At 59.7% G+C, this 57671-nt stretch carries 46 protein-coding genes and 4 pseudogenes (2 of these 50 running past the window's edge); 23 read left to right on the forward strand and 27 right to left on the reverse strand.

Going from position 1 to position 57671, the window contains the following annotated elements; translation table 11 throughout:
* Both SE91_RS28010 and SE91_RS28015 read right to left on the reverse strand, forming a co-directional pair.
* Positions 1 to 825 carry the 5' portion of a PAS domain-containing sensor histidine kinase gene (locus SE91_RS28010; RefSeq protein WP_061851369.1) on the reverse strand. It extends 321 nt beyond the left edge of the window, so 825 of the gene's 1146 nt are visible here — the first part of the coding sequence; the start codon lies at positions 823 to 825; the stop codon falls past the left edge of the window.
* Between the two features lie 38 nt (positions 826 to 863).
* Positions 864 to 1655 carry an alpha/beta fold hydrolase gene (locus tag SE91_RS28015; RefSeq protein WP_061849946.1) on the reverse strand — a complete coding sequence of 264 codons (792 nt, stop codon included), beginning with the start codon at positions 1653 to 1655 and terminating at the stop codon, positions 864 to 866.
* Between the two features lie 742 nt (positions 1656 to 2397).
* On the opposite strand from SE91_RS28015, the gene SE91_RS37845 reads away from it, so the two are divergent.
* Complete coding sequence (locus tag SE91_RS37845) at positions 2398 to 2598, forward strand: hypothetical protein (RefSeq protein WP_061849947.1); 201 nt, start codon at positions 2398 to 2400, stop codon at positions 2596 to 2598.
* A gap of 16 nt (positions 2599 to 2614) precedes the next feature.
* Positions 2615 to 3028 (forward strand): annotated as a pseudogene (locus SE91_RS37850) (hypothetical protein).
* Between the two features lie 477 nt (positions 3029 to 3505).
* Here the strand turns inward: SE91_RS37850 and SE91_RS28030 are convergent.
* Positions 3506 to 4486: a Bug family tripartite tricarboxylate transporter substrate binding protein gene (locus SE91_RS28030; protein ID WP_061849948.1), complete on the reverse strand. Its 981-nt coding sequence runs from the start codon at positions 4484 to 4486 to the stop codon at positions 3506 to 3508.
* Between the two features lie 156 nt (positions 4487 to 4642).
* Between SE91_RS28030 and SE91_RS28035 the strand changes: the two genes are divergently transcribed.
* From SE91_RS28035 to SE91_RS28060, 5 genes and pseudogenes are all read left to right on the forward strand, one after another.
* Positions 4643 to 5575, forward strand: a complete 933-nt coding sequence (locus SE91_RS28035) for a LysR family transcriptional regulator (RefSeq protein ID WP_061849949.1) — start codon at positions 4643 to 4645, stop codon at positions 5573 to 5575.
* 404 nt (positions 5576 to 5979) lie between these two features.
* Positions 5980 to 6459 (forward strand): annotated as a pseudogene (locus tag SE91_RS28040) (tyrosine-type recombinase/integrase).
* 477 nt (positions 6460 to 6936) lie between these two features.
* The gene (locus SE91_RS28045; protein WP_061849950.1) at positions 6937 to 8145 is read left to right on the forward strand and encodes an adenylate/guanylate cyclase domain-containing protein; all 1209 of its coding nucleotides are present in this window, start codon (positions 6937 to 6939) and stop codon (positions 8143 to 8145) included.
* A 359-nt stretch (positions 8146 to 8504) separates the two neighbouring features.
* The gene (locus SE91_RS28050) at positions 8505 to 10292 is read left to right on the forward strand and encodes an adenylate/guanylate cyclase domain-containing protein (RefSeq protein WP_061851370.1); all 1788 of its coding nucleotides are present in this window, start codon (positions 8505 to 8507) and stop codon (positions 10290 to 10292) included.
* A gap of 1742 nt (positions 10293 to 12034) precedes the next feature.
* Positions 12035 to 12634, forward strand: a complete 600-nt coding sequence (locus SE91_RS28060; protein WP_061849952.1) for a DUF6647 family protein — start codon at positions 12035 to 12037, stop codon at positions 12632 to 12634.
* 646 nt (positions 12635 to 13280) lie between these two features.
* On the opposite strand, the gene SE91_RS28065 is transcribed toward SE91_RS28060, so the two are convergent.
* The 3 genes from SE91_RS28065 to SE91_RS36625 form a co-directional block, all read right to left on the reverse strand.
* Positions 13281 to 13487 (reverse strand): hypothetical protein, encoded by a 207-nt coding sequence (locus SE91_RS28065; RefSeq protein ID WP_061849953.1) that lies wholly within the window; start codon positions 13485 to 13487, stop codon positions 13281 to 13283.
* A 103-nt stretch (positions 13488 to 13590) separates the two neighbouring features.
* Positions 13591 to 13857: a Crp/Fnr family transcriptional regulator gene (locus tag SE91_RS37860; protein ID WP_245318550.1), complete on the reverse strand. Its 267-nt coding sequence runs from the start codon at positions 13855 to 13857 to the stop codon at positions 13591 to 13593.
* A 506-nt stretch (positions 13858 to 14363) separates the two neighbouring features.
* Entirely contained in the window at positions 14364 to 14582 is a 219-nt protein-coding gene (locus tag SE91_RS36625) for a DUF6894 family protein (protein WP_156489823.1), read from the reverse strand.
* Positions 14583 to 15026: 444 nt separating this feature from the next.
* Here SE91_RS36625 and SE91_RS28075 point away from each other — a divergent pair, with 444 nt between their 5' ends.
* The 14 genes and pseudogenes from SE91_RS28075 (at position 15027) to SE91_RS28135 (ending at position 33275) form a co-directional block, all read left to right on the forward strand.
* On the forward strand, positions 15027 to 15971 hold the full coding sequence (locus SE91_RS28075) for an adenylate/guanylate cyclase domain-containing protein (protein WP_061849954.1): 945 nt from the start codon (positions 15027 to 15029) through the stop codon (positions 15969 to 15971).
* Complete coding sequence (locus SE91_RS28080; protein ID WP_061849955.1) at positions 15956 to 16960, forward strand: tetratricopeptide repeat protein; 1005 nt, start codon at positions 15956 to 15958, stop codon at positions 16958 to 16960. The genes SE91_RS28075 and SE91_RS28080 overlap by 16 nt, the downstream gene beginning before the upstream one ends.
* 1222 nt (positions 16961 to 18182) lie before the next feature.
* On the forward strand, positions 18183 to 18449 hold the full coding sequence (locus SE91_RS37865; RefSeq protein WP_283806322.1) for a sulfatase-like hydrolase/transferase: 267 nt from the start codon (positions 18183 to 18185) through the stop codon (positions 18447 to 18449).
* 120 nt (positions 18450 to 18569) lie between these two features.
* Complete coding sequence (locus SE91_RS37870; RefSeq protein WP_245318551.1) at positions 18570 to 18869, forward strand: hypothetical protein; 300 nt, start codon at positions 18570 to 18572, stop codon at positions 18867 to 18869.
* A 336-nt stretch (positions 18870 to 19205) separates the two neighbouring features.
* A complete protein-coding gene (locus SE91_RS28095) occupies positions 19206 to 21125 on the forward strand; it encodes an adenylate/guanylate cyclase domain-containing protein (protein WP_061849958.1) in 1920 nt (639 codons plus the stop codon).
* Between the two features lie 127 nt (positions 21126 to 21252).
* A pseudogene (locus SE91_RS37875) lies at positions 21253 to 21605 on the forward strand (hypothetical protein); the annotation flags it as partial.
* A gap of 425 nt (positions 21606 to 22030) precedes the next feature.
* Positions 22031 to 23689: an arylsulfatase gene (locus SE91_RS28100; protein ID WP_061849959.1), complete on the forward strand. Its 1659-nt coding sequence runs from the start codon at positions 22031 to 22033 to the stop codon at positions 23687 to 23689.
* Positions 23690 to 23835: 146 nt separating this feature from the next.
* Complete coding sequence (locus SE91_RS28105) at positions 23836 to 24609, forward strand: hypothetical protein (RefSeq protein WP_061849960.1); 774 nt, start codon at positions 23836 to 23838, stop codon at positions 24607 to 24609.
* A gap of 138 nt (positions 24610 to 24747) precedes the next feature.
* Positions 24748 to 26040, forward strand: coding sequence for a sulfatase-like hydrolase/transferase (locus SE91_RS28110; protein WP_502687180.1), 1293 nt, complete (start codon positions 24748 to 24750; stop codon positions 26038 to 26040).
* Positions 26041 to 26128: 88 nt separating this feature from the next.
* A complete protein-coding gene (locus SE91_RS28115; protein ID WP_245318619.1) occupies positions 26129 to 27088 on the forward strand; it encodes an HAD family hydrolase in 960 nt (319 codons plus the stop codon).
* Positions 27089 to 27140: 52 nt separating this feature from the next.
* Positions 27141 to 27764, forward strand: a complete 624-nt coding sequence (locus SE91_RS28120) for a hypothetical protein (protein ID WP_061849963.1) — start codon at positions 27141 to 27143, stop codon at positions 27762 to 27764.
* Positions 27765 to 28140: 376 nt separating this feature from the next.
* Positions 28141 to 30300, forward strand: coding sequence for an ammonia-forming cytochrome c nitrite reductase subunit c552 (locus SE91_RS28125; RefSeq protein ID WP_061851371.1), 2160 nt, complete (start codon positions 28141 to 28143; stop codon positions 30298 to 30300).
* 648 nt (positions 30301 to 30948) lie between these two features.
* Complete coding sequence (locus SE91_RS28130; protein WP_061849964.1) at positions 30949 to 31974, forward strand: SphA family protein; 1026 nt, start codon at positions 30949 to 30951, stop codon at positions 31972 to 31974.
* A gap of 167 nt (positions 31975 to 32141) precedes the next feature.
* Positions 32142 to 33275, forward strand: a complete 1134-nt coding sequence (locus SE91_RS28135) for a calcium:cation antiporter (protein ID WP_082813851.1) — start codon at positions 32142 to 32144, stop codon at positions 33273 to 33275.
* A 562-nt stretch (positions 33276 to 33837) separates the two neighbouring features.
* Here SE91_RS28135 and SE91_RS28140 read toward each other — a convergent pair.
* The 4 genes from SE91_RS28140 to SE91_RS28155 all read right to left on the reverse strand — a co-directional run bounded on the left by SE91_RS28140 (position 33838) and on the right by SE91_RS28155 (position 37892).
* Positions 33838 to 34845: an AraC family transcriptional regulator gene (locus SE91_RS28140; protein ID WP_156489824.1), complete on the reverse strand. Its 1008-nt coding sequence runs from the start codon at positions 34843 to 34845 to the stop codon at positions 33838 to 33840.
* A gap of 88 nt (positions 34846 to 34933) precedes the next feature.
* A complete protein-coding gene (locus tag SE91_RS28145) occupies positions 34934 to 35347 on the reverse strand; it encodes a response regulator transcription factor (RefSeq protein WP_082813852.1) in 414 nt (137 codons plus the stop codon).
* A gap of 64 nt (positions 35348 to 35411) precedes the next feature.
* Positions 35412 to 36032: a response regulator transcription factor gene (locus tag SE91_RS28150; protein WP_061849967.1), complete on the reverse strand. Its 621-nt coding sequence runs from the start codon at positions 36030 to 36032 to the stop codon at positions 35412 to 35414.
* Positions 36033 to 36035: 3 nt separating this feature from the next.
* Positions 36036 to 37892, reverse strand: coding sequence for a sensor histidine kinase (locus SE91_RS28155; protein WP_061849968.1), 1857 nt, complete (start codon positions 37890 to 37892; stop codon positions 36036 to 36038).
* A gap of 555 nt (positions 37893 to 38447) precedes the next feature.
* Here SE91_RS28155 and SE91_RS28160 point away from each other — a divergent pair.
* Both SE91_RS28160 and SE91_RS38335 read left to right on the forward strand, forming a co-directional pair.
* The gene (locus SE91_RS28160) at positions 38448 to 38843 is read left to right on the forward strand and encodes a hypothetical protein (RefSeq protein ID WP_061851373.1); all 396 of its coding nucleotides are present in this window, start codon (positions 38448 to 38450) and stop codon (positions 38841 to 38843) included.
* Between the two features lie 363 nt (positions 38844 to 39206).
* Positions 39207 to 39368 (forward strand): carbonic anhydrase, encoded by a 162-nt coding sequence (locus tag SE91_RS38335; RefSeq protein WP_082813853.1) that lies wholly within the window; start codon positions 39207 to 39209, stop codon positions 39366 to 39368.
* Positions 39369 to 39672: 304 nt separating this feature from the next.
* On the opposite strand, the gene SE91_RS28165 is transcribed toward SE91_RS38335, so the two are convergent.
* The 17 genes and pseudogenes from SE91_RS28165 to SE91_RS28240 form a co-directional block, all read right to left on the reverse strand.
* Entirely contained in the window at positions 39673 to 41328 is a 1656-nt protein-coding gene (locus SE91_RS28165) for an arylsulfatase (RefSeq protein ID WP_082813939.1), read from the reverse strand.
* A 246-nt stretch (positions 41329 to 41574) separates the two neighbouring features.
* Positions 41575 to 41769, reverse strand: a complete 195-nt coding sequence (locus tag SE91_RS36630) for a hypothetical protein (protein WP_156489825.1) — start codon at positions 41767 to 41769, stop codon at positions 41575 to 41577.
* A gap of 726 nt (positions 41770 to 42495) precedes the next feature.
* On the reverse strand, positions 42496 to 43680 hold the full coding sequence (locus tag SE91_RS28170) for an acyltransferase family protein (protein WP_061849969.1): 1185 nt from the start codon (positions 43678 to 43680) through the stop codon (positions 42496 to 42498).
* A 22-nt stretch (positions 43681 to 43702) separates the two neighbouring features.
* On the reverse strand, positions 43703 to 44710 hold the full coding sequence (locus SE91_RS28175; RefSeq protein ID WP_061849970.1) for a SphA family protein: 1008 nt from the start codon (positions 44708 to 44710) through the stop codon (positions 43703 to 43705).
* 132 nt (positions 44711 to 44842) lie between these two features.
* Positions 44843 to 45876, reverse strand: a pseudogene (locus SE91_RS28180) (zinc-dependent alcohol dehydrogenase family protein).
* Positions 45877 to 45887: 11 nt separating this feature from the next.
* Complete coding sequence (locus tag SE91_RS28185; RefSeq protein WP_061849971.1) at positions 45888 to 46829, reverse strand: HlyD family secretion protein; 942 nt, start codon at positions 46827 to 46829, stop codon at positions 45888 to 45890.
* Positions 46826 to 47071 (reverse strand): DUF3302 domain-containing protein, encoded by a 246-nt coding sequence (locus tag SE91_RS28190; RefSeq protein ID WP_061849972.1) that lies wholly within the window; start codon positions 47069 to 47071, stop codon positions 46826 to 46828. Before SE91_RS28190 ends, SE91_RS28185 begins: the two co-directional genes overlap by 4 nt.
* Positions 47072 to 47078: 7 nt before the next feature.
* Positions 47079 to 48623, reverse strand: a complete 1545-nt coding sequence (locus SE91_RS28195) for a DUF1254 domain-containing protein (protein WP_082813854.1) — start codon at positions 48621 to 48623, stop codon at positions 47079 to 47081.
* A 20-nt stretch (positions 48624 to 48643) separates the two neighbouring features.
* A complete protein-coding gene (locus SE91_RS28200; protein WP_061849973.1) occupies positions 48644 to 50068 on the reverse strand; it encodes a DUF1254 domain-containing protein in 1425 nt (474 codons plus the stop codon).
* A gap of 415 nt (positions 50069 to 50483) precedes the next feature.
* The gene (locus SE91_RS38110) at positions 50484 to 50612 is read right to left on the reverse strand and encodes a hypothetical protein (protein ID WP_283806284.1); all 129 of its coding nucleotides are present in this window, start codon (positions 50610 to 50612) and stop codon (positions 50484 to 50486) included.
* Positions 50609 to 51577, reverse strand: a complete 969-nt coding sequence (locus SE91_RS28210; protein WP_502687159.1) for an HAD family hydrolase — start codon at positions 51575 to 51577, stop codon at positions 50609 to 50611. Before SE91_RS28210 ends, SE91_RS38110 begins: the two co-directional genes overlap by 4 nt.
* A 77-nt stretch (positions 51578 to 51654) precedes the next feature.
* The gene (locus SE91_RS28215) at positions 51655 to 53028 is read right to left on the reverse strand and encodes a BatD family protein (RefSeq protein ID WP_061849975.1); all 1374 of its coding nucleotides are present in this window, start codon (positions 53026 to 53028) and stop codon (positions 51655 to 51657) included.
* Complete coding sequence (locus SE91_RS28220; RefSeq protein WP_063921324.1) at positions 53025 to 54539, reverse strand: vWA domain-containing protein; 1515 nt, start codon at positions 54537 to 54539, stop codon at positions 53025 to 53027. The genes SE91_RS28215 and SE91_RS28220 overlap by 4 nt, the downstream gene beginning before the upstream one ends.
* On the reverse strand, positions 54532 to 55428 hold the full coding sequence (locus tag SE91_RS28225; RefSeq protein WP_245318553.1) for a VWA domain-containing protein: 897 nt from the start codon (positions 55426 to 55428) through the stop codon (positions 54532 to 54534). Before SE91_RS28225 ends, SE91_RS28220 begins: the two co-directional genes overlap by 8 nt.
* Before the next feature lie 94 nt (positions 55429 to 55522).
* On the reverse strand, positions 55523 to 56005 hold the full coding sequence (locus SE91_RS28230) for a DUF4381 domain-containing protein (RefSeq protein WP_197489521.1): 483 nt from the start codon (positions 56003 to 56005) through the stop codon (positions 55523 to 55525).
* Positions 55998 to 56984 carry a DUF58 domain-containing protein gene (locus SE91_RS28235; RefSeq protein WP_061849979.1) on the reverse strand — a complete coding sequence of 329 codons (987 nt, stop codon included), beginning with the start codon at positions 56982 to 56984 and terminating at the stop codon, positions 55998 to 56000. Before SE91_RS28235 ends, SE91_RS28230 begins: the two co-directional genes overlap by 8 nt.
* Positions 56985 to 56992: 8 nt before the next feature.
* Positions 56993 to 57671 carry the 3' portion of an AAA family ATPase gene (locus tag SE91_RS28240; protein WP_061849980.1) on the reverse strand. Its footprint extends 344 nt past the window's final position, so 679 of the gene's 1023 nt are visible here — the last part of the coding sequence; the start codon falls outside the window, past its right edge — the gene reads right to left on this strand; the stop codon is at positions 56993 to 56995.

Raw genomic sequence — 57671 nt, forward strand, 5'->3', positions numbered from 1 at the left:
GCCGTGTGTCAGGGCATTTCCCAGGAGGTTCGACAGCATCTGGCCGATGCGCGAGCTGTCGCAGTCGACTGGCCTGTCCACGTGCAGATCGATCAGGATCTCGCGGCCCGGAGACGCGAGTCTCAATTCGTCCACGACGTGGATGAGTACGGCCTCCAGCGGTTTGCCGGCCTTGTGCTCGACGGCAATGCCGCCGCCGAGACGGCCACGCGCCAAGTCAAGGACATCATCGATCAGGGCAGCCATTCGGGTGATCGTGGTCTGCATCATAGTGATGATCTTCCGCTCCTTCTCGCTCTGCGCCGTTCGGTCGAGAATCCGGGCGCCAGCGCTGAGAGCAGCGAGAGGGTTTCGCAGATCGTGGCCGAGCACGGCGATGAACTGCTCGCGGAGCTCGGCCATCTGATGTTCGCGCTGCAGCTTCTCCTCAGTCGCCTCGGAGGCGGCCCTGGCCATCTCCCGCGACCTCAACAGCTCCTGTTCGTACCGGCGCCGATCCGTGGCCTTGACGAACGCGATCCGGACCGCGGTTGGTGTACCCTGTGTGTCTCGCCGTTCTTTGGCGTTGGCGATCGTGTGCAGCGGCTCGCCGTTGCCCTTCAGAAGGTCTAAGGCTACTTCGGAGAAGGAGCCCTGCATCCGGAGCAGCGGCGCGAGGTGGGTTTCGTAGTAGATCCGTCCGGGCACCGTCAGAAATTCCAGCAGCGGCCTTCCCGTCATCTCGCCCGCCGTACGCCCGCTCCATTCCAAGAGTGTATTGTTCACATATTCGACGTGACCGGTGGGCAGCAGGGACACGTAGCCGAACGGCCCATTCTCCACCATGTCTTCGAAGTCCTGACCCGAACTGCTCTCCACGCGGTTCACACGAAGGTCCGCATGGCGGCTATAACTTCGGCCGGTGCGCTGAGGTTCGGGCAGTGCCCGGTGGCCTTGAGAACGATCATGCGGCTGTTCGGAATATTGCGGTTCACGAAATCGCCGACCACTTGAGACGCGATGATATCCTCGCTGCACTGTAGGATGAGGGTCGGGGCGGTCACGCCGGCAAGATCCTTTCGGTTGTCGGAGGTGAAGGTCACCCGGGCGAAAGCCTTCGCGATTTCAGGATCCGTCCGACAGAAGCTGTTCGTCAGCTCTTCCGCAAGTTCGGGCCGGTCCGGATTGCCCATGATCAGTGGGGCCATCTGGGCAGACCAGCCCATGTGGTTGGCCTCCAGGAACTCCAGAAGCTCTTCGATCTGCTTGGCGCTGAAGCCGCCCACGTAGCCGTCATCGTCGATGTATCGGGCCGACGGTCCAATCAAGATGAGCTTGCTGAACATGCCCGGTGCCTTCTGCGAGGCGAGGATACCGATCATCGCGCTGACCGAATGGCCTACAAAAACTGCATCCTGCAGAGCCAGGCCTCGACCGATCTCCACGACGTCATCCGCGTAGGCGCTCAGACTGGAATACTTGCGCTTGTCGTAAGCACTCAGGTCGGATCCCCCCGCCCCGACGTGATCGAACAGCACGGTGTTGAAATCCGGTTCGAAGGCCGGGGCGACGAACCGCCACATGTTCTGGTCGCAGCCGTACCCGTGTGCGAACATCATCGGCTGCTCGCCGGCTCCGCGGACCTTCACGTTATTTCGTTCGAGCACTCCCGGCATGGCATTTCCCTTCTGGGCGGCTTGGGCGGATGCAGCATAGCGCGCCGCTAGTCGCCGTACTGTTACTTTGGGAGGGTGGCGGATGTGGGACTGTACGGAGCGCTTGCTGCGCGTCCGCTGCTTGTGAATTTGTATCATGTTCTCGGCCCAAGTCGCACGGGAAATCGCCTGGCCGTCCGTTCGCTTGATCCTGCGGAGAATCAGGAGCTTAGTGTCCCGGCCTGCCACTCTCGTTTTCCGTCTGGGTTTGGAACCAATCCCCATCCTTGTTGTGAGGGTTTTATTGACGAAGCTGGGAGCCGTCCCTCCAATTGAGCGGCTTCGAGGGAGTGAAGATGTCTAGTGAGGCCGACCGATCGGTTTTCGCCTTGAGGCCAAAATCCTGTCGCGTCCGGCGGTCCGCACCAACGGTGCTTTCGGCGATCCTTGCCGGCTCGCCCGACGCGATTGGTGCTGGCGCACGGACGGCACTATCACTCATTGGAATTCCGCGGCAGAACGCCTGCTACGCGGAAAACGACGGAGTCGCGCCCGATCTTCCGAAGCCATTCAGCATAGGCGACCTGTCTTCGAAACTGTCCAGCCTGTCGAGCGGCGGATGAGTCGATGTCTAGAAGTCGATTTTTGCGGCCGCGCATCAGTTGAAGGCTTCGAGACGCGTTTCCCGACGAAGCTTAACATGACTGAATCCACAAGCCGACAAAACCAGCTAGAATGGCGTTTTCCCGTCTGGGGGCACCTCATGTTCGACACGGCAACCACCGCGCTTTTGCGCGCGGTCCTCGACGAAGTCTGCCAAAGCGTCTCAGACCAGGAGCTCGGCGCGCGTACCCACGTCGCATCCAAGATCCTGGAAGCTGTTGCGAGAGGCGAAGTCTCGCCCGAGGGCCTTAGGCAAATTGGCCGCGACGCTCTTTCCCGTGCGCCTACGATGTGGCGTTGATTGCGCGAGGCTTGGCGTGAACTTCCAGGTGACGGTCCTGAAAATCCTGGCGGCGTATCCAGACGGGTTTGCCCTGATGGAGGACCTCAAGCGTGACATGGCTATCCTGGCGACTAGCGGACGCGACTGGGCGGACCGGACCAGACGGCTTGCGGCCAGGGCGCCCGGCCTCGATATATGGTCACAAGGACTTGAACGTCTAAGTGGAGGATGAAAGATCACAGCCAAAGGGCGGGCCGTGCTCGAGGTCATGGAGGCCCGCCCGGCGGCGTCAGAGACGGCTCATATGACTGCGATTGAAAGCCCCAGTCGGTCCCTCCCGGAGAGCGTTCCTCCGCTGCAGCAGCCCGCCGATCGTGCCAAGCGGCGCCGCGAACGCCGGGAACGTCGCCGTGAGGCCCGTGAACGAGCGAGGGCGAATGCCTCCTGAGGGAGGTCGAGCCGAGGAAAAAAGCCGCCAGCGGAGCTGGGCGGCTTGATAGTCCCGGACCGTCGGTTGCACGGGGCAGTCTACCGAGCCGGCAAGGGCGGGATGAGAATGGAAGTGACCCGGGGGCTACAGCAAGCCGCGCTCCTTCCCGCCCGACCACGCCCAGCACTCAATTCGAAGGCAAGGACGCGTTTCTTTCCGACGGGACCCGTGCCGTTAAGGCCGGCTTGCAACCGATCGCGGAGAGCGCCGTCTAAGACTTGTCGCGGACCTAGGGCGTGTAGTTGTAAATCGAACATCGTCCAGCACGGCTAGGTTCGCGGCTCATCAAGAGCAGACATCGACGGTGCCCAAATGAACGTTCGCTAGGGCCAAAAGCGGGCCTCCACGTGACACCGAAAGCCGCCGGTTTCGGTCTACCGAGCGCGCCGGATTTGAGAAATCTGGAGGTGTAGCTTCGCGGTGTGTGCGATTCTCTCAATCGTTCAGGCTGAACCCTGTTGCTTGCACGATCCCTTTCCACCGTGTCGATTCCGATGCGAGTAGCTGCGCAAACTTGTCCATTGTGATCGACTCGATCTCGACCGATAACTTTGCGAGCCCCGCCGCTACCCCGCTTGTTTGCAGGGCACTCTGAATAGCTCCACTAAGGCTTTCAACGATATCGCGGGGTGTCTTCGCCGGAACGAAGAAGCCAAACCATGTGACGTCCTCGAGCAAGGGATAGCCGACTTCCACCATCGTCGGCACATCGGGAAGAAACTGGCTGCGCGCCGAACCGGTGGTCGCAAGCGCGCGCAGCTCGCCAGATTGAACGAGACCCAAGGAACTGTCGATTGGCATGATGGCCGATGCGATCTCTCCCTTGAGGAGGTCTTGGATTGCCGCCCTGCCTTGATATGGGACGTGAAGAAACTCGAAGCCGGCCGCACGTCCCAACGCTGCGCCGATCAAGTGCATGCTGGTGCCAACTCCTGGCGTGCCATAACTCGCTTCCTTCGCGTTTGCACGGCACCACGAGACGAAATCGGCAAGCGTCCTTGCCTCTCCTGGCACTCGCGGCCCCACCGTCAAAGCTCCAGCGAACGACGCTACGGTGGATACTGGTGTAAAGTCCTGCGGCGAATATCCCAGCGACTTGTGAGTGTGAGGAAAGAGGGTGAGAAAACCGGTCGGCGCAAATAGAATGACCGATCCATCCGCGGGAGCGGCTTTTACGGCCTCCACGGCGACCCGACCGCTCGCGCCTGGTCGAGGTTCGACGACGATAGACGCCGCATAGGTCTTTATCTGATCCGCAACGAGCCTCGCGACCGCATCAGGCAGTCCGGCTGTAAAGCCTGTTAAGATATGGGCCGTTTTCATACGCGGCTGGGCAACGACTTGCAGCGCGGGTCCAACGGCGGAGAAAGCGACACCGGCAGCGGACACTGCCAGAAAGTCACGACGCGTAGCCATAAGCTGCCTCCGTGCTTCACGCCTAATTCGTTGTTCTCGGCCATAGAAGCCGGCATTCGAGTTCTGACACCTCACCAACCAAAGCGTGCACATGCAGACATAACTGTCCAATTCTGGTATGTGATGGTTCGATAACCAATTTGACAGGTTCGTCACATGCAGTGGACCGATCGCATTGGACGCCGCCTGAAGCTGCGCGACCTCCATATTCTGTTGACGGTCGTGGAGCGCGGTAGCATGGCAAAAGCTGCCGCAGAGCTGGCGATCTCGCAGCCCGCCGTATCGAAGGCTGTCACCGACTTGGAGCACACGTTCGGCCTTCGTTTGCTCGATCGCAGCCGGGGCGGGATCGAGCCGACGGCGTATGGGCGCGCTCTGGTGGCGCGGGGCCGAGTGATCTTCGATGAGCTCAAGCAGGGTGTCGACGAAATCGCAGTTCTCGCCGACCCGTCGGTGGGAGAGTTGCACATCGGTAGTACTGAGAGCATCGCGGCCGGTCTCTTGCCGGCAGTCATTGAGCGCTTCTCACGCGAGCAGCCCCGGATTCATCTGGACGTTGCGCAGGCTGTCATTAGCAAACTGCATTATCGCGAGTTGCGTGAGCGCAGCATCGATCTCATGCTCGGCCGCATTCCGACACCGTTCAAGGAAACCGATCTAAGAGCAGAACTCGTTTATGACGATCAGGTCGTCGTGGTGGCGGGCCGTAACAGCAAATGGGCGCGAATGCGCAAACTCACGCTTGCCGATCTCACCGGCGAGCGCTGGATCTTGCCTCCTGCGGAGACCATGCACGGTTCACTGACCGCTGAGTTGTTCCGGGCGAGTAGCGCAGACTTGCCACGCGCGCCCATTACGACGCTCTCGATGCATCTGTGCTGCCGGCTGACTGCCAGCGCACAGTTCGTGACAATGCTTCCGACGTCAATCCTTCGCTTTGGCAATCATGATGGGTCTCTCAAAGTACTTCCAATTCGGCTTCCCCCGCAGCCGCGGCCGGTCGCAATTGTGACGGTCAAAAGCCGCGCACTCAGCCCAGCCGCAAAGCTCTTTATAGAGTGCGTGCGTCGAACTGCGAGACCTGGATAGCAAGGGTGCAATGTCCTGTGTGCGATCCGGATATCATTCGAAAGTCACAAGCGCCATTTTGGTTCTGCCGTGTGGCTCGTGGTCTAGGAAATTTCGGCACACCGCTCGGCCATGTCGAGATCTTCGTTCATGAACACTGCCTCTACGCTTCCGCTAGAGCCGACAGACAGTTAGAAATGCCCAACCTTGATCTGCCTGTCGAGAGCTTTATCATCGAGCGTCTGGTCGAGGGTGGCTGGCGGGTTAGTGAGCGTCGCCGTTATCCCAAGCTCCGTCCCGCCATCTCAAAGCACGTTCCTTGGAATAAGTGCAAGATAGTCGGCGCAAAGCCGCCGCTCCGTCCAAAGCACGTGTGGTCAATCCGAACCAAGCTCCAGGTCGCAGGCCGAACACGCGACCTAGCAATGTTTAACGTCGCCATCGATAGCAAGCTGCGCGGCTGAGACGTCGTGGCCTTGAAAGTTGAAGACCTTGCGCCGGGCAGGTATGCGGCCGACCGCGCGATTGTCCGACAGAAGAAGACCGGCCGGCCGGTCAAATTTGAACTGACAGAATCGACCCGGCAGGCAATCGACGACTACCTGCGGCTTACCGGCAAGAAGTTAGGAGAATATCTGTTCACTGGCCGACGCCTGAGTGGACCTATGACGACCCGCCAGTATGCTCGCCTGCTATCCCGGTGGCTCGTCGACATCGGATTAGATCCGCATCTGTTTGGGACGCATTCCCTTCGCCGCACCAAAGCGACCTTGATCTATCGCCGAACCGGCAACCTGCGAGCCGTGCAGCTCCTTCTGGGGCATACTAAGATCGAGAGCACCGTTCGATATCTCGGCATCGAGGTCGACGACGCGCTCGCGATAGCAGAACAAGTCGACGTCTGACTTCGGGGGCAGAGCAGATGGGCTCTGCGCTGCCCTCACAGGCGGCTCCGGGCCAATAGGCGACATGCACTTCCCCAAAGAGGAGCGTCCGATAAATGGGCTGGCTTTAGGATGCAAGTTATTCGCGCGCAGAACCGATACAAAGAGCCGATGACGACCAGATAAAGATTCAGCAGAATTCCCACACAAATAAGACAGGATCGCTGTGGTAAGAAATGCAGTCGGGACCAAGGGGCAGCTTTCGGTGTTGCCCTGTCTCGTACCAATCTTGGAGTCGGAAGCTGCTCACATGGAATAGCAAAATGCAGAAAAGGCAGGAATAGGCGGATAACGACCAGCTTCTTCATCGTGCGGATGTGGCACCGGATTCAAATCCGAGTAAATGCGGCTAAGGGGAAGTATAGGCATCAACCGCTAAATCTCTGGGGCAGGCTGGGCCCCTCGCATGCGGGAACGTAATGTGAAAATAATGCTGACATGCGCCAGCTTTCGAAGGTCATCAGCTACGGCACCGAGCGTTATTCCGCGAAGGTCGCGCGCGGGCTCCGGGTTCTCAACGCCGCAAGTTTGGGCGGCGCTGTCTTTAGTCTCTGGTTCGCTCTCTACGATGCCGCCGCGGGGTTGTGGACGCTCGTCACCATCAATGTGCTGTATGCCCTTTTCCTGGTCATGATGCCTCTATGGCATCGGGTGGGTCCCCTGGCGGCACCGCTGGCCTATGTCGCCGGGACATACACGACAATCTTCGTCATTTGCTCCATGCTCGGCACCGACTGCGGCATGCAGGTACAATATCTGGCGGTTGCGGCCGGCACCGTACTGGTTATTGGAACGGAGCGCCTCACCCTCCTCGCCATCGTCGGCAGCGTCGCGGTGTCACTCGTCATTGCCCTGGAAATCCTCGTTCCCGGCGACACGGGGCTCTTGACCAAGAGGCAGATGCTGGAAAATTTTTTCGGCTGCATCGTCGGAACGTCTCTCGTCCTCTTCGCAATCGTGTTCTATGCCGTCCGCGAAACCGCTCGCGCCGAAGCGGTTGCCGAGCGCGAATTCAAACGCTCGGAAAGACTATTGGTCAACATCCTGCCCGAAGCGGTCGCCACCCGCCTCAAATCCTCGACCCAAACCATCGCAGACAGGTATGATGACGCGTCCGTTCTGTTCGCCGACATGGCCGGTTTCACGGCGAGGGCAAGTCAAGCGTCTCCCATGCAGGTGGTACAGCTGCTCGATAATGTGTTCACGGCCTTCGACCAGTTGGTCGACGAACACCGGCTAGAGAAGATCAAGACGACTGGCGACGGGTACATGGTCGTCAGCGGCGTTCCTGTCGAACGCGCGGACCACGCGCATGCATTGGCGCGCTTTGCACTCGACATGCTCGCCGTCGCAGCGGGCCTTCGCGACCAGCACGGAGATGCGGTGCCGATCCGAATTGGGATAGCGAGCGGCCCGCTCGTGGCAGGCGTGGTGGGTAGGCGCAAGTTCTTTTATGACGTCTGGGGGGACGTGGTGAACCTCGCGTCGCGAATGGAGTCGACCGGGGTAGCTGGGCGCATCCAGGTATCGAAGGAGGTTTTCGAGCTCCTGAAGGAGGATTTCGTTCTTGAACCGCGAGGCGCTGGAGAGGTGAAGGGAAAAGGAGTGATCTTTACTTGGTTCTTGCTGGGACGCAGGGACGAGTAAACGCCAGCACCATCACCTGATCTGAAGAGTGTGACGGGTCCTCGTGAGCGGTCACCGGCCTGGCTACTATTCGATCCAAAACTCGTGGCGTCACTGCCAGTCAAATCGCTTGGATTCGGTGCTCGGATCGCTGCCGATGATGGCGAACCAGAATTTGGGATACGCACTAGACGGGAACACCTAGTTGCCCGTGACTCATCAGGGCCAACATCGCAAGGCCCTGCGGTACATCCGCTAGGGGTCACATGCGGACTTGCGACCAAGCATCGACGGGCGTCAGCTACGGGCCAGAAGTCGACATCGTTCGAATAGGCATTTTGGCTGGCCTGTCGTATAATTGGGGGTCCGAGGCGAGTACTATGGTACAAAATCGAGCCACCCCGATGGAGCGCAGGTTGGCAGCGATATTGGTTGCCGACGTGGCCGGCTATTCGCGGCTTATGCACAATGACGAAGAGGCTACGCACGCGAGGGTAACAGCGCTCCTAGCGGATGTTGTCTTTCCAGCGATTGCCGAACACGGCGGACGTATCGTGAAGAACACCGGCGATGGGTTCTTGGCGGAGTTTACAAGCTCAGTTGAGGCGGTTCGAGCTGCTGTGCAGTTCCAGACGCGCGTCAACCAACTTGCAATGAACGAGGAGGAACACAAACGTATTGCCTTCCGCGTAGGCGTCAACATTGGCGACGTAATTGTCGAGCCCCATGACATCTTTGGGGATGGCGTTAACATCGCCGCTCGGCTTCAGGGCATCGCCGATTCAGGCAGTATCTGCATATCCTCCGCGGCCCACGATCAAATCAGAGGTAAGGTCGGCGTTGAGTTCGTCGATCTTGGCGAACTGATCCTCAAAAACATCGCTCGGCCCGTCCGAGCCTTCACCGCGGCCCGGAATGGACATGCGTTCGGACCGGCTGAGCGGGCAAGGCAGGACTCGCCTTTGCCACGTCGTCTTTCGATCGTTGTACTTCCTTTCGCTAATCTCAGCGGTGATCCCGCGCAAGACTACTTCGTCGATGGCGTTACCGAGAGTCTAACCACAGACCTCTCGCGTATCAGCGGCTCGTTCGTTATTGGCCGGCACACCGCGTTCACTTACAAGGGCAAGTCAATCGATCTCAATCAGATCGGTCGCGAACTTAACGTCCGCTACGTGCTCCAGGGGTCGGTCCAGCGTGGTGGAAGCCGCCTCCGGGTCAATGTGCAGCTGACCAACACAGAAAATGGCAGCTATTTGTGGGCAGAGCGTTTCGACAAACCCATCGCTGACCTGCTGGAGATGCAAGACGAAATTGTCGCCAGGCTTGCCCGGACTCTCGACGTCCAACTCGTTGCCGCAGAGTCGCGTCGTGCGGCAACAAGGTTGAATCCCGATGCGGCCGATCTCTACTTCCAGGGCCGCTATTCCCTCAACAAAGGACTGACACCTGAATATCTGGCAGAAGCTCGCAATTTTTTTGAACAGGCCCTGGCGATTGATCCCGATCATATCGATGCCTTGAGCAGGACGGCGACGGTCGAGGCCGCACTTGCAGTCTTGTTCCTAACCGATCATCCCCGTGAATATCTGGCAGCAGCAGAGACAAAAGTTCTGAGGGCGCTATGCCTTGCGCCCGATCATGCCTGGGCTCATCTCACCTTGGCCATCGTTCTCATCTGCACCAATCGCGTAGGGCAAGGCATGGCTGAGTGCGAACGAGCCCTGGCGCTGGACCCCAACTTGGCTGACGCTTACGAGATGCTGGGTGTTGCGAAAAACTATATGGGTCGTGCTACAGAGACCGAGGCCCACATCTATGCGGCCCTGCGGCTCTCTCCGCGCGATACCTCCGCGTTCCGGTGGATGAATACGGCGGGCTTTTCTAAGCTGGTGATCGCTGCCGATGCTGAAGCAGCCGTCTGGTTTGCTCGAGGAATCGAGGCCAACCGAAATTATCCGCTCCTGCATTTCGGGTACGCAGCAGCGCTCGCGCTCCTCGGGAGGTTGGATGAGGCGCAACTCGCGGCGAAAGCGGGACTTGCGCTAGATCCAGGGTTTACCATCCGTCGCGTCAAAGAGGGTCCAATGATCGGCGAACCGGCGTTCGCCACAGGCATCAAGCGCTTTGTTAAAGGAATGCACATCGCCGGGGTACCGAAAGGATGATAGAGCGATCGGCCAACTTCCAAGTTGGCAAAGCGCGACGTCCGCTTTGGGTCAAAATCGGTGGTCCAGACCGCTGCAATCAGTTTCCGCTCTACACCCGAGAGCCGACGCCCCACCGAGCAGTCCGCTGGGCAGCGATGGGGCAACAGCGGAAGTCGACGTGGATCGGAATGAGGGCCTTACTGGTTCAGGTGCGGCGCGGTACCCAATCGACGCAAACTGAGCAACGATTCGATGGTCAGTGAGAAGAGACGACTGCGGCCAAGCCGAACGCTACGATGCAAGCAGCGGCCAAAGACCAAAGCGTTATTGTGATTTCCCTCGGCATGAGAACTTAACTACTTATCAGAGCTTCGAGTTCCATCTGCAGGGAGGAGAGCTGAGCCGGTTTTCTGAAGGACTCGGAGCCGGCAGCCCGTAATCTTTGGCACGCTTCGCAGCCAGTTCGCGATACGACTTTGCCTGTTTCAACAGTTGCATTCTGAAAGCCGGTTCAGGTTCGCTTGCTCCCAAGCTTTCCAGCTGAATTGCCCGTTCAAGATATTCGGCCAACAATCTCACAACGCGTCCTTCAAGGTTAGAAGCGCCATTCGCGGTCTAATTGGGGGCCTGTTTTCGCAGTGACCTGATTTGCTTTTACAGGTGAACTTTCGCCGAAGTTAGTCCTCATAAGGAAATGGACCATGATTGGGAAAAAGTGGCACTTTGTGCGCGACTGGACCTGTGCCGGGAGCTAATAAAGGAATTCCCTGAAGGTCTCACCGCCGATCACTTACGGGTTTTCGAAGCGGCGCTTGTGGCTGATCTGAGGGCGCTAGGCTGCGTCGATTGCCGCGACGTGTCTGGGAAGATCAAAGAGAAGGCTAACTGAGGTGTATAGAATTATGCAATCCGACGCTCAAGCCTGAGCGTCAGCGTTTTTCGCTTTCCTTTAGCTGTGCGGCTTAGCCAATAAAAGACGCCGCGAACTGAGGCGGCCTTAATTGGGTCCTGGGAGATCGTCCTTCTTCGACGGCTGTAGGCCGGGCGAGTTAAGCCAATCGTGCATGTGAGCGGCCGTCTCTGCTTGCCTCGCTTTTTCTAGTGCCGCTTCGCGCACCGGTCCGTGTGGCAGCAACCTAGCCTCCTCCAAGAGTTTGTGAGCCTCTTCGAGAAGCCGTTCTTTAAGTGATTTAGTTTGTTTGAAACGACGCCGACGAATGATCGTCATGATGCGTCCCTTTCCGTTGGAGAAGGCGGGAGCGCAACCGGCGTTCTCGTCACGGATAAAAGCCCAGGTCCGATCCGTGATGAAGGGACAATGACGCAGCTCCCGGTTTGGTTCTGTATCTTTTGATACGTAACGAGTGATTTTTGTTTGAGTAACTTACTCAAACTGAGCACTTCCAAATTCAACGCGGGCTACTGACGATCGCCTAAGTCCGCTGAGGGTCAAAGGCTAGCCTTGGTGTCTCCACGATGCCTTTCCGCTCAGCCCTCAGAAGCGGACGGTGCGAGGCCAAGAGCGAAAGTCCGACCTGCGGACTACACTGCTGCCCAGCGACAGAAGTGAAGGCCACGTGGCCTTCATCGAGTTAGTCATCCGGGATAGCTCGATTTGCAAAGCGCCTGGCGCGCCACGATTGCTAGTGTGAACGGGTTCACAACGACGTGGTGACGCAAATGCTATGCTTGCACAAGTTCAATTGCTGGCTGATTTTTCAACAGGGCTTCTTGTTTCGAACGACCTCCGAGGAGGTTCCATGTTCAAGCGATTTCTTTTGCTCGCAGTCATAGCCTTCCTAACGTTAGCGGCTTCCTCTCAAGCCCATTGTCGTGATGAGTCGGAGCCCGCCGCGCCCACCGGTTCGCCTTCGGCTCCGTTGCGTGCCGACGCAACGCGAGTTGCGGAAGACTTGTTGGATGAAATTGTGACTTGGCTCGCTTCGAATTTTGATCTGCCGACCATCGCGGAACGTCCAGCCATCGAATTTGCGTCGAAGTTGAAACTCGCGACGATGCGGTTCGGAGATGGTGCCCTTTCGGAGAGTTTCACTGAGAACGACGCATTCGATGAACTGGCTCAGCGTCAGGTCGTCGCCGTCTATAACAACAGGTCAAAAACGATTTTGCTCCCTGCTGACTGGACTGGGACTTCACCGGCCGATCAATCGATCCTGGTCCACGAAATGGTCCATCACCTCCAGAACCTGGCCAAGCTCACGTCCGAATGCCCGAGGGCGCGAGAGAAGTTGGCTTATTTGGCTCAAGACAAGTGGCTTGGGCGGTTCGGAATGAGCTTAGAGCACGAGTTTGACGTCGACATGTTCACGGTTCTGATTTCCTCAACGTGCATGTTTTGACCGTGAGTTGAACATTGCTTTTCTAAACATGTCCAAAGCCCAGGTCTCGTCCGTATGAACACAATTCCAGCAGGTCTGAATTTGATGGTCAGACTCTTGGCGATCGTTGCAATCATATTGGCGCTCTTGGCGATGGTACGGGGCCAGCAGCATCGGTTTGTGCCGCTGCCAACCGGACCAATGCCGACGGCGCTTGTCCCCTAAGTTTGCCGAAGCAACCAACGACTCGAGACGCTGCGACCCAATGTCCGTCGGGGTCAGAAGCTGATGGTCGGGGGACAGAGTGCCAAGGCCGGCTGTGGGCCAATTGGCGACATCTCCTCTTTGGCCGTGGTATATCGAGACGGCCCCAACTAAATGGAACACGGAATAGCGGATTAGATCATGCCAAGTTGGCTTTTGCCTCTGCTTGCCCTCTTCGCGATTGTGGGATTTATCGCCTTTGCTTTTCGACAGGGTACCAAGGTGAGGCCCGACAAGAATAACACCGATAACTGGGACCGATTTGGTGGTCCTCCCCATAGTCATACGGGGTCTGGAACGTAGTTTCAGGGCTTGGCCTAAAGTCCGGATCGGTCATAAGCGGTCCTTACCGGGCGACACCCGAGAGGGCAGCTGCGGGCCAAAAGGCGACGTTCACTCGCCTTCACTCCCCTGAGGCCTGCCCAGCCCGCACCTCACAAGGATCGACTTCGTTTTGACCGTCGATGACATCGACCTTCTCTAGTGCGTCAATCCTATCCAGAGCGTTGCTCAGGTGATTGCCCATCACCACCAGCGGCCCAGTAGAGTTGTTGTGTTTCCCCCGTGAGGCAGCCTCGATTGCTCGCTTGATTTCCGCTCTCATCGCCATCGGTCGTCCTCTCGCGGAGGCCGGTCCACTCCTATGAGCCGACCACCCGTGACGCTGTCTAGACTTCGCATTCGGGCCACAGAAGTCGGAGCGGCTACGTTTGTCACAGCGAGGGATTCCGATGGAGATAGATGGGGTCGAATTGACCCAGCTCCTCGAGCCTGACCTTTTCAAGCAGATGGTAGTTTTTTCGCTCGGTGGCGACGAGACCCTCATACCTGAGCTGCTGGAGGGTTCGGTTAACATGGACGATCGACAGCCCTAGGCAATCCGCAAGATCGACCTGTGTGATCGGTAGCTCGAATGTGCCGTTTTCCGCCTGGCCGATCAGTTCGAGTCTCGAATAGGTCTTTGCAAGCAGGTGCGCCATGCGAGGAAGATTGCTCCATCGATCAAGGTCTCGCGCCAGAGCGCCGCCGCTACGTTTGGCCGCTGCCGGATCAGTTCGCGGAGTGCATCGTGCTGGATGAAGCCCAGGGTGCAATCCGAGAGAGTCGTTAAGTCATGATCCATGACGTGCAAGTAGAGACTCTGAAGGTCAGGAATGCCTCCGGGAATATCTATCGCAAAAATTTGCCGGGTTCCGTCTGGCGTGAGCTTGGACCGGAATGCAAACCCTTCCATGATCAAGCAGGATTCCGAGGGCCGCCCCCCCCCCCGCGCGCGAAATAATTATGAGCTGCAAGGCGCTTGGTTTTGATAGGCAGTTGCTGGATTGCAAGAACGTCCTCTTGATCCAGCCGATTGTTCGATTTGAGTTTTAGAACGAGCGAAGCCGACAAAGTACCAGGCATCACACAATCCCGTGCTTGGAAGCCTGAGTTGCATGGGAATCACCGCTCCTGATGGTCTCGGGACCTTCCAGCCCTGAGAAGCTCAAGGCGAAAAAGGTCCGGCCTTCGCCCATTGCTGGATTGTCGGAGACGAATAGTTTCCAGGTCTTGCCATTCCATATCCCGGCGGGGTCCACTCGCGAAGGATGCTACCAGCCAATTCGACGGCTGCGGCGTTGGCACCATCAATATGGCCAAACTCGGTTCCGTCCTGGTGAGGGATCGAGATTTCGTCTTCGAGGTGGAAATGATAGCGCGTCACAAGCGATCTCCCTTTGGGCGGGAGCGCGGCCGCGTCTCTCAGTCGTCGGTCGCCAAATTCGGTCCGAGGATGGTCGACAATAGCAGAGATTGCTCAGCGTTCCTACTTTATTCAAAGCTAGGCCACTCCCTAAATCGGACCACTGAGGTTGGAAATAGGCCAGCGCCTCCGTCTATATGGAAAAGCGGTGACGCCGGCACACCTTGAGGATGGCGAGCAGGCCGGCTTTGGGTCACAAGCGGCAGCCGAGGCGAAGCCGCCCCGTTCCGGTTTACCGCCAACAGCCGACGAGACAATGGGCATCTCGTTGTCCGGCTAGGAGCCACTACCGGTGATCCCCACGATCCGTCCCTTGGCGGTGCTGGCTCACCGCGGGAAACCAACCGGCGCGGGTCCATCCACGGACCCCGAATCTGATGTATAAGGAAGCTGGAGGTCAGCGCCATGGCTGCGTTGGGGCAGGACCGCATCGAACGCCGGCTTGCTGCCATACTGGCGGCCGATGTGGCTGGCTACAGCCTACTGACCGGGGTTGACGAAGAGGGCACTCATATCCAGCTCCAAGACCATCTGCGTGCTCTTGTCGATCCCAAGGTTGCCGAACACCGTGGTCGGGTCGTTAAGAACACCGGAGACGGAATGTTGGCGGAGTTCGGTAGCGTGGTCGACGCGATGCGCTGCGCCCTCGATGTCCAGCGCGGGATGGTCGAGCGCAATCGCGGGGTTTCAGACGAGAAGCGCATCGAGTTTCGCATCGGCATCAATGTCGGCGACATCATCATCGACCGAGGTGACATCTTCGGGGACGGGGTGAATGTCGCGGCCCGCCTGGAGGGATTGGCGAAGCCAGGCGGCGTTTGTATCTCGGATGACGCGCATCGACAGGTTCAGGGTAAGTTCGATGTTGATTTCGAAGATGTAGGCGAACAGCAACTCAAGAACATCGTGCGGCCAGTGCGTGTTTTCCAGGCTGTCCTCGACGAGCCAATTCGGCCCCGCAAGCCGAGGGGACAGCCGCACAATACACCGGCGACTGAGCGTCGCGACCAGTGGAATACGCGGCTAATGACAGCTTGCGCCGCCGTCGTACTGATTGCCGGCGCAGCTGGCGCACCATTTTACTTCAGTCTCGTCCGCGCGCCTCACACGTCAGAGACGCCGGACAAGCACGTAAACGAGCGCTTCTCCATGGTCGTACTGCCCTTTGCCAACCTGTCCGGCGATGCGAGCCAAGATTATCTAGCGGACGTGATCAGCGACGAATTGATCACCGGGCTCTCGCGTTTTCGGAATGCCTTCGTCATCTCCCGGTCAACCGCGCTTACCTACAAAGGTAAGCCAATCAACTGCGGCACGTCGGCAAGGATCTCGGTGTGCGCTATGCTCTAGAAGGCAGCGTTCAGCCGAGTGGCGACCTGGTGCGGGTACGCGCCAAGCTTGTGGAAACGCAGAGTGATGCGCATCTATGGGTTGACCAATTTGATGAGAACCGCACCGACCTGCTTGAGATGCAAGATGCCATTGTCATGCGTATTGGGCTCGCAATTGGACTCAAGATAACTGACGAGAAAGCCCGCGGGGCAAGAGCTCGCGCTGCAAATCCAAATGCGGAAGACCTCGCTTGGCGCTGCACAGCTGCACTCATGCAACGTTGGCCGGAACGCGACTTTGGTTTTCGCCTGTGCGAGCAAGCGCTCGCTATCGATCCGAACAACGTTCGCGCGCTGTCGCTCCTGACATTTAAGTTCACTACAAGCAATGCTGGGGTGCCCAACCTAGCTGATGTTCGCCGCGCTGACGAACTGGCCTCCTTAGCCGTAAAGATCGACCCGGATTACCACATCGCTCACACTGCCAAAGGCGAGGCACTACTCGTGGCGGGGCGCTCTCGGGAGGCGATAGATTCCTATCGGCGGGCCCTGACGTTAGCTCCGGGCACTATTCAGTATGGATTGGCCTTAGCTTACGCGTTTGTTGCCGAGTCAGAAAGGGCTATTGCCTATGCCGACAAGGCGATGCAGCTAAGTCCGCAGGCTCCCTTCCAAGAGCCAGTACTGTACTTCGCCAAGGCGATCGCATTCGGTCAGTTGCAAGATTATGAACAGGCGCTTGTGTGGATTGAGCGGGCTCAAGCTTCTGCCCCCGAATTTCTCCTCGCGGGGCTGGTGCGTTGTGTGTTGCTGGCGCTGGCCGGTCGAGAGGACGAGGCGCACGCAACTATGCAGAGGTATTTGGCGAACGAAAAAGCTCCCTTCCGGTCCATGTCCGAATGGCGCGCTCGATGGGCCGGCACCCCATTGCAGGCCTGGAGTCCGCGCTATCTTATTTGGGGGAAGAATTTTAGAGATGTCCTTCAGAAAGCTGGGCTGCCGGAGTAAGAAAGGGCGTTGCCCCAAGGGCGACGAGCTTATCGCACCTAGATGGCTGCGTGTCTCTTATGCGTCAATCGCGTCAGTTTGGGCCGATCTAAGTCGGGTCCGGTCTACCTCCCAGAACCGACATATCCTTGGCCGTGTCATGGGGCTGCGATGGGCCGAAACGTTTCGTCCTATGCGGGTTCGGCAGATTCCCGATCACGTTGCAAAGTGGTGTGCCTCAAGTGTCGAAGCCCTGGGAACAAATGATGTCGGACGACCTCACCGTGGTGCAGAGGCATGTCGGGATCACGAAAGTGGTGCACTAAAGCTTCCCGGAGGCTGAATCCCCGCCCGATCAACGCCGCACGGTCGTGACCCCTTGTTCCGATTTCGACGCTGCGAGTTTTTCCGAAATTGCATAGTCAGAGCGTCGCAACTTCGATAGACCTACTGACGTGGCATCTCCCGCCACGTCCAAGCGAAGGGAATAAGCCATGACAAATCCAAAAATTCTTGGCGTTGTGGTGATTGCGGCATCCGCTCTGTGCAGCCGCAGCCCGGCACTCGCCCAATGGTACATTTCTAATCCGGCCGCCTCTGAAGATGAATTCGGTAACACCATTGGAAGTCCCTCCGCCGGTCCGCGCACCGGGGGCTATTATCAGCGGCGAACGGCCTATCGGCAGCCCGCGCGCGTTGCCGCGGGAGCGACGGGCGCTGCCGCAGTCGCGGCAACGTCGCCTTCGGGAGTGGGTGGCCCATATTACGGAGGTGCACGCTACTACGGTGGCGGCCCTACAGCGGGTTACGTAGGTGGTCCGTACTATGGGGCCAGGGTGAGGGCAGCGAGCGCGGCCTTCCCATCGGCGTCTTGCGCTACAGGTCAGGGTTGTGTTGGTCAGTCTGCCAACTGGAATTTGGTGACGGCCTACCGTACGGGCGGCCCCTTTTACGGCTATAGCGGATGGGCTGACTACAAGGCCCGCAACGGCATTGGTTGCGACCCCGGGTCCCCTGGCTGCCAATAACCAATGAGAATCCGTAAGACGCAGGAGGCGGCTCAAGAGCCGCCTCCTGCGGGCATCGCCCGATCAGCTTCCAAGCATGACGTCGATCACCGCTTGCGCAGGCTTGCGGCGCTTCCTGCGGCACCGCTGCATCCAGCGCTGCTCAAAGCGAACTGCGGCGATCTCACTTTCAGAGCGGACTTTTGCCAGTGCGAGCGGCAGGTCTGTGTTAGGTCATAAACGGACGTCGAACTACCGACAACGGTCCGCACATGAACACATGGCCGGATGCCGGAATGACGCCGTTCCGCAGCGAGAAAAATACCAACTGGGAAGGCGCATACTGGGTGCCGGCGATCCTGCGGTGGCCCAACAAGATCAAACCGGGCCAGGTATCAAACGAGATGATCGCTCACCACGATGTGTTGCCGACGATGCTTGCCGTTGCGGGTGACAGCGATGTGTCCAGCAAACTTCGGACCGTTATAAGGTTGGTGATATGATCTACAGGGTCTACTTGGATGGCTACAACCTTGTGCCGTACTTGACTGGGCAAGCTGGCAAATCCCCACGCGAGTCGTTCTTCTATATCAACGATGACCAACAGGTGGTCTGCCTGCGCTATGACAACTGGAAGATCGTGTTCATGGAGCAGCGCGCGAACGGGCAGCTCTTGCTGTGGGCCAACCCATTCACGAACCTACGAGTTCCGAATCTTCAACCTGCGCACCGATCCTTATGAGCGCGCGGATATCACCTCGAATACCTACTATGACTGGATCTTCGATCATGTCTTCCTGCTGGTACCTGCGCAGGACTACGTGGCCCAGTTCCTGGCGACCTTCCGTGAATACCCACAACGCCAGAAAGCGGCTAGCTTCAATCTGGACGAAGTCATGGCGAAACTGAAAGAGACGCACTAATTCGACGCTTCGGTTTCTGCGGTCCGATGCACATTGTCGTCGGACCGCAATCCGTGTGTCTTCCCGACGGCAGACGATAGCAGAGAGTGGCTCGCTGGTAGCGCAAAGCCCGGCAGCAGACGAGCAAGTTCAGTCTGAATCAACCAAAGACCGCAAAGGCGCTCGGCGCCACCGTGCTCCACCTTGGTGCCTCTCGCAAACGAACGATGTGCGGGACTGCCGACCCGAGCTTCGTTTGTTGCGAACTATACCGTCCTGCTCACACCCGAACCCTCAAAGATGCATTGTTCGTGCTAAGCGGGGAACCGGATACGAGTAAAAAAGCGCAGAAGTGCGATGAGCTTTCGTCTCACGTTGACCGTGTGCATTATGGCGATGATCGGCCTGTTGGCCGCGCTATTGATCTTTGTGCAAATCAAGACGCTCGACCGGGTAACGGAAGAAGCCGCAACCTCGACAATGGATGCGGCAAGCCGAACCACGGTATCACATCTACAACTTGAGATTGACATGCTCTCGCGTATGGCCAAGGCCCTGGCGTTTAGTCCGGCCATCCTGGAGTCCCCCAGCCCCAGCGATTCCAGCCCTACGGCGGGACTACTCAAAGGTAATCTTGCGCAGTGGCCCGCATTGGACAGCATCTATGTCGGGTACGATAATGGCCATTGGCTGCAAGTCCAGCGGCTGGACGGGCTCAGGGGAAGCCAGCGCGACCGGGTAGGCGGACCGCCTGAGGCGACATTCGCCATCACAACAACCCGGTGGCTTGACGGCCGGGAATTGCCGACGCGCCGCGTATTTCACGACAAGGCCGGCAACCAGATTGGACAACTCGAAATCCCGCCGCGCGGTTACGATGCACGACAGCGCAGCTGGTATGTCGATGCGCGCAAGATTGACCAACTGGTTACCTCTGCGCCATATTTGTCGTTCAATCTAAATGTGCCGATGATCACCTTTAGTGCGCCGGTCAATGGCTCGGCGCAAGGGGCCATCGGTCTCGATCTCAAGCTCGACAGTTACAGCAGGTCGGCGCCGACCATGAGATTTGGCGAGAGCGGCTATCTGGTGATGTTCGACAGCCAGAACGTGTTGATCGCTCATCCCAACTACGGGTCGATGTTCCAACGAACTTCAGCCGATCCGATGGCTCCCCGTCTTCCAAATACCTATGATCTCCAGGACACGGTCGAGGCTGCCTTTATCAAGGATTGGGACAAGACTGGTCCTTACCGGCGTAAACAGAGCTGGAGAGGAAACGACTATTTCGCTCGCATTGAAACCATTGCTCTCAGTCCGACGGTGACAGCAAATGTTCTGCTTGTTGCGCCTGAGAACCAATTCGCGCAGGAAATTCGAGTTCTCAATCGGCAAGCACGGATACTGGCGTTGATTGCTGGCCTTATCTTCATTCCGGCCGCCTGGATTTTTGGTACGCAAATGTCCAAGACGATTGGGGCGATTACGGCCGAAGCAGATCGATTGCAAACGATGGCACCGCCACCAAGGAAGGCGATTACATCGTTTATTGCCGAACTAGGTACGTTGGGCGAGACAATTCACAGGGCGCAACGAGCGATATGGTCGTTCTCCCGGCTCGCGCCACGTGAGATCGTTCGCGGAGTGCTCGACAACACCATTTCCACCGAGCTTGGGGGCACTAGGCAGGAGATCACCGCGTTCTTTACGGATGTGCGAGGGTTCACCACCATCGCTGAGACTGCCGATCCCGATGCATTGATGCAGCAAACGTCACGTTATTTCACCGCCCTGACAGACGTCATCCTGTCGCAGGGCGGTACCGTAGACAAGTTTATCGGAGATGCGGTGATGGCATTTTGGAATGCGCCCAATCCGCAAAGTGATCATTGTGAACGGGCATGCCGCGCCGCGCTGCTGGCAAAATCAGCTAACGAAGCGATCAATCGTCAGTTTGCGGCGGAGGGGTTGCCCACGTTTTACACTCGATTTGGAATTCATGTCGGCGAAGCAGTCGTTGGTAATCTGGGATCCTCGGAGCGCATGAACTATACGGCACTCGGGAATGTGGTGAATCTTGCCGCCCGCCTGGAAGGAATGAACAAGCAATACGGCATTCAAATCCTGGTAAGCGAGGCAGTCTATTTGAGAGTCAAACACACCTTCAAGTGTCGGTTTGTCGACACGGTAGTTGCCAAGGGAATGATCACAGAAACACGAGTTTACGAACTCAGGGATGAGCTGCGGAATGTTGCAGATGGGGATGGCGCCAAGTGAATCGAATGGGCGACTACAACGTCTCTGCTCCCTGCGTCCATTGCCGTGGACAGTGTTCAGAGAGGACGCAAAGCGTTCACTTACGATGCTGTGCACGGCTCCTCCACCGGCACGAGAGTGCCAAGGAATGGGCGCCGTTTTGAGGCTCTCACGATTCGGAGGAGCAGCCTATGCGGTAATTTCGACGATCGGTCTCGATATTCCAAAGTCGGTTTTTCAAGTGCATGGTGTTGATGCAGCCGGCCAGGTGGTCGCACGCCGTCAGTTGAGGCGCCGCCACGTCGTGGCGTCTTCCAGAAATTGCCGCCATGCCTGGTGGGGATCGAGGCTTGCTCATCATCGCACTATTGGTCGCGCGAGCTGCAGGCGTTGGGACACACGGTTCGATTATGCGCTCCGACCTATGTGAAGCCCCACGTCAAGCGGCAGAAGAACGACGCGTTGGGAGCGGAAGCGATCTGTGAAGCAGTCACGCGACCGTGCCCTCAGCAACGCTGCATCAAAGACTACAAACCCCGATTATGCCTTCAGACGCGACGATGATGCGACAGCGCGGCGCACGCGCCTTTCATGACCGACTGGCGCTGATCTCACTCGCGCCGAAGTAGAGGCTTCGGAAAACTGAGGCGCTCTTTGTGAGAATTGACCTGCATCGTGGCGCGATCAGTCCAATCGGCCGAAACTGCATAGCGCATCAGTATCGGTTCGGACGATCCTGCAGCCGGCAACGCATCCGACCGATTGGGGATCGCGATCCGAGCGGATCGGCGACGTCAATTGCGTCGGCAGGTGGGGTTGGGCGAAGGTTGCGGCCCGCGCCTCGGCAGCCAAAATTGAGGGAAGCGGCCATGAGATTGTTGAGATCACTCTGTGGCGCTCTTATCGCGTCATGCGCCACCACGACAATGGCGTGCGTTCCTGCCTCCGCCCAGCAAGGACAGAAGCCTAACATTTTGTTCATAATGGGGGACGACATCGGCTGGATGCAGCCAAGCATCTATCACCGCGGCCTGATGGTGGGTGAGACGCCGAACATCGACCGCATCGGCAACGAAGGCGCGATGTTTACGCACTATTACGCCGAGCAGAGCTGCACGGCGGGCCGGACGGCCTTCATCACCGGCATGCAGCCGGTCCGCGTCGGCATGACCTTGCCTGAAATTCCGGGCAGCCCGTCGTATTTGCGGGCCGGTACACCGCATCTTGCCAAGTTCCTGCTCGATCTAGGCTACAATACGGGCGAATTTGGGAAGAACCACATGGGCGACACCACCGAGTCGCTGCCGACCGCTCACGGTTTCCAGGAATTCTGGGGCTACCTTTATCACCTCGATGCGATGCAAGGCGTGAGCTTCCCTGACCTCAACAAGTCTCCCACGCAACAAAGCCTCGCGCCGCCATGCAAGAACACGCCGATTCCGGGCCTGCCCGAGGTGCCCGGCGCGGTAGATCCCAAGACCACGGTTTGTCTGACGCCGCCGCGCAACATGATGGCGTGCAAGTCGTCAGACGGCTCGCCAGGAAAACAGTCGTGTCAGGACCAAGGTCCATTGACATTAGAGCGCTCGAAGACCGTTGACGAGGAAATCTCGGCCAAGGTAGTCGACTTCCTCGACCGCAATGATCCCAAGAAGACCAACAAGCCGTTCTTCGCCTGGTACAATCCAGCGCGCATGCACATCACCACCGTGCTCTCCGACAAGTACCTGGCGATGGTGGGCGAACCCGGCGGCAAAGACTGGGGTGTCAATGAAGCCGGCATGAAGCAGATGGACGACAACATCGGCGTTGTGTTGAAGAAGCTCGAAGACATTGGCCAACTCGACAACACGATCGTCGTCTTCACCACAGATAACGGCGCCGAGACCATCACCTTCCCCGACGGTGGCGTCACGCCCTTCAAGGGAGGCAAGCTGAGCACCTGGGAGGGCGGCATGCGAGCCCCGATGGTGATCCGCTGGCCGGGCGTCATCAAGCCGGGCACGGTCAAGAACGACATGTTCGCTGCTCTTGACTGGCTGCCCACGCTTGTCGAGATCGCCGGCGGGCCCAAAGGCGACGCATTGAAGCAGCGGATCGAAGCCGGACAGTATCCCGGCATCGTCAAGACCACCCTCGACGGTATCAACCAGATCGATTACCTGAGCGGTAAGTCGGAGAAGTCGGCGCGTGATCACTTCTTGTACTACTCCAGCACGACGCCGTCGGCCGTTCGCTACAAGAACTGGAAGATGTACTTCGCAATGGTGTCCGATGACCCGGCGGGCTTTGTCAGCGGAGTGCGGCCTTATTCCTGGACCCAGGTTGTCAACATCAAGCGCGATCCCTTCGAAACCTCCGTCGGTTCGCAGCAGAAGACGCTGTTTGGCATGGGAGGAGCGATCTCCTCTCCATCGACGGCGTATGTTTATGACTGGAACATGCTGCCTCTCGGCCAGCAGCTCTGGCTGATGCATCTTGAGTCCTACATCAAGTTCCCGCCGCTGCAGGACCCGGCCAGCTACAACCTCGAGCAGGTCATGCAGCAGGTCAAGAACATGAGGACCGCTGGTCGGAGCGATTAGTCGCGCGATACTTGCCTGATGTGATCGGCGTGGACGCTTCACGGGGCGTCCACCCCGCGACCACGGACGCGACGAGTTCGCACACTATGGATTCGGCGCACGAACTGACACATTGCCCAGGCGATGAATGCAAGGAGCTGCCCCATATGACCAGAGGTAGATTTGCTCACACGATCGCTGCTCTCCTGCTCTTCGGCGCAACGTCGGCGCTGGCACAATCCACGCCTCCGGCTCCGGACCATGTACCGCTGCAGAAGACCATAGGCCAGGCCGGCTCGGCTATCGTTCCATCGTTGATCGTCATGAACGCTCGCGGTGCCAGCCTCCAAGGCGGCAAGCTGACCCTCGTCGGAGTCGCACCTAACTCAATCGTCTTCGCAGACCGCCCGACGCGAGCGGCAGGTCACACTCTGACGACGCATCTGCTCAAGGAGTGGGCGCCGGATAATCAGAGCGCTGACAGCTTCACCAAGGAGCCACCGAATGCAACCATATCGGTGTTCAGCACCGATGGAGCGAAGATCCGCGACACCGTCGTGGTCCTGAAGACGGCCAAGCTGGATGGCGACAAGCTGATCTTCGACGTTGACGTGCTCGAGGGCGAACTCACGGGCGGTGATGGGCCGGCGGCCCTCTTTATCGACCGCTTTGGCTTCGCCGGCGGATTTCACGCCGGTGGCTTCCACGCCGGCGCAGGTGGCATCAGTGGCTTTCATGCCGGCGGCTTCCGCGCGGGTGGCGTCGGCGGCGTCGGGTACCACCCCTACGTCGCGCGCGGCGCGTGGTATCGCGGCGCACCCGTTGCCGCTGCCGCCGTCGGCGGTGCCGCGGTAGGAGCGGCCGTAGGCGCTGCGGCAGCATACCCCTATGCCTACCCGACCGCGTACTGCGGCTATTACCCTTACGGGCCTTGTTACTGAGTCAGGCAGAAACGGGCTGCGGGACGCGCTGCCATTGAGCCCTGCCGCGGCGAGACCGAATTTACCACGGTCCAAGGACAGATCATGACTGGTTTGAGGACTGCGTTTCTCGAGCTGTTCTCGGCGCTTGCGACGACAATGGCCATCTGTGCGCCGGCTTCGGCGCAACAGGCGCAGAAGCTCAACATCCTGGTCATCATGGGCGACGATTTCGGCTACTGGAATATCAGCCCCTACAACCGAGGGCAGATGGGCTATCGCACGCCCAAGATCAATTGGGTCGCCAATGAGGGCGCGGTCTTCACCAACTATCATGGCCAGCAGTCCTGCACGGAGGGTCGCGCCGCCTTCATCACCGTGCAAATTCTGCTGCGCATGGGGCCTTTGAAAGTTGTGCCGGCCGCCAAGGAGGAACTGTCGGGCAAAGACCCAAAGATCGCCGAGCTGAATCCTCAGAGTTATGTGACCGGACAATTCGGCAGGAACCGTCTCGGCGACCGCAACGAATTCCTGCCGACCGCCCACGGCTTCGACGTGTTCTTCGGCGACCTCTATCACCTGAACGCCGAAGAGGAGCCTGAACGGAAAACCTTTTTCGCATGGCACATCTGGACGCATATCAAGTTGTCCCCTCGGGACGGGACTCGCCTTGGCATCTATCCCGATGGCATGGTCGAACACGATGGACAAGTCGGCCAGCTGTTGAAAAAGCTCGACGAACTCGGCAAAGCCAGCAACACGATCGTCATCTACACCACGGACAACGGCGCCGAGACATTCTCTTACTCCACCGGTGGAATGACTCCGTTCCGCAGTGAGAAGACCACCAATTGGGACGGCAGCTTTCGAGTGCCAGCCATCGTGCGATGGCCTGGGCTTATTCCCTCCCGCAGCGAGATCAACGATATTTTCTCCGCGGTAGAATGGACAGCCACGCTGGTCGCCGCAGCCGGCGAGCCCGACGTCAAGAACAAACTGCTGCAGGGTTATAACGCTGCAGGCGAGAGCTTCAAGGTCCACCTCGATCGCTACGATCAGCGCGACTTGCTCGCGTGCAAGGGCTTAGGTGATCGCCGCGAGTTCTTCTCCTGGACCGACGTTGGAAACCTGGCTGGCCTGCGCTACCGGCAGTTGAAGGCTGCGTTCATAGAGCAGAGATCGGATGGACTGAATCTCAGGGCCGAACCACTAAGACAGTTGCGCTTGCCTGCATTTTCAATCTTCCCTCTGATCCGTTCGAGAGCGCCCCGCACGAATCCGGCGACTACGTGCACTGGTTCATCCACCACGCTTTCGTGCTTGTGCCGGCGCAGGCCGTCGGGGCCCAGCAAATCGAACCCTTTGCGAGTTCCGGCCCCGCCAGCGCCCCGACACCTTCTCGGCCGAGCAAGACTTGGAGAAGCTACTCGCCATCTTCGAATTAGGAGTTGACATGCATCATATCAACAGACGCGCGTTGGTTTCAGCGCTGACCGTTCTGCCTGCCTTGTCTAGCCCGCTTCTGACAGCGGCGCCGGCAATGGCCCAGGCTTCGCCCGGCATGCCGTTGCCCTCGTGGAACGACGGGCCCGCCAAGCAGGCGATCCTCGACTTCGTACGGGCAACGACCGACGCCGGCAGCCCAAATCACGTGGCAGCAGCGGATCGGATCGCCGTTTTCGATCAGGATGGCACGCTCTGGGTCGAGCATCCGATGTACACACAGGTGATCTACTGTTTGGAGCAGGTCCCGGCACTCGTCGAGAAAAAGCCGGAGCTGAAGAACGTCGCTCCCTTCAAGACGGTGCTCTCGGGCGACCGCGAGGCGATCGCGAAGCTTCCATTGTCCGAATTGGAGGAGGTCCTGGCTGCGACGCTGAGCGGAATGTCGGTGGACGAATTCAACGGCGCGGTAAAGAAATGGATCGAGAGCGCGCGGCATCCGCGCTGGAAGCGTTCCTATATCGAGCTCACCTATCAGCCCATGCTCGAAGTCCTGGAGTTTTTCCGAGACAACGGCTTCAAGACCTACATTGTGACCGGCGGCGGGCAGGATTTCGTCCGCGTCTACGCCCAGCAGGCCTACGGCATCCCGCCCGAGCAGGTGGTCGGGACCGCAGGCGCGACGAAATTTGGCTATGACAAGAACGGGAAGCCGTTCTTGACCAAGGAGCCGAAGCTGCTGTTGAACGACGACCACGCCGGCAAGCCCGAAGGGATCCATCTCATGATTGGGAGGCGACCGCATGCTGCCTTCGGCAACTCGGTGGGCGATCGCGAAATGCTGGAGTACACCAACGCGGGCACGGGCACACGTCTCAAGGTGCTTCTGCTTCACGACGATGCCGTCCGCGAATACGCCTATGGTCCGGCGCAAGGCCTGCCGGATAGCAAGGTCGGGACCTTCACATCGGCCCTCTATGACGAGGCAAAGAAAAGCGGCTGGACGGTGATCAGCATGAAGAACGATTGGAAGAGGGTCTTCTCCTTCGAGTCGTAGCGCCGACGCCGGGTTTGCAAGCCCGCACCGGCTCGTTTGGTCGAGCCGCGCCGTGTCGCTACGTGACGCCGGCGAGCTTATCGCGTCCATAACCTGCTCGGAGGCGCTTGGGGCTCATGCGGCAAGAGCCGATCACGGTCACTTGGTGCGACGGTCATATCACACGCTGTCGCTGCTGGTGTTCGCGGTTTGCCTGGCCACCTTCAAGAGCGGTTTCTCCCTGTCCGTGCTCGTGATCCAGACCGTGGAGATCGCGATTTTCGTTCAATTCCCAGGACAGATGTTCGGATATTCACCTGCCGTACGCCACACGATCTGGTCGCCTACCCTGCCGCAGGTGGCCGCGACGCTGGCAGCCACGCTCGTTGCCTACGATACACCCGATCCCGCCGATCACCGCCTGGTCGAAGAGCGACTGCTCAATGCGGTGCTGATGCTCGCTACCGCCATCGCGGGACCGGTCCTGACCGAGCGCCTCTCGACTGGAATGCTCAAGGATGGGGTACCGCCCAGCGCATCCGGCCGCATCCCGGAGGCAGCAATCGCGGTGGTCGCTCCTGCGCAGGACTCTATCGGGCGCGAGTCCCTCGTCCGGGTAAATCGGAGGTTGGTGCAATCCCAATGCTTAATCGCGATCTTGCCGAATCTGCATAGCGGGGATGAGGCGCTTTTCTAGGATTTCGCTTCCTGCCTGGAGCGGACATCAATTCGTGGCGCGTCACAAGAACAGAGATCGGCGTAACCAGACGCCGTCGCAGGAAGCGCCCTCGACCGGCTCCGCCGGCTCTTCGGCGGACACTCCGTCGGACAACGGCGTCCGGCGCTTCCAATGGTTGAGGGCGCGACCGCGCCTGCTCGTCTGCGCGGTGCTGGCGGCCATCATCGCCGCCGGAGGATCGGCCATCGCCTATACCACCGCTAGCAATTCCTTCTTGCTCGCTGTTCTTGGGCAGAATGAGCCGCGCGCGCTCTCCTTCGTCGGCAGCGATGCCTGCGCCGGCTGTCACCACGCCGAATCGACGCTGTGGCAGGGATCGCAGCACAAACATGCCATGCAACACGCGACTGCCGCAACCGTCCTCGGTGACTTCGACGACGCCGCCTTCGACTATTTTAGCGTGCACTCACGCTTCTTCAAGAAGGACGGCAAATTCTTTGTCGAAACCGACGGCCCGGATGGCAAGCTTGGGACCTTCGATGTCAAATACACATTCGGCATCGAGCCGTTGCAGCAATATCTGATCGAATTCCCGGATGGCCGCATACAGGCGCTCTCCATCGCCTGGGACACGCGGCCAAAGGATCGCGGCGGGCAGCGCTGGTTTCACCTATATCCCGATGAGGAGGTCAAGCACAACGACGTGCTGCACTGGACCAAGCTCAATCAAAACTGGAATTTCATGTGCGCCGAATGTCATTCAACCGGCGTGCGCAAGAACTACGACGCGACGAATGACCGTTTTAGCACGACCTGGACGGAAATCAGCGTCGGCTGCGAGGGATGCCACGGCAAGGGCTCCCGCCACCTAGATTGGGCGCGCAATCAGCGGAGCTGGTTTCGAACGGACGATGATCCGAAAAAGGGGCTGATCGCGCTATTGGACGAGCGCAAAGATATCAGTTGGCACGCCGATCCGAAGACCGGCAATCCGAAACGCAGCATACCACCGGCCCTCATGCGCAAGGAAGTCGAGACCTGTGGTTTCTGCCATGGGCGACGTGGCGAATTTTCCGAAGACTGGGGGCCGGGACAACCCTTGTCGGACACGCACGCCGTCGCGCTTCTTGCTCGCGGGCTCTATCACGCGGACGGGCAGATGCGAGACGAGGTGTACAATTATGGACCGTTCAAGCAGAGCAAGATGTTCGCCGCCGGCGTCACCTGCAGCGATTGTCACGAGCCCCACTCCGCGAAACTTCGCGCGTCTACCGACGGCGTTTGCTTGCAATGCCACGCGCCGGAAAAATTTGAAACAGCCTCGCACAGCGGCCATGGCGACGTCAGCCCCGCGGTGACCTGCGCCTCATGCCACATGCCTGTCAGCACCTATATGGGAGTCGACAGACGGCACGACCACAGCCTTCGAATTCCGCGGCCGGATATCTCCGTAAAGCTCGGGACGCCGAACGCGTGCAACAATTGTCACGGTCAAAAGTCCGCAGAATGGGCAGCGGAAGCTATCGAACGATGGCATGGGCCGCTTCGAAAAGGCTTTCAACATTACGCCGATGCGCTCCAGGCATCCTGGACCGACGGTCCGCAGGCTGCCCAATTGCTAGCGGTCGTGGCAGCCAGTCCGACCGCCCCGGCGATCGCGCGCGCAAGCGCCCTGAGCGAGTTGCATTCGAGGGTGACGCCTGCGAATATCGAGCTTGCGCGCAAGGGAGTGGCCGACCCCGATCCCATCGTGCGGATCGCAACGCTTGACATGCTCGATGGTCTTTCCGGCGAAAGGATGTGGCCACTGGTCTCCCCGCTCCTGTCCGACCCGAGCCGCGGCGTTCGGATCAGGGCGGTATCTGTCCTGGCCTCGGTGCCCGACGCTAACCAGCCCGCTTCGGAACGGGCAGCGTTCGATCGCGCCAGGGCGGAATTCGTCGCTGCACAGCGCCTCAATGCGGACCGGCCGGAAGCGCGCGCAACGCTCGGAAGCTTCTACGCCAAGCGCGGCCAGACAGCTGATGCGGAAAGCGAGTACAAGGCGGCGGTGCGGCTCAGCCCCCAATACACCCCGGCCGCAATCAACCTTGCGGATCTCTATCGGCAGCTCGGACGGGATGCAGACGGTGAGAGCGTCCTGAGGACGGCACTCAAGGCCTCGCCGGAAGACGGCGGCTTGCACCATGCTCTCGGACTCACCCTCACTCGGCTGAAGCGGGCGAGCGACGCGCTCAACGAATTCCGCAGGGCAGTTGAGCTCGAGCCTGGTCGGTCGCGTTATGCGTACGTGTACGCCGTGGCGCTGCATTCGTCAGGCCGCACCGATGAGGCGATCGATGTCTTGAAGGAAGCTTTGTCGCGACACCCGGATGACCGCGACACTCTGCTCGCTCTCATCACCTTCAGCCGAGATGCCGGAAATAAAGGTGCGGCTCTCGAATACGCCGAGCGGCTTTCTCGGATCACACCTAATAATCAAGAGCTGACCCGTCTCAGGGACGGCCTTCGCACCCAGGTGAAAAGAACGGACGAGAAGCGCGCAGCTCCGTAGTTGCCGAGAAGCACGACCGGCTTGCCGCGCCTCCTTAGCCCGAGGTTGGAGGCGAGTTGCTGGGATCCACGATGGGAACGCCATTCCGGGCGAACTCGGAATAGAGGGTTCCGATGAGGAAGGGTGCTCTTGCCGCTATGGTCGACCTGCTTGCGAGCCAATTGAGCGTTGCTATGCTTACCGGGGACATTGCAATCAAGGCTCCGCTGCTTCCGTGACCGACTACAATTGGAATGGATTTTACGTTGGCGGCAATTTCGGTGCGTGGACCCATGGCAGTCTCAACATTCTAGGCAACAATCCGGCCGCGCAATCGAACGGGTCACTGGCGATCAGGCCCGGCAATCGCGAGCCAGCTTCGCTCTGCTCTTCCTGGAGAGTTAACAGGGCGGCCGATGCCCCGTGCACGCTCAGGATCCACCAGCGCGCAAAGCATCGGGTCGCCGGCCAGTATCGACGCGTAACTGTGACTTCCGTAACACAGACGTCGGCTAAACCAACCTGGACCCAGCTCGCTGCCGATTCTGCATAGATTAGCCCCTCCGCCATTCGTTTACTTGCAAGACGTATCTGGAAAGGGAGCCGGAGATGCCGTGCTTACGTACGACAGTCGCACGAGCAGTTTTATTGCGACGCCCGCTACAGGTTATGGCCTTCGCGCTGCTGGCTTCGTCAACGCAAACCGCCCGGGCCGACGAGGGCGGCATCAGCGTCTGGGTGCCGGGGCTGTACGGCAGCCTCGCTGCAGTTCCTCAACAAACACCGGGGTGGTCGGTAAGCACCATCTACTATCATACCTCAGTATCCGCTGCCGGCGACGTCGCGGTGGCCCGCCAAGCCACCATCGGGAATATTCCGGCAAATGTGACGGCGACCGCGAACGCGAGCGTTAATGCGAACGCGAATATCGGCTTTTTAGTCGCCAATTACACCTTCGAGACCCCGATACTGGGTGGTCGGGCCTCCGCCGGATTTCTTGGTGCTTATGGTTCGAACAGCACGTCCCTTGCAGGAACACTCACTGGGGTGGCCTCCACGCCGTTTGGCGATCTCCCGTTCTCGCGTACTGACAGCATCAGTAGTTCTGTTATTGGTTTCGGCGACCTTTACCCCCAATTCTCCCTGAAGTGGAACGCGGGCGTGCACAACTACATGGCCTACGTGACTGGAGACGTCCCGGTCGGGGCCTACAATTCGAGCCGTCTCGCGAACATCGGAATCGGGCATTGGGCCATCGACGCGGGCGGCGGCTACACCTATTTCGATCCGAGCACAGGGCGTGAAGCGTCGGCGGTGCTTGGATTCACCTACAACTTCATTAATCCGGCGACCCAATATCAGAACGGCGTCGACATGCACCTCGACTGGGGTGCATCGCAGTTCCTGACCAAGCAGTGGCAGGTCGGTCTCGTGGGCTATCTCTATCAGGAGCTCGGCTGCGACAGCGGCACCGGTGATCGCGTGGGCTGCTTCCGATCGCGGGTGCTTGGTGCGGGCCCACAGCTTGGCTACATCTTTCCGGTAGGAGACATGCAGGGGTATGTCAATCTGAAGGCCTACGGCGAGTTCGCCAATGAACATCGGCCGGCCGGCTGGAATCTCTGGCTTACGTTCAACCTGCAACCGGCGGCGGCGCCGCCGACCGCACCCGCACGGCCGAGGTTCACGAAATAGGAGCGTTGATGCTGCGCGGCTGCTTCGAGGGTGCGCAATGCGGATTTAGCTCGAGATCTTGGTTGAGCAAAGTGTAAACATCGACTTCGCCACCGCATCGTCAGGGAAGTCTTGGAAAATGTTCGGGTACTCGGCGCTGTCCAAGTCTCCGCGCTCGAGATGAGCGGATGCTTTCTTCGTTTTCACAGAGCAGGACTTCGGGATGGATCTCCCGCGACTGCGAGTTGGGGCTCGATGTGATTGCAGAACGGACGCCTTCGTGGACCTGGATTTGGCCGACAACCGGCGCGGCCGTCATTCTGATCAAGCAATTCGTCTCAAGCGGCGGCTCTGTCACCACAATCGCAGCGATAACGCTGATTGGAGCGGTTTTTGCAGCTGTCTATCACGCGGAGGTGTTAGCCCACCGCATCGGCGAGCCATTTGGCACGCTCGTTCTAGCGCTGGCCGTCACGACCATCGAGACTGCCCTGATCGTGTCAATGATGCTGGCGGCTCCAGCCGAGCAGGCCGCACTCGCACGAGATACTGTGTTCGCGGCTGTCATGATCGTTTGCAATGGCACCGTAGGTGCATGTCTGCTAGCGGGCGGCACCCGGTTTGGCGAGCAAGGATTCCAACTTCAGGGCGCCAGCGCAGCCCTGGCGGTGCTGGCGGCTCTCACGAGCATGACCCTGATCTTCCCGAACTTCACTGGCGGTGATCCATATTACAGTTCATCCCAGCTTGCTTTTGCTGCTCTCGTCTCGCTGGTACTCTACGGCTCCTTCATTTTCATTCAGACGGTCCGTCACCGCGACTATTTTCTTCTCGAAGAAACGAAAGACGAGCATATCGCAATTTCGACCAAGACCGCCGCAGCGAGTGCCGCTCTTCTCTTCGTCTCACTGGTGGTCATCGTCGCCTTGGCAAAAGTTCTCACGCCGGCGGTGGAAGCCGGCGTGACTTATCTCAACTCTCCGAAAGCCGTGGTCGGGATCGTTATCGCCGCCCTTGTCCTGCTGCCGGAATCCTTGGCTGCCGTCAGGGCGGCTCGGAAGAATCAATTGCAAACGAGCCTGAACCTGGCTCTGGGATCGGCTCTTGCGACCATTGGCCTAACGATCCCGGCGGTAGCCACGGTGTCGCTTCTGACCAATCAGCCACTCGAACTAGGCCTGGAGCTCAAGGACCGGGACATGCTGGGGCTGACAATCATTCTCAGCGTAATTACCTTGGGCACTGGTCGAACAACCCTGCTGCAAGGGGTTGTGCACCTGGTCCTCTTCGCGGCCTTCCTGTTCTTTGCCTTTGTGCCCTAGCGTGGCCGCCTGATATCTGTGAGCGAGTGATACCGAGACACCAATCTTCCAGGGTCTTAGAAAGTAAAGTGCTCAAACGAGTGAGCCGTGCCACTTCCTTCGAGGCAAAGCTTGTAGTGAAAATATCCAACAACGCACTCCTCGTCGCAATTCAAACTGCATCTTTGTTGTTGCTGCTAAATCGGGGAGTTAATGCTCCACTTTCGCGGTCTTGATGGAACGCTCATACTCATCAGTCAAGGATACGCTCAGGTTGATCAGCTTTGATTGAGCGGTCGGACTGACATCGCGGATGAGCTGTCCTTTGCAGGAGAACTGCTGTGCGGCGATCCCCGTCCCGGCTTATACGTTGACCAAAAGGCTGCAGCCAGCCAATGGTCCTTAACATACGTCCGCTCCATTTCATGGAACGGAACCATTCGCAGCGTCCGGGCCGGACCTCTCCTTTGACTGCATCAAGGCAATTTGCGTGCGGGGATGATTGGGCGTCGCGGATGAGATCGTTTCATCACCTTACCCTCTTGCCGAGCGGCTAGGCCGCGCTTGAATATCCAACCCGGCGCTATTGTAGGCTGATAGCCGTCTCTGAAAGGTATGACGGCGGCTTCAGGTCGGCGGGACTGTGCTCCGCCGATCGACGCAACGTAGCCGAGGGAGACTCGCCAAACAGCGTTCTGTAGGCGACGGCAAACCGGCCGAGCTCCCAAAAACCGTGATCTGTAACCACGCGAGTGACATTGACTTTCGATGGCTCGCTACACAAAAGTACCCGCCTGGCGAGGTGCATTCGTCGTAGCGTGAGATAGCGAATGGGCCCCATTCCGAAATACTCTTCGCAGGATGCGCGCAGAGTTCGCTCTGGTACCCCAACGGCCGCACAGACCTCGGCCAAGTATAGCGGCCGGTTTGCGTTCAATTCCACGAAGTTTTCAAAGCGGCGCATGATCACGCTGTGGCGTGCGTCACCGGCATTATTCCTTGTAACAGAATTGTCGGTCAGGCATTGCACCATCGCGTGCACTATCTTTTCCTGCAGGCCCCGTCGCACTTCCGCTCGACTAAGAAGATCCGGCTTATCCTGTGCGATTCGGCCGATGGTTCTGTGCAAGTTCTGGAGACGCGCCATCGCAGCTAGCGTAGGCCTGATCACCCGTCCCTTCGGAGGCTGCGAGAAGTCTTCGCCGACAATCGTCGCGTAGATTTTTGCGAGATCCTCATCTGCAAGTGACAGTGATCCAAACCGCAAGCTCCTCGTGGACCGGTGATGAGCCACATCGTGGTCGAATATGACTATCTCGTCTGGACGCATTGGATTTCCACGGTGTTTCAACTCAGCATCGGCATTGTCCGTCAAGAATCCGATTGCCGTTCTTCCGGGCTTCACTCCTATGGTGCTGACCTGGGGCAAGGTGACATGAAATCGCTGCATCCATGCTGTATCCATGCCGATTTGCGTGATGCACGTATGGAAATGGCCCTTCGAGGTCGGCAATATGTTGACCTCTGCTCCCTGAATTGCCTTTTGGCAGAGAAATGGATCGGAAAATTCCAGGACTCGGTTCCAAGGCACGACGACCCCCTAATCGCACTGCGACTGCGATGATTGCATGATTGAAATACAACCTGTACTGCACATAGAGGCAGGTGCGCGCATGCGCTCAGACGCGTGTCGCTCGCCGAAGGGTCTCCTCAAGAAGGGCCACGTCAAACGGCTTGCGCAAAAATCCCGCGCATCCGACATCATGAGCTCGTTGACATGTAATCTGGTCATCGAGCCCCGTTATGAATACGACCGGCAGCGTCGGATACGGCCCCTTGAGTTCACGCCGCAGATCGATTCCTGACATCGATCCGAGCTGGATATCGAGAAGGAGACAATCGATAGTGCGCGCCCGGTCGCTTCTCAGCAACTCCTCAGCGGAGGAAAATAGGACGACTTCGAATTCCAGCGCCGCAAGCAGAACCCCAATCGAATTGAGCGCGCTCGGATCATCATCCAGCACTCCGATGATCTTCTTGTTTGCTGAGCGATGCATCCAACCCGGAGTATCACGGCGGTCTACGCTCTCCATTGTGGCAGGCTTGCGCGCGAACAGAACCTGCCTCTAGGGGAAGGATGGCAGGACACCGGCGGGCTCATTCGCTAGACAGCAGCCCCAGCCGCTCTGCGATCGCCGCGAGCTCTGCGAGCGATCGGACGTGTAGCTTCCGAACGACCTCATGCCGGTGAAGCTTGACGGTCCGGTCCGAGATGCCCAGCAGATGAGATATCTGCTTGTGCGGCAGGCCTCGAACAAGCAGATCAAATACTTGACGCTCCCGAGGCGTTAACGTCTCCAGACGCGCGGTCAAAATCGCTTTCTGGGCCCGGAGGCCCCGTATCCCTTCCACCCGAGCAAGGGCGCGATCGATTGCGCCCAGCAAATGTGTCTGCGAAATCGGTTTGGTCAGAAAGTCTTCAGCACCAGCCCTCATCGTTTGAACCGTGGTGGGGATATCGCCGTGGCCACTTATGAAGACGATGGGGAGGTGACAGCCACGGCTGGCGAGAGCCTGCTGCAGTTGAACGCCGCTCGAATCAGGTAATTGCAGATCTAGCAAGATGCACCCCATCTCGTCTTGGAGAGGGTGATCAATCAGTTGCTGAGCGGTCTCGCACATGATTACACGATATCCGCAAACGACGAGGAGCTCGCCGAGCGCCGCGCGAACTGATGGGTCGTCGTCGACGACATATATAGCTGGGCGGCATTCCATGTCTCAACGCTTTTCGGAGAGTGGCAGTTTGAAACGGAATTCAGCGCCTCCGCCGGGATGGTTCTCGGCCCAGATCCTGCCTCCACAACTCTCGACGATTGTCCGCGCGACAGTTAAGCCAAGTCCGGTACCCTGTCGTTTCGTTGTATAGAAGGTCTCGAAAATCTTGCTCAGTTTTTCGGCTGGGATACCCAGCCCTGAATCGACGACTGACAATTCAGCCGCGTCGGCAGTACTGCTTCTGGCCGTCGAGATCGATATCTCTTTGCGATTCACTGGACTCTCACGCACCGCATCGATTGCGTTCAATGCCAGGTTAATTATCGCTTGCTGAACCTGGATTCGATCTGCGCGCACCGGTAGCCTGGAGATTGAGAGGACCATTCGGAGCTTTATTCCCGACTTCGTTGATTCCGGCCTGACGATCTCGCCAACATTCTTTACAGCTTCATTCAGATCAAATTCTTCGACTTCGCTACTGCTCCTGCCTTTCACAAGTTCGCGAATATGGCGGATGATGTCCGCTGCACGCTCATCGTCATTAATGATGTGCTCGACTATTTGTTTGATCTTCTGGAGGTCCGGTGGATCGACTTTCAGATGAAGAGCAGCGGCCTCCGCGTAGCTGCGGATGGCCGCTAACGGCTGGTTAAGTTCGTGCGCGACAGAAGTCGACAGTGCGCCGGCGGCAGCCGTTCGGTTTAAATGGATCACCTGCAGCAGGCTTTGACGCAATTCACATTCGGCTGCCACGCGACGCCGACGCTCAATGATCAGCCAAGTGATAGCGCCGGTTTGAAGCAGGATAATTGCTAAGGTTCCTAATACAATCCATCGATATTTCTCCCAGAAATTGGATTCCCGGAAGCTTACCTCCGAGTTTGGCGGCAGAGCCGACGCATTGAGGGCCCAACGCTTCAGCTGTCTTGCATCGATCCTATGTCGGTGCTGAGCGGAATTTAGACGCGGAATCTCGATGACATCCCGTCCGGCAAGCAATTGTAACGCGATGTCTGCTGCTGCTTCTCCTTGCGCTCCCCAGTCATCCGCGTAACCTCCGACAATTCCCGTTCCGAGCGTGCCGGGCACCGGTGAGTAGACCGGCGCACCGGAAGCCCGTGCTAACTCCACAGCGACATCTGGCGTGGTATGGGACCGCCCCGAGCTGTCCGTAAGAAAGATTGACAGAATAACTATTGTCTCTCTGTCTAACTTTGCCACCGCCTCCCGCAATCCCTCATAGCTGATATCGGAGACAAATCGAGCAGTCAGGCCACCACCAAGGCTGGGCTCAAGTTGGAGGCGCGCATCTTCTAACCATTGCCGATCGTAGTCGCTTGCACCTCCGATCACCAACACGTTCTTCGCGCCTGGTTGAAGCTGTTGGGCCAGCGTAAGGGTATTCACAAAGTCATAGCGCGATGCGACATATATAAAAGGTTTCGTCTGATCCATGTCAGGTATGACTGCCGCCGGTATGTTTGCCACGATCACTGGTGTATTCGAACCGATCACACCTTGATTCTTCTGCAGGAACGGCACAGCGGCGCGTCCCAGCGTCAACAGAACATCGGGCGGCGTTGCCGAATACTTCCGTGTCAAATATCGAACGAGGGCGTCATACTGCTCCGGCGCGGGCAGGCGAGATAGCTCCAGATAGTCGATGAATATATCAACGTGCTCGGGTGCACCTTGGCGCACCTTCCGCACAAATGCATCGATCGTCTGGCGTGTCGCGGGAAGCCAGGGCGATTGAGTTTCAACGATGAAAATCTTTCGACTGGGGGCTGCATCGCAAGCAATGGGTACGAAGGTCGCCAGCAAGGCAGCGATAGATTTTATAGCAGTTCTCGCAACCATTCAATGACCAGCAATTCAATGACGACGCTTGGCTAGCCAGATGTCTCGCGTTGAAAAGAGCGTGCGCGATGGTCCCACTGGACAAGATCCGTCGAGGCATAAACAATCTAGTACCTTGGCCCATCTTGCACCAACTTCGGCCAAGCGCGAGAGCGGGATAATCAGTCACCCGCATCACACCTTATCCGATTGATCTAGATCAAGATTAAACTGACGTCAGCCGATACAATTATTAAAATCTTCAACGAATTCAATACAAAGAGCCGCACCGCACGACTTCCATAGGGAGTGACCGGTGTCGTTCGGACAAGCGTAAATCCTCTGTTGCGAACGATATGCCGCGTGATGGTCTTTCGGACTTCTTGCTCGTGTCACATCGGTTTCATCACGCGCCTCGGCAGGTGGGACGACCCTCGCCGTTCGCTCACCTTGCCGAAACCGCATAGCTTAGCGCCAATCTTCGGTGTGGTGTAACGCACCATGAGAAGAGCGGAAAGGTTTACCGACGTGATCAACTCTAACTTCGGCTCGAGCGCACAACCAGTGGAGCCCGCCATGAAGCCCTGCAGATTATTGCTGCTCGCGCTGTGCATCGCAGGAGTTGCTCCTGCACAGGCGGTGGATCTTACCGGTGGCTGGGTGATCGACTTCGCAAATTGCAACAAGGTGTTCTCTAAGGAAAACGGAAAACTTGCGTTTAAGCCAGATGCTGACCTCTATGCGGGAGGCCTGATCGTGGATGGAAGACGAATTACCGGCACATTCCAAAAATGTAATGTCAGATCGGTCCGAGACGACGGGGAGAATATGCAGGTTGTCGCTGCCTGCTCCGATGGTATCGTAGTTTCGGACGTGACGTTCGACCTGACAATGTCAGGCGACAACAAGCTCACCCTCAGTTCCAAACAGCCGACGCCTGTCGAAATGCGTTATAGTCGGTGCCCCCTTTAAACCTTCACCGGCATGAACCTAAACGCGCTGCAATCCGCAACGGTGAAAGGCTCAGCGACATCGTGATTTCACAACCCTGAAATCATTGGCCAATGCATCAAACCTTCGGACATCCTCTTTACTGATTTCCTGGATCGGCAAGATCTTTTCGGCTTGCCGGGCTCTGCGACCGCGGGCGCCGGCCTCCCTTTTCCGGACAACTTGAGGCCGACGCATTTACCAGAGAGCAGCACGCTGGAATGACGCCTGCACAGATCGTCCAGTGATGAAGAAGGGAAATGCTCGCACGAAGAATGAGGAGCGCCAAAGGGCAATACCCTGCGGCAGCTCTCCTCATCTGCACCGCGCCGACAGAGGTCGATCATGGGCCTTGGCATCCGCGATGCGGACATTCTCGGGGGTCTGGAGTTCGCCTGCAAGCTCGCTGGCGCGAAGCTCGTGCTGGTTATGGGGCACACTGCGTGCGACGCCATTAGAGGGCGCTCGACAACGCAGAGCTCCGAATCTCACCGGCCTGCTCACTAAGATCAGCGGCTGGAATCGACGAAATACACCGGAGTGCGCACGTCCACTTTCGCATTTGTGGATGCCGTCGCTCGGACCAACGCCGATAGCTTGTATCAAGAGGAACAGCACTGTGCTGGCGGAGCTGTAATCCGCTGGCGAGATCGGGATTCCGGGCGGTATGTACAATCTCGAGAGCGGTGTGCTCGAATTCTTTGACTGACCGCTAACGATTGCCTTTTTCTTTGGGGACTTTTAGTCGCACTTTCGTCGAGCTTGCCGATAGAACAGTGCCGCCGGTTGTGAACCGGCGGCTCGAATATGGTCAATTGCCGGTGGGCATTGGGACAGTAACACCCTGCTTGTCGAGGGCCTCTCTTACCGACTGGAATCGTTCGTAGTTCGATAGCGTGATCGGGCCGGTGTAGCCATAGCTTTGCACTTTGCGCGGCGGGTACTTGACGTACGTCGCCATAATCTTCTTGAGCTCTTGCTCCATCACAACGCCCATCCAGGTTCGCTCAGTGAAGTTATTCATGAAGATGTCGTAGCGCTCCTGCGGATCTTGCCAGAGGTCAAACACTTGCGGAACTGTTGCAACGTACTTTTCCGGTCCTTTCCAGCCAAGGTTGGTGTCGACCGCTAAGCCGCCGGTCGAGACGCCGTCATCACCGCGGATGTTGAACAAGAACTTATAGTTATTCACCCGCACGGCGCCTGGCGAGAGTTCGTTCTCGGTGAAGTAGAACCAAGATTTTCGCTCCGACTTTCCGGTCCCGAACAGAACAGGTGACATGTCATAGCTATCAAAAATGATCGGCTTCCCCTCCCGGTCGTTTTCTGGCAATTTTACGCCGGCGAGCGAAGCAAAGGTGGCCATGAAATCTAGACCGCCTAGGATGTCGGAATTTTTCGATCCAGCTTTGATACGGGGTCCCCATGCCATGGCCGGGACACGATTTCCGCCCTCGCGAAGCGTACCCTTAGTGCCGCGGTATGGCGTGTAACCAGCATCAGGATACACGTCCTGCCACGCACCGTTGTCTGTCGTCCAGAACACATACGTATTCTTGTCAAGTCCAAGAGCACGCAGCTTCTCCAGGATCCGCCCGATCCGCGTGTCATTCTCTACGACGGAGTCGGCATATTTGCTCTTCGACAGCGACTTATGCTCAAATTCGGGCGCCGGCATGTTCGGCTGATGAACCTTCATGAAGTTGATGCTCATGAAGAACGGCTGCGTCGAACGTCCATTGCGATCGAGATAATCGAGCGAGGCCTTCTCGATATAGCTATCGAAGAATGGAATTCCCACAACGCCCTCCCTGCCGTTCACGACAGGCGTATCGACATACTGCCCGTTTATCTTGAATTCCTCTTTCGGCAATTGTCCTGCATCACCTGACAGCGCGCCTTTCGTCACTCGCTGGAATAAGGCACGAAGATCCGCTGGCATATCGGGGAACCAGGTCGGATCGGCATAGGTATAAGCGTTGAGGTGGTAGAGGCCGGCGTATTTCATCTCATCGTAGCCCTGCGCGCTAGGAAGCGCATAATCGGCTTCGCCCAGATGCCATTTACCCGTGAAGAATGTCTTGTAGCCGCCAGTCTTGAGGACCGAAGCCAATGTCCACTCGGCCGCCGGGAGGCCTCCTCCCTGACCCTGGAACGCCACAGTCGTCATGCCGCTGCGATTAGGAATGCGCCCTGTCTGGATGGCGGCCCGCCCGGGGGTGCAGCTCGGCTGGGCGTAGAACGAAAGAAAGTGCATGCCTTCTGAGGCGAGGCGATCAAGTGCGGGTGTTGGCATGCCGCGATTCTCACCGCCGCCGTAGGGACCGGAGTCTCCGTAGCCGAAGTCGTCCGATACGATCAGAACGATGTTTGGCTTTCGCTCTTGTGCAGAAGCGGGAAGACTTTCGATCGCGAGGCAAACACATAGTGAAGCAAGAGATATAAAAATCTCTCTAACTGCGATCATGTTCAGTTTCCTCTGTAACATTAGCCATTGTTTCTTTTGCGATCTGCTGGCCCCGCAATAGGTTTGCAGATCAGCTGAGGCTCGCACGGAGTCCACGCACGCGGCTATGCGAATTCGGCAAACTTCGCGGGTGCTAGCCGAAGCTGGCGCCTGATACGCTGGATTTGAAACTGCATCAGTTGCCTCGCGCGTAGAGAATGCGGGCGGCTGCGGGCTGCGGAGCTACCCGTCGATATAGCGCAGGGACTAGCCGACCGGCACAAGCGCTTCGAAAAAATCGGCGGCCTTCGCGGCGGCGAGAACTCCAATCATGCTGATACCGAAATGTTCAACGAACATCCCCTTGCCCGTGCAGAGATCCTCGCAGATCTCGACGACATCAGCTGCATATCCCACAGGCAAATGCCAGGTGTGAACCCAGGATACTGAGATGGGCCGCACCGTTGAGCAATTCTGCGACAACCAGCGTAGTTGCCGTCTTCCGGCGCAGCGGAAGGCATCCTCCCAAGGAGTGCCGGTCTCGAACCCCGCTGAATGCGCGCGACGACCCGATCGACATGACCGGGGTGATGGACGTTCTTCCAGCTGCAGCCCTCCATCTCCTGTAGGGTGGCACCCGTCTAGTCATGCCAGCGCTTATTGTATCAGTGGATCCAGCCGCAGGCGTCGGTGTCCGGGCGAACTGGCTGATGCGTTCCGCGCATAAGCGCAAGTCGCTCCCTCGCAGCGCTGCGCCGCCCGCTTCCCTTCTGTGACCTCCTCGGTGGCCACCTTGACTCCGGTGATGCATCCCAAGGTTTGCGCAGCGAATGCCAATAGGTGACCTACAACCGTCTTCCGTCCGGTTGGCCCGCGGGCTCGCCACCTTGATCCCCACGGGCTCGCCGGTCGTCGTGACCGACCTCACGATGGCTTCGACTGCGTCCGGCAACGTCGGCACGCAGTCGCGGACGGTCCGACCGAGATGCCCTTCGAGTTAGATCGCAGATCTCGGTTAGACGTTGGTTGATCTGCAAATAGCGACAGTCAGAAGACAGGGCGGTCAGGCCGATGGGGCGCCGTGCAATAAACGAGCTGCAGCGCCGCGGCTTCGGTGAGCGGGCGGACATCGTTGCGGCGGCGGCTTGGCTCCGGGATGCCATGGAATCCTCCGCTCGCACGTCACTCTCACAAGACCTTGGGCGCTCCAGGTATCTGCCGCAGGGCCATCGTCGCGAACCAACTCAACACAACGGTGAGCACGAACCCGATCGGTGCTTTCGCGGTCGCTGGCATGTCGTAGTCGAAGAGCAAATACTGCAGCCAGAGCGCGATCGGGTAGTGAACCAGAAACATGCCGTAGGCATCGGCCTGCATGAGATCCAGCACGCTCCTGCCCGAGTGGGAAAACCTCAGGAAATAGGCCAGGATCAGAAACAGTATCGAGACGCTGAAGACCGTGAAACAAAAGGCGTAGGTCGCCTCATACCAGTTCGGCAGCGGCGACGGATTTCCGAGGTTTTCGCGCTTGATCCCGATCAGCACCCACATGAGGTAGTAGGGCACGATGGTCAGGACCAACCAGTCCCAGCTCACCTTGGACATGCGACCGTCTGGCGCCAGCAAGCCCTTGTCCATGTTCGCGACACCGATGCCAGCCCCGAAGAAGAAGTAGGTGGCGTAGAGCATCACCCGTCCGTGCTGCACGGAGAACGGGCCGAACTCGAACCAGCTCGACGGCCCGTAGTACATCAGCCCGGGCACGTAGAAGGCGGCCGTGACCGCGAGCATGACCGCGAAGAACGCGGCGGGCCGTCGGCGGCCGTACAGCGACAGACGGTTGATGGGATCGAGCATGTTCGGCGAGAGCCGATGAAGCATGCATGCCACCACATCGAACATGAAAAGCACCCAGAGAAACCAGATCGGCCCGCTCGGCCACGGGCCTTTCGTGATCATCGTCCACCAGAACTCGGGAAAGCCGATCTGCGGATGTTGCCGCAGCGAGATGGCGTAATAGGCAAGCGGAATTACCGTGAAGGCGCAGATGACGAACGGCAGACCCAGCCGAAGCAGACGGTCCGCCAGATACTTCGCCGCGCCTTTCCGTGCGATTCCGGGCCATACGAAGAGACCCGACAGGAAGAAGAACATCGCCATGAAGAAGCTGTCGGTGGCGAGCACGATCATGTCGAACCCGAAGAACTCCTTTGGATCCGTGTGACCGTAGAAAGTGTATGGAATCACGGCGTGATGCAGGATGACGATCAACGTCAGGAACGTGCGGGCGCGATCGAGCGACAAGTTGCGTGTCTTGACCTTCGACGCCACACGGCCGGTCTCCGAGCCGGCCGCAAATGAAATGTTGGTCATGCTCGCCCCCCCCTCACGCCACTCAATACTTTCTGACGATGGGCTTCGTCGCGGGCTGCTCAGGAGCCTCCGGCGAGATCTGGAAGGTCACCCAACTGCTCCAGCCGTTCGGCCGGTTCTGAGTTTGCAGATCCTTGTAGGCCTTGAGGTTCAGATAGCCCTGATAGCCTTCGAAGAGCTTCGGGATGAGGAATCCGACTTGGGGGCCGATACCGACCGACATGCCTCGGAAGCCGCCGAGGACCGCGCCAGGTCCGGTGTCATCGGTGATCTGCTGAAAGTAATACCCGGCGACACCGACCTGCACCGTCTTGGTCAGGAACTTCGACGCCGCCCAGTCGAGGTGGAAGTCGATGCCGTTCTGATATTGCAGATCGCGGTTAGGCAGGCTGTAGGTGAGGCCCGCTACGACGGAGAACTCGTTACCGGCCTTGGGATCGAAGTAGGTGTAGCCGCCGCCCACGTCGAAGGCGACGAAGCCGAAGCTGAGATTCGCGAGCCGGCCAGAGTCGTAGGTTCCGCTCGGAATGTTGCCGGTGATGTAGACCATTTCGTTGTGAACGCCCTGGTTCCACTTCAGGGTGCCCTGATAGAAGATGTCCGCGAAGGTCGTTCGGCTGTCCGTACGCGTTCCGGATACGGTGTTGCCGAGCGGCCCCGTGACCGTTCCGCTGATGCCCACCCCGACGTTGCCAGGCGCGCCGAGTACAGTGAAGGCCGCTTGGCCGCCGAGAACCGGCAAGGCCGAGGTGTAGGTGATTCCTTGCACGAGGGCGTCGGCGTGATCGGTGAGACCGACCGCGACGGCGCCGCGCCCGCCGCCGGGAAGGACGAAGTTGGCGCCCCGCCCGCCGGTCGCCGCTAGATGCAGATAAATCGAGGCGTAGGACCATCCCGGAACCGCGGGAACGGCGGCCAGGCTGCCAAAGGTGCCGGGCAGCCAAAAGCTTAGACCGCCTGCATCTGCCAGCGCCGTGTCTACCATCCCGATCGTGGCCATCATGGCCAAAGCTGCTGTTCCCGTTTTCATCGTTCCGTCTCCCCGTTCAGCGCCCGAATCCGGACGTTCGCTTCACCTAGTCGGCCTTACTATTTCCGGCCATTTTCCGGCGAGCAGTCCCTCGGCAACACAATTTCCGGAAGTGTGCTTCCGAAGCATCTTTCAGGGTTCTACGATCACCTTCAGGGCGCCCGTTTCTGCGGCGCGCGAGAAGATGTCGTGGGCTTCCATGATCTGATCGAGGCTGAACCGGTGCGTGATCAACCGCTTCGGCTCGATGCGCTTCGAGACGACCGTCTTCATCAGCATCGGCGTGGAAACGGTATCGACCAGACGGGTCGTGATCGAGATGTTCCGCGACCAGAGCAGTTCCAGGTGAACGTCGACCTTGACGCCATGTACGCCGTCGCGACGATACCGCCCGGCGCGATGATCTCCGTACAGAGCTCGAAATTCGCGGGAACTCCGACGGCTTCGACGGCCGTGTCGACCCCGGCTTCGCCGGTCAACTTCATCACTCGATCGACCGCCTTGCCGTCCCCGCTGTTGACTGTCTGCGTCGCGCCGAACTGCCGCGCGATGGCAAGACGCTTGTCGTCCAGATCGATCATGATGATCTCGGCCGGCGAATAGAACTGCGCGGTCAACAGCGCCGCCAGCCCAACCGGCCCTGCGCCCACGATGGCGACGGTCGAACCTGGGGCGATCTTGCCGTTGAGCACACCGCATTCGAAGCCGGTCGGCAGGATGTCGCTGAGCATGACGAGAGCTTCTTCGTCCACGCCTTCCGGAACGTGGTAGAGACTGGTGTCCGCGTGAGGCGTGCGGACGTACTCGGCCTGGGTGCCGTCGATCGTGTTGCCGAAAATCCAGCCGCCGGTCCGGCACTGCGAATACATCCCGCGCCGGCAGAAGTCGCACTTTCCGCAGGACGAGATGCAGGAGATGAGCACCTTGTCGCCTGGCTTGAAGGAGGTGACGCCGGCGCCGATCTCCTCGACGACCCCGATCCCTTCGTGGCCGAGGATGCGTCCCGGCGTGCAGGTCGGCACGTCGCCCTTGAGGATGTGCAGATCCGTGCCGCAGATCGTGGTCTTCACGATCTTCACCACCGCATCGCCGGGCTGCTTGATCGAGGGTTTTGGGCGCTCCTGCAGCGACTTCTCGCCTTTCCCGGAATAGACCAATGCCTTCATGCGCGGCTCCTTCAGAACGGATTGACGTAGTTGAGGATCGCCACCTGCCGCAGCAGGACGCGTCGGATGACATGGCTGACCTTGACATGGTCGGTGAAGATGGCGGCCGTTCCGGTCGCGCCTGCGGGAAGTCGCTTCGCAAAGACGTCATCGTCGAGCTTCACGCGCACGACGAAGGGCGCGGACTCGATGCCCTTCGGCGCGACGGCCGCTCCTGACGTCTGGGCCTGCCCGCTTGCGATCGCCTGCAGAACGCTTTCGACCACCCCGGTGTAGACGCGGCCCGGCACGAACTTGAACGCGACCTCCACCTCCTGGCCCGGCTGGACGTAGCGCGCGTCGATCTGATCAATCTCGACGCCGATCAGCGTGTTCGAGGTGTCTATGAACGCCATCACCGGCGACAGGGGCAGGTTTGCCACGCGTGCGCCTTTGCGCAGCGCGACGTTCGTCACGTACCCGTCCGCCGGTGCGCGGACCACGGTCTTGTCGAGATTCCACTGCGCGCTTTCGAGCTGGCCGGAAAGCTGATCCACTTCGGACTGCCGCTGCTCCACGTCGAAACCGCGCCCGGCGTCGCGTTCGTAGAGTTGCGTCATCTGCCCCAATCGGGTCTTGGCGAGCTTGTACTGGGCGTCGATGGACTTGACCTGCGCCGAATATGGCGTCGGGTCGATCTTGAACAGCACGTCGCCGGCCTTCAGCGGGGTGTTGGCCGAAACGGGAACGTCCGTCACCTCGCCCGCGACGTCGGGCACGATGGAAACCGCGTTTCGGACCACGATGGCGGGTCCCTGCGGCGCGCCCCATCCCATCGGAATGAACAGGCCAATGTTCAGCAACAGCAGAACAATCAAGGGCGAGGCCTTCCAGAATGCGTTGAAGCGGATGATGCCGAGCCAGACCAGGCTGAACAGGAGCGCCACGTACAGCGCCATCAATGCGATCATCATGGCCGCGTCTCCTGGCTCCGGCGCGCCGGCACGTCGACGTAGGCCCAAATCATCGCGATCGGCCAAAGCGCGAAGCCAAAGACCAACGTGATCCATCCGGCGACGGTGACGGCTTCAGCCCAGGGGTGACCGCGTCGCCGAGCCACGTGACCGGGCGTCGATCCCAACAGCCAGACGACCAGCACGGCCACTGCGATCAGGATGCACAAGACGATCCAGGCGAAGATGTCGTAGCCGCTCATGTCGTCGCTACCGCTTCTCTACGTTCGGCAGTTTGTAGCTGCCTCGAAGCACTGCTTCCGTGGGCACGTAGGCCCGCACGATCAGCGCAAATTGCCCGTCCGGCGCGGGAAGCCAGTTAGCGCGCGCCGTCGCATCCGCCGGCTGTTCGCGGGCCAGCGTGATCGTTAGCGATCCGTCGTCGCCGAATTTAAGCTCGTTGGCGTCGAGGCTGACGGTGCCAATGTTGGTGCGGCCGTTCGGAGAGTTTGGCAGCATGAAGTAGTCCTTGTCGTACATCGTCAGCGACCAGAAGCCGCCGCGCGTGCGGTCCATGGGAGGCAAGGCGTCCTTGAGAAATGTCATCGTGTATGTGTGACGGCCATCGAGCAGAGCGCCCTTGGCATCCGTCCCGCGCACGAAATACGTCGCCTCCCGGGAGTCGTTGACGTAGATGTAGATCACGGTGGCCTGGGCTCGGCTGAACCAGTCGGTGCCCCATAGCCCCGCCCCCTCCTGCCTCTGCCAACCGTTCCCGGCATCCACTCCCACCTGCACGTAGGTGCTACTAGCGTGCAGAGCCGCATCCGCCGCCAGCGCGCCCCGGTCGAGCAGGGTCTTGTATTCGGGGCTGGACTTGCGCAGCGCTATCAGCGTCCTGGCCTGGCTGGCCATCGCCATATCGTCGTGACCGACCGTGGGATTCGCCGCCAGCATCTTTTCGGCGTCGTCCCAGAACGTCTTGGGATTGACCCATTGCGGCCGGCTGGCGTCCGGATCCTCCTTGATTATCTGCGCGGTGACCCCCGGCGGATAGACGGAGTTCGCAGCGACGGCCTTACAGTCCTTCGTCTGTTGTCCCGGCGCGTTCTTGCTGAGCGGATACATGCCGATCTGGTCGAGCACCGCGAGCGCCCTGGCCTTCGCTTCGGGCGTGCGGGCCGCGAAGCTGCGCGGAAAGACACCGGCTATGTTGGTCGGCATGCGCAGTATATCGATGTAGCCATCCGGCTTCTGTCCCTTCCAGTCCGGGCCGACCAGCAGGAACTTGCCGCCGGGGGTCTTGGAGGCGGAGCCGAGCTGATGGACCACGTTGGTGAAGACATCGACGATCTGCACCGTCCAGTAGTGGCCTTGCGGGGCGTCCGTAGGCGTTTGAATGACCGCGGGCTCCACCCCGAGATTGGCGAAGCCGGCTCCGTAGAATGTGTCGTTGTTGGGGGTGACGACCCAGCGCTGCGAAGGCGACATGTAGTCGGACAGGCAGCTCGTCGTATTCATCGGAGCACCCGGAAGAAGACCCAGCATGGCGCCTGGGCCGTCCTTCATCATCTGCCACATGTTCGTGCGGCCGAAAGTATCAACGGCTGGATAGGCCCAATGGTAGACGATGCGAGCGAGCGCTTCGACGTACTCCTCGTTGGCCAGTTGCGCCGGCACGCCGGCCGAACGGGGCAGGTCCGCGTGCGCGGGCGATAGCGCCCGCGCTGCATATGGAATCTGATCCAAGGTTTGCGCGCTCGCGGCGAGCGGGACCAGAACGGCGAAGGCAAACAGAGCGCTCTTTTCGTTCATGGGATTCCTCCCTGTGCCGGTTATTGTGCCGCCGCCTTTTCGACGTTCGGCAACTTCCACGTCTTCTCGAAAAAGGCTTTGGTGGGGCCGTAGAGCCGAAACATCAGCTCAAACTTCCGGGCAGGATCGGTCGGGATCCAGTTCGACTCCTTGCCAGCGGGTGCCTTCGGGCCCAGATACAGGTCCACCGAGCCGTCCGCATTCTTCTGCAGCTCGGAAACATTCGAAGCACGGCTGGCGCGATCGACATTCCTGATGAGCGCGTGGGTCTGGCGGTCGTAGGCCGTCAGCGACCAGTATTGCTCGATCGGCACGTTCGGAGGGACAGTCAGCCGGTAGTTCTTTCCACCTTCATAACCATGACCGTCTTTGTCCTTGATGTTAATGAGGTAGAACTGGCCGCCCCCTAGTCGCTTGATGCCGATGTACGCATAGGTGTAGGCGAGACCGCGCGAATCGATGGGATAGGAATTCGGCTCCTCGAAGTCGGCCGCCGCGGCCTGGATCAGCTCGGGAGGGGCCGGGAAGGTCCAGTGCGTCCCCTCGAAGAAGGGGGTGAGACCGGCGTCGAATTTTGCCGCCAAAAACATTTGTGCTTCCCGTATTCCGCTTGCGAGCGCCTGCTTCGTGGCGGCACTGGGAGCGAAGGGCTTGCCCTTCTCGATGCCGAGGGACTTCACCTGATCGATCATGACGCGGTCACGTTCGAGCCACGGTTCGCTCTGCACGATACGGTTGAGCCCCTCGAAGAAGCTTTCGTCGTACTTGATGGTGGAGTCGAAGACGGTGTCCTTGACGTCGGTGAACACGACCGCTGGCGGAGCGGAAGCCTGAGAGAGCGGATAGATCTGGACGCGCTTGCCGTACGCCAACGACTTCGCAACGTCCGCTTCGCTGTGGCTGATGAGATTGGATCGGAACAGGGCATAGCTGCCGAACGTACCGGGCTGCAGCGCGACATAGCCGTCCGGAATCTTTGCCGAATAACCGGGAGGAAGGAGCAGCAACTTCACTCCGGCCCCCTTGTCGACCCCCAACTGGCCGGCGTCCTCGAGTGGGCGTTGGAAGACGTTGACGATGTTGGCGTTGAGAGAGCCGTCGGGACCGGCCGGCGGCACGTCGATGACGATGGGGCCGACGTCCTTGGTGTTGAAGAACGCCATGAAGTAGAGCGTGTCCGGATTAGGCGTCAGGGTTTGGTTGCGCCAATCGAGCGGGCGGCCCCAGTAGATCATCTCGTTCACTTTGCCCGGAGTCTTGCTCAACATTTCCTGAAGCATCAGATCGTAATTGACCGCCGGCATGCCCCAGATCACCGCTTCAACCGCGCGGCGCTGGGTGTCGCGGGCTGCGAGGTCTTCTTTGGGAATGTTCTGTGACTGTGACTGTGACTGTGCCTGAGTAATGGTGCAGCTCAGCACGAGGGCAAACAATAGTTTTTTCATGTCTCGTTTCTCCTGCTGGATCGTCCACTATTGTTCGTTTCGTAGCGGACGAACGAAGAAGCTTTTAGCTTGCGGCAAATGCTGACGGATCATCTGAGAACCTTTCTGATGCTAGAAAGCCAGCGAGGGCGCCGGGGCGATGTGGCGGGGGCGGCCTTTGGCGCCGGCGCGAACGCCTCCGTCGAAAGAGCCGCGGCAGCAACGATGGAGGACGTTCCGAGGAGATGGTTGCGGCGGTCGATCGGCTTGCTTCGGTAATTGACGTCGCTGCTCATTCGGACTCCCTGCGTGTCGTGCTACGCCATCAAAGAAAAGCTTGCTAAGATGCCATAACAGCTCATGGCGCGGTCGCTCCTTGGTGAACGTCAGTGCGCCTCCGAAATAGCGGCCTTGAACTCCTGGAGCGCGCTCACCCTCACCGCGTAGGTGAGTTTCGCATTGTTGAGATGGGTGCATCCGTGCCGGAGTTCGATTCTTCAAGCTTCTCCTCGTTCTCCGCGATCGCACGGTCGAGCCGTTCCAGAATCAGGTCCACTGTCATCATGGCTTCGCCTCCTCTGATCTTTCTGGGAAGATCGTCTTCCAGTCCTGCTTCATGTCAACTACGGTCCAGCCCCGCAGCCGGGCCTCGTCGAGCGCCTTGTCGAGCTTTCCGATCTTGGACCGGCGGTCATAGGCGTACTCGCGCTCGCCGTCTGTGTGGTGCACGATGCCGGCAAAGCGCGGTCCGCTTCCGGCCGCGGTCCACTGCAGCATCTGCAGATCTCCGTCGGAGTTGCCGAACGCGAAGATCGGACGACGGCCGATGAACCGATTGATGCCCGATGGCTTGCCCGGGCCGTCATCGATGAACTCGACCTTCGTGAGCTTCATCAGCACCGGCTTGCCGTCGGCGCCCATCGTGAACTGCGTGGCACCGGAAGAACCAACCACCTGCTCCGGCGGAATCCCGTATGCTTTCTCGGCCCAGACCCGCATGAACTCCACGCCCCCGCCTGAAACGATGAAGGTCTTGAAACCGTTGGTGCGGAGGTAGTCGAGCAGCTCGACCATCGGCTGGTAGATCAGCGTGTTATACGGCCGGTTGAACCGCGGATGCTTGGCCTCACTGAGCCACTCCGCCACAAAAGTCGCGAACGCGTTGGTCGTCATGCCCCCGTGCGAGACCGCAAGCAATCCGAGCGCGCCCTTCTCGCCCTGGGCGGCCAGCTCCGCATTGTCGCCGGAAAGAAAGGCCTTGAAGGGCTGCTGCTTCTTTCCATTCGGGATGCTCCGGCGCGAGGTCTTGACCCGGTCGAGCGCGAAGACAGCCTGGAAGTACAGCGGCTGCTCGCACCACAGCGTCCCGTCGTTATCGAACGTCGCGATGCGGGCGGCCGCCGGCACGAAGTCGGGCCCTCCGTCTCTTGTGACCCGGGCAATGAATTCGACGATGGCGCTCTTCGCCGCACCTTCGTTCCAGGACGGCAGGGGACTGCTCTGCGCGCGGGCGGCAGCGACGCCGAGCACGTAGAGTGTCACCAGCGTGAAGATGACCATGCCCCTTGGCTGCATCCGCCGCGCGGATCGTGCATCGTAATGCCTCGTCATCTCGCCACCTTCTGCATGCTTGGGGCTGCCGATCTAGCTACCGTTGGATTGATCTGCTGCGGGAGAACCGGCGCCTGGTCCCTGCTGGCGCGCCGCCTCAGTCGGGTGCGCGCCGACCCGGCATGCCTGATGAGCCTGCGTAGCGAGCAAGCGCCTTCCGAGCGAGCCGGCGCGAACAGATCGTTCCGCAGCGCCGCGATCTGTCGCGAGAGCTCGGGATCATTCGCCGCCACGGCGAGACCGTCGAGCGTGCTCGCCGTGCCCGACGGACCGAACCGCTGCTGCCATTCCAGCAGGCGGAAGTAAACCGCCGCAGGTCCACATCGACGGGCCCTCCGCAACTGTCGGAACGACCAGGATTCTGAAGCCAGGTACGCCGCCCGACGACGACGGGTCCACGCCGCCAACCGCCGAACCGCCGGTGGGGCAACCCACGCAATTCCGGCAAGAGCTGCAACGACGACCAACCCGAGCACCCAATGGTCGGCGGCCGCCTCCAGCAGACTTCGCAAGTCCCAACGATTTTCTACGTAGGAGCCTCCCGATGACTCGCCCGGTATCGTAAAGTCGACTGCATCGACTTGTGCGCGGTCGATCTTGCCCTCGTTCATGTTCCACCAGTCGATCTCGACGGCCGGCAGCGAGTATCGGCCGGGCCGCTCGATCATGTAGGTCGCCGAGTCCATGCGCGTTGCGGTTCTGACCGGCGGCCTTCCTGTGCTGCCGTCCTCCAGAACGGGCTGCGCCGGGTACGCTTTGAGTCCATCCAACGAGGCAAACGTCTGCGGCGGCAGCAGCATCGCCGGCGTTCCTTCGGCGGTGATGGTTATCGTCCGCGTGATTGCATCGCCGACCTTGAGCTGGTCCGACGATCGCTTGATCGACTGATCGACAGTCAGCTTGCTCGCGGACACGAAGGGGTGCAGTTCGCTCGCGCCTTTCGGCAGGAAGGCCTCGAATGCGATCTCGGGCAATCCGATTTCCACTTGGCGCGTAGCCGGCGGCTCGGCCGCGTATCTGATCCTGACGCTCCGCCCGGAGATGGCGTAGGTGCCGGGCGCCTGCGGATACAGCGCGTACTCGAAGCGAACTCCGGCATAGGTCAGGCCGTCCCGCACGTCGTTGATGTTGACGGTCGAGAGCTGATGCGTCACCACGTTGCGCAGCTCGAGGCCCGGCAGTTCGGGCGGCGCGGTCATGTAGTTCGGTGCCAAAACCGATATCTGAAGCGTCGCCTGCTGCCCCACCACGACCCGCTGCGGGGTGATCGTCAACCGAACGAGCGGCTCGGGCGCCCCCTGCGCGTGCACCTGCTGCAGCAGGAGGGCGGCCACTGCCGAGACGAGCAAATAGGGCGCGGCGCGATTCATGGTCTGCTCCCGGTTTGCGAGGTGCCGGCCTGGATGGCGAACTTCCGTTTGAGGAAGTCCGCCGGCGTCGTCTGGACCTGTCGCATCCAGGCTTCCGCGGCACCCGGAGTCGTGACGTCCTCGGCAGTCACCTTGATGGTCTTGCCGCCCTTTTGATCGGGATCGACCCGCGTCTCGTCCGCCTTCTCGTCCGGAGGCGTCGGATCGTCTTGCTCCTGCTTGCGCCGCTTCGCCTCGCGGGCATCCAGCGCGGCCTGCACGATGGCCTGGTTGGTCTTGGCCGGAACGTTGCCTGGCTGGGCGGCGAGCACCTCGTCGTAGGCCTTCAGAGCCTTCTCGAACGCGTGGTTCTGCGCCTGCGCGTTGCCGAGGGCGAACTTGCCGTCGAGACCGTCCACGCCCGCGAACGCCTCGGCGGCGGCGAGGAAGTCGTAGGCGCGGTAGGCGGCGATCCCGCGCCACATCGGATCGGCGAACAGTTTGGCCGCGGCCGCATAGTCTCCGCGATCGAAGGCCAGCCGCCCTTGCTGGTCGGGCGTCAGCCACAGGTTCAGGAAGCGCGACGATCCCTCGGCCCGCGCCTGCCCAACCTGCAGCGCGACCACCAGGATGGTAGCCCAGGCGACAGTGGTGCCCTTCCGGAACCAAAGCAGGGTGAGCAGAGCAAGCGGCGCCAGCAGCCAGAAGCCCTCGTCCCGCCATCGGGCGCCGAAGGTATCTCCCTGAGCCGCCTGGAAATGCGTCTCAATCCGGCGCTCCAGGCGCTGAATGTCGGCCCCGTCAACGCTGACGGAAACCACCTCGCCAGCCTTCCACGTCGGCGGAAACGGGGTTAGGGCGAGCGCGGCGAGCGTGTTGCGCCCCGCAGCCTCTACCGACGCCGCAGACCCGTTTTTGTCGACCGCGTCGGCGACCAGCAGAATGGTCCCGGCGACCGGCTCGTCCGCGAGGGCCTGAGAAGCGACACGAACGGCACCAGGCACGTTATCGCCGTCGCTTGGCATCAGCGTCGGAGACAACGCCGCAAGAAACGGCTCGATGACGGCTCGGTCGTCGGTCAAGGGCATAACCAGGTGCGCCGTTCCGGCATAGGCGACGAGGCCGGTTCGGGCGCCGGCGCGGGCGGCGAGCAGGTCCCGAATTTTCTGCTTGGCCCGCTCAAGCCGCGAAGGCGCGACGTCGGTCCTATTCATCGACGACCCGACCGCCAGCGCGATCATCAGGGGCGCCTTGTCCTCCACGAAGGGAGGCAACTCGCGCCGCCAGGTCGGCCCCGACAAGGCGACGACGCCGAGCACCATGCCGGCCGCAACCAGATAGAGCGGGTCGACACTGCGACCGTTGTCGGGGCTGACGATGAGATGTCCCAGAAGATGAGGTGCGATAACCCCGCCCCATTGCGCCCGCACGTTGCGCCTCCGTAGCAAAATCGCGAACACACTAACTATTGGAGGCAGCGCCAGAAGCCAGAGAGGGCGCAGCAGATGAAACGAGAGGAGCGCGTCACGCATGACGGACCTCACGCAGATTTCGCCGTTCGCTTCCCAACAGCAACGCCAACCACAAGAGCAGACCCAGGACCACGGCTGCGCCGAGCGGCCACTGGAACAGCGGTAGCTTTGGCCGCCATGACAGCGTCTGCAGCCTGCCTGGGACCAACCTGTCGATGTCGGCATAGATCGCTCGAAGCTGCGCTCCGTCCTCGGCGCGGAAGAAGTGTCCGCCCGTGGTGTTCGCGATGCCCTGCAGCACCGACAGGTCGACGCGGTTCTCTCCGGACGCTGCAGGATCGCCGACGCCGATTGTGTAGACGGCGACCTCGTTCTGACGGGAGATGTCGGCCGCATGTTCCGGAGGCACGCGGCTTGCCGTGTCGTTGCCATCGGTCAGAAGAACCAGGAGCTTCTGCTTCGCCGCGCTTGCCGCGAAAGTCTTGATGGCGAGCCCGATCGTGTCGCCTATCGCGGTCTGCGGGCCGGCCATCCCGACCGAGGTCTGCTCGAGCAGAAGCTGCGCCGTCCGCAAATCCTGAGTGAAGGGCACCTGGACGAAGGCCTTGGTCCCGAACAGGATCAGCGCCACGCGGTCGCCTTTCCGCCGAGCGATGAACTCCTTCACGACCTCCTTTACGCCGTCGAGCCTCGTCAGAACTTCGCCTTCCGCCGCCTTGAAGTCGTGCTGATCCATCGATCCGGAGATGTCGATGGCGAGGATCAGGTCGCGTGCGGAGACCTCGCGCGTCACGGGCTCGCCGACCCATTGCGGCCGCGCCAGCGCGGCCACCAGCAACACCCATATGGCGCTGGCCGCGATCATCTGCACGGCCCGGCGTTCGATCACGACCGCGCCCTGCTGCGGGGTCTGGCCTGTGGCGGCCGCGAGCCGATCGAAAAATGGCACCTGGATGGACGCCTGACGACCACGATACGGGGGCGCCGCCCACCAAACCAGCAACGGGAGCGGCAGCAACAGAAAAGCCCACGGCCAAGCGAACTCAAGCATGGTGTCCCCTGATCCAGCGGCGGACGAGAGCAACGAGTGCTTCCACTTCCTCCTGCGTCGGCGGCACCCGCTGATAAGGACCGTTCGCCAGCAGGCGCCCGACCCCTTCCGAAAAGTCCTTGCCTCCGTAGCTCCGGTCCAGAAAGGCCAGCCAGGCTGGACCAAACAGCGGCGCGACCTCTTCGCGCGGAAAAGCGGTGAGCGCCGTCCTCCTGACCAATATCGCAAGGTCGGCGAGCAGGTCCACTTGCGCGTGCTCTTTCATCCGGCTCAACTCGGAGAGGGCGCGCCGCCGGTACCGGTTGACGCGGCGCAGGTAAGCCCACCGCCAAACGCCGGCGATCACGGCGACCAGCAGGAGCACCGACGAGAGCCGCGCCTCCCAGGTCTGCGGCCAGAAGCCGACTGCTCGCGGCAACGGGATATCGATGAGGCCCGCCACCGGATCCGGCGTTATGGTCCGTGGCTCAGCCAAGGTTCGCCTCCGTCCGCCCATAAGAGGCACCGCGTCCAGTTCGACCAGGCAGGCCGCCAAGCAGACGGCGCAGTTGCCTGGCTGTGTCTTCCGCCGCGCTGAGCGGCAGCACCGGCACGCCGAGTTCGTGCGTCCAGGCCAGGACGCCGCCGACGCGTTCGTGCGTTGCCCGTTCGATGTCCCTCCTGACGTTGTCGCGGCCGACTTCTAGGTGGATCTGCAGCGTACCGTCGGTCACCGTCATGCTGGCCGAAGGCGGCAGGTCGCTCTGAAGAGGATCGTGCACTAAGAGCGCCACCACGTCGTTGTGCCGGGCGATCTCCCCGATCACTCGGCGCGTAACCAGGTCCGCGCCGTCGAAGTCGCTGACGACGATGACTGCGGCGTCGTGCGGAGCGCGCCGCCGGGCGCGATCGAGCGCCCTGTTGAGCATAGCGGGCGAAGATGCCAAGCCGAGCCCGACGCCAAGAGCCTTGTTCTGATCGACGACGGAAGAAAGTATCTGCAGCGCCGTGGCGCGGCTTCGCCGCGGTTTGATGTCGACGAGTTCTCGATCGTTGAAGACGACGGCTCCGATGCGGTCGCCGGCACCGAGAACGCGCCACGTGGCGAGAGCCGCCGCCTCCGCAGCGGTCACGGATTTCATGGCGCGTCTGCTGCCGAAGAACATCGAAAGACGCTGGTCGACGACGAGGATTGCCTGCCGGTCCCGCTCCTCGTCGAAGACGCGGATATGGGCTTTTTGCAGCCGCGCCGTCACTTTCCAATCGATCGATCGGACATCGTCGCCGGCGCGGTAGTCCCGGATCTCCTCGAAGTTCAAGCCACGTCCCCGCATCCGAGAGGCGAAACGTCCGGACAAGAGGCTATGCACCGGCTGTCGCGGGAGGAACGAGACGTTGCGCCCGCGATATTCCAGCGCGATCAGGTCATCGAGATCGACGTATACGCCAGAACTTTTCGAGGGCTGCTGTTGCATGGGAGGCCTCAAGCAGGTGCGACGAGTTCGGCGATCTTGTCGATCACCTCGTCCGCCGAAATCTGTTGGGACACCGCTTCGTAGCTCAGCATCAGGCGGTGACGAAGGCAATCATGCATAACCGCGCGGATGTGGTCCGGCGTCATGAATTCACACCCATCGAGCCAAGCCCGGGTGCGGGCGCAGCGATCGAGCGCGAGACTGCCGCGAGGACTGGCCCCGATCTGGATCCACTTGCCGAGCGCCTCGCCATAGCGGCCGGGAAAGCGGGTCGCGTAGATGACATCGACGATGTACTTCTGCGCAAGATCTGACACGAAGATGCCGTCGATCTCGCGGCGGGCATCGAAGATCGCCTGCTGCGAGAGGGGCGCAGGCTCGGCGACGCGATCCTTCGGCACGTGCGCGTTCTCCGCCCGGTTGAGCTTGATGATCTCGCCCTCCGTGGCCTCATCGGGATAGGTGATGACAACGTGCATCAGGAAGCGATCGAGCTGGGCTTCCGGCAGCGGATAGGTGCCCTCCTGCTCGATCGGATTCTCCGTCGCCAGCACCATGAACAGTTCCGGCATCCTGTAGGTCTTGCCCGCGACGGTGACCTGACGCTCTTCCATCGCCTCCAGCAGAGCCGACTGAACCTTTGCCGGGGCGCGGTTGATCTCGTCCGCCAGCACCAGGTTGGCGAAG

It is taken from the genome of Bradyrhizobium sp. DOA1 (assembly GCF_001593325.1).
Taxonomy (GTDB): Bacteria; Pseudomonadota; Alphaproteobacteria; order Rhizobiales; family Xanthobacteraceae; genus Bradyrhizobium.

Excerpts from the sequence above, each read along its gene's own strand:
- SE91_RS37845 (WP_061849947.1), top strand. The coding sequence starts at position 2,398 with ATGTTCGACACGGCAACCACCGCGCTTTTGCGCGCGGTCCTCGACGAA.
- SE91_RS28060 (WP_061849952.1), top strand. The coding sequence starts at position 12,035 with ATGTTCAAGCGATTTCTTTTGCTCGCAGTCATAGCCTTCCTAACGTTA.
- SE91_RS28030 (WP_061849948.1), bottom strand. The coding sequence starts at position 4,486 with ATGGCTACGCGTCGTGACTTTCTGGCAGTGTCCGCTGCCGGTGTCGCT.
- SE91_RS28105 (WP_061849960.1), top strand. The coding sequence starts at position 23,836 with ATGACCAGAGGTAGATTTGCTCACACGATCGCTGCTCTCCTGCTCTTC.
- SE91_RS28195 (WP_082813854.1), bottom strand. The coding sequence starts at position 48,623 with ATGAACGAAAAGAGCGCTCTGTTTGCCTTCGCCGTTCTGGTCCCGCTC.
- SE91_RS28235 (WP_061849979.1), bottom strand. The coding sequence starts at position 56,984 with ATGCAACAGCAGCCCTCGAAAAGTTCTGGCGTATACGTCGATCTCGAT.
- SE91_RS28110 (WP_502687180.1), top strand. The coding sequence starts at position 24,748 with ATGGCCATCTGTGCGCCGGCTTCGGCGCAACAGGCGCAGAAGCTCAAC.
- SE91_RS28185 (WP_061849971.1), bottom strand. The coding sequence starts at position 46,829 with ATGATGATCGCATTGATGGCGCTGTACGTGGCGCTCCTGTTCAGCCTG.
- SE91_RS28200 (WP_061849973.1), bottom strand. The coding sequence starts at position 50,068 with ATGAAAAAACTATTGTTTGCCCTCGTGCTGAGCTGCACCATTACTCAG.
- SE91_RS28215 (WP_061849975.1), bottom strand. The coding sequence starts at position 53,028 with ATGAATCGCGCCGCGCCCTATTTGCTCGTCTCGGCAGTGGCCGCCCTC.
- SE91_RS28150 (WP_061849967.1), bottom strand. The coding sequence starts at position 36,032 with ATGGAATGCCGCCCAGCTATATATGTCGTCGACGACGACCCATCAGTT.
- SE91_RS28175 (WP_061849970.1), bottom strand. The coding sequence starts at position 44,710 with ATGAAAACGGGAACAGCAGCTTTGGCCATGATGGCCACGATCGGGATG.
- SE91_RS38110 (WP_283806284.1), bottom strand. The coding sequence starts at position 50,612 with ATGATGACAGTGGACCTGATTCTGGAACGGCTCGACCGTGCGATCGCG.
- SE91_RS28190 (WP_061849972.1), bottom strand. The coding sequence starts at position 47,071 with ATGAGCGGCTACGACATCTTCGCCTGGATCGTCTTGTGCATCCTGATC.
- SE91_RS28145 (WP_082813852.1), bottom strand. The coding sequence starts at position 35,347 with ATGGAGAGCGTAGACCGCCGTGATACTCCGGGTTGGATGCATCGCTCA.
- SE91_RS28065 (WP_061849953.1), bottom strand. The coding sequence starts at position 13,487 with ATGGCGATGAGAGCGGAAATCAAGCGAGCAATCGAGGCTGCCTCACGG.
- SE91_RS28050 (WP_061851370.1), top strand. The coding sequence starts at position 8,505 with ATGGTACAAAATCGAGCCACCCCGATGGAGCGCAGGTTGGCAGCGATA.
- SE91_RS28075 (WP_061849954.1), top strand. The coding sequence starts at position 15,027 with ATGGCTGCGTTGGGGCAGGACCGCATCGAACGCCGGCTTGCTGCCATA.
- SE91_RS28155 (WP_061849968.1), bottom strand. The coding sequence starts at position 37,892 with ATGGTTGCGAGAACTGCTATAAAATCTATCGCTGCCTTGCTGGCGACC.
- SE91_RS28125 (WP_061851371.1), top strand. The coding sequence starts at position 28,141 with ATGCAACACGCGACTGCCGCAACCGTCCTCGGTGACTTCGACGACGCC.
- SE91_RS28035 (WP_061849949.1), top strand. The coding sequence starts at position 4,643 with ATGCAGTGGACCGATCGCATTGGACGCCGCCTGAAGCTGCGCGACCTC.
- SE91_RS37870 (WP_245318551.1), top strand. The coding sequence starts at position 18,570 with ATGACAACTGGAAGATCGTGTTCATGGAGCAGCGCGCGAACGGGCAGC.
- SE91_RS28220 (WP_063921324.1), bottom strand. The coding sequence starts at position 54,539 with ATGCGTGACGCGCTCCTCTCGTTTCATCTGCTGCGCCCTCTCTGGCTT.
- SE91_RS28160 (WP_061851373.1), top strand. The coding sequence starts at position 38,448 with ATGAAGCCCTGCAGATTATTGCTGCTCGCGCTGTGCATCGCAGGAGTT.
- SE91_RS28095 (WP_061849958.1), top strand. The coding sequence starts at position 19,206 with ATGAGCTTTCGTCTCACGTTGACCGTGTGCATTATGGCGATGATCGGC.
- SE91_RS37860 (WP_245318550.1), bottom strand. The coding sequence starts at position 13,857 with ATGGCGCACCTGCTTGCAAAGACCTATTCGAGACTCGAACTGATCGGC.
- SE91_RS28045 (WP_061849950.1), top strand. The coding sequence starts at position 6,937 with ATGCGCCAGCTTTCGAAGGTCATCAGCTACGGCACCGAGCGTTATTCC.
- SE91_RS28165 (WP_082813939.1), bottom strand. The coding sequence starts at position 41,328 with ATGATCGCAGTTAGAGAGATTTTTATATCTCTTGCTTCACTATGTGTT.
- SE91_RS28135 (WP_082813851.1), top strand. The coding sequence starts at position 32,142 with ATGCTTTCTTCGTTTTCACAGAGCAGGACTTCGGGATGGATCTCCCGC.
- SE91_RS28115 (WP_245318619.1), top strand. The coding sequence starts at position 26,129 with ATGGCCCAGGCTTCGCCCGGCATGCCGTTGCCCTCGTGGAACGACGGG.
- SE91_RS28100 (WP_061849959.1), top strand. The coding sequence starts at position 22,031 with ATGGCGTGCGTTCCTGCCTCCGCCCAGCAAGGACAGAAGCCTAACATT.
- SE91_RS28130 (WP_061849964.1), top strand. The coding sequence starts at position 30,949 with ATGGCCTTCGCGCTGCTGGCTTCGTCAACGCAAACCGCCCGGGCCGAC.
- SE91_RS38335 (WP_082813853.1), top strand. The coding sequence starts at position 39,207 with ATGGGCCTTGGCATCCGCGATGCGGACATTCTCGGGGGTCTGGAGTTC.
- SE91_RS28015 (WP_061849946.1), bottom strand. The coding sequence starts at position 1,655 with ATGCCGGGAGTGCTCGAACGAAATAACGTGAAGGTCCGCGGAGCCGGC.
- SE91_RS28170 (WP_061849969.1), bottom strand. The coding sequence starts at position 43,680 with ATGACCAACATTTCATTTGCGGCCGGCTCGGAGACCGGCCGTGTGGCG.